The sequence below is a fragment of the Salinispora pacifica CNR114 genome (genome assembly GCF_000514775.1).
In the GTDB taxonomy this organism is placed as follows: domain Bacteria; phylum Actinomycetota; class Actinomycetes; order Mycobacteriales; family Micromonosporaceae; genus Micromonospora; species Micromonospora pacifica.
The window spans coordinates 170,541-221,610 of the sequence record NZ_AZWO01000007.1; the positions used below are offsets into that span (position 1 = coordinate 170,541).

46 protein-coding genes and 7 pseudogenes (1 of these 53 running past the window's edge) are annotated in these 51,070 nt (G+C 68.9%); 27 read left to right on the forward strand and 26 right to left on the reverse strand.

What is annotated here, in order from left to right; translation table 11 throughout:
• A pseudogene (locus B118_RS27985) lies at positions 1-636 on the forward strand (IS110 family transposase) (its annotated part extends 27 nt beyond the left edge of the window); the annotation flags it as partial.
• Here B118_RS27985 and B118_RS29930 read toward each other — a convergent pair.
• A pseudogene (locus B118_RS29930) lies at positions 622-972 on the reverse strand (cell wall anchor protein); the annotation flags it as partial. The pseudogenes B118_RS27985 and B118_RS29930 overlap by 15 nt on opposite strands.
• 472 nt (positions 973-1,444) lie before the next feature.
• Here B118_RS29930 and B118_RS0106415 point away from each other — a divergent pair.
• Together B118_RS0106415 and B118_RS0106420 are read left to right on the forward strand one after the other, a co-directional pair.
• A complete protein-coding gene (locus B118_RS0106415; RefSeq protein ID WP_018222310.1) occupies positions 1,445-1,801 on the forward strand; it encodes a YciI family protein in 357 nt (118 codons plus the stop codon).
• Between the two features lie 83 nt (positions 1,802-1,884).
• Positions 1,885-3,051 carry an RNA polymerase sigma factor gene (locus B118_RS0106420; RefSeq protein WP_028192532.1) on the forward strand — a complete coding sequence of 389 codons (1,167 nt, stop codon included), beginning with the start codon at positions 1,885-1,887 and terminating at the stop codon, positions 3,049-3,051.
• 53 nt (positions 3,052-3,104) lie between these two features.
• Here the strand turns inward: B118_RS0106420 and B118_RS0106425 are convergent, their stop codons facing one another.
• A complete protein-coding gene (locus tag B118_RS0106425) occupies positions 3,105-4,085 on the reverse strand; it encodes a calcium/sodium antiporter (protein WP_018222312.1) in 981 nt (326 codons plus the stop codon).
• A 233-nt stretch (positions 4,086-4,318) separates the two neighbouring features.
• Here B118_RS0106425 and B118_RS0106430 point away from each other — a divergent pair, with 233 nt between their 5' ends.
• Together B118_RS0106430 and B118_RS0106435 are read left to right on the forward strand one after the other, a co-directional pair.
• Positions 4,319-5,047, forward strand: a complete 729-nt coding sequence (locus B118_RS0106430; protein WP_027648110.1) for an HAD family hydrolase — start codon at positions 4,319-4,321, stop codon at positions 5,045-5,047.
• Between the two features lie 14 nt (positions 5,048-5,061).
• Positions 5,062-5,643: a GNAT family N-acetyltransferase gene (locus B118_RS0106435; RefSeq protein ID WP_026185642.1), complete on the forward strand. Its 582-nt coding sequence runs from the start codon at positions 5,062-5,064 to the stop codon at positions 5,641-5,643.
• Here B118_RS0106435 and B118_RS27990 read toward each other — a convergent pair.
• The 3 genes and pseudogenes from B118_RS27990 to B118_RS0106450 form a co-directional block, all read right to left on the reverse strand.
• Positions 5,547-6,656, reverse strand: a pseudogene (locus B118_RS27990) (MFS transporter); the annotation flags it as partial. The gene B118_RS0106435 and the pseudogene B118_RS27990 sit on opposite strands and share 97 nt — an antisense overlap.
• Positions 6,657-6,662: 6 nt before the next feature.
• A complete protein-coding gene (locus B118_RS0106445) occupies positions 6,663-7,316 on the reverse strand; it encodes an MOSC domain-containing protein (RefSeq protein WP_028185444.1) in 654 nt (217 codons plus the stop codon).
• Between the two features lie 53 nt (positions 7,317-7,369).
• Positions 7,370-7,777, reverse strand: coding sequence for a nitroreductase family deazaflavin-dependent oxidoreductase (locus B118_RS0106450; protein WP_018222316.1), 408 nt, complete (start codon positions 7,775-7,777; stop codon positions 7,370-7,372).
• Between the two features lie 85 nt (positions 7,778-7,862).
• On the opposite strand from B118_RS0106450, the gene B118_RS0106455 reads away from it, so the two are divergent.
• Positions 7,863-8,870 carry an ADP-ribosylglycohydrolase family protein gene (locus B118_RS0106455; RefSeq protein ID WP_018829039.1) on the forward strand — a complete coding sequence of 336 codons (1,008 nt, stop codon included), beginning with the start codon at positions 7,863-7,865 and terminating at the stop codon, positions 8,868-8,870.
• A 218-nt stretch (positions 8,871-9,088) separates the two neighbouring features.
• The gene (locus B118_RS0106460; protein WP_018222318.1) at positions 9,089-9,346 is read left to right on the forward strand and encodes a DUF5999 family protein; all 258 of its coding nucleotides are present in this window, start codon (positions 9,089-9,091) and stop codon (positions 9,344-9,346) included.
• 36 nt (positions 9,347-9,382) lie between these two features.
• Here B118_RS0106460 and B118_RS0106465 read toward each other — a convergent pair whose 3' ends face one another.
• Positions 9,383-9,922 (reverse strand): GNAT family N-acetyltransferase, encoded by a 540-nt coding sequence (locus B118_RS0106465; RefSeq protein ID WP_028192533.1) that lies wholly within the window; start codon positions 9,920-9,922, stop codon positions 9,383-9,385.
• Between the two features lie 372 nt (positions 9,923-10,294).
• Here B118_RS0106465 and B118_RS0106475 point away from each other — a divergent pair, with 372 nt between their 5' ends.
• The 4 genes from B118_RS0106475 (at position 10,295) to B118_RS0106490 (ending at position 13,952) form a co-directional block, all read left to right on the forward strand.
• A complete protein-coding gene (locus B118_RS0106475) occupies positions 10,295-10,894 on the forward strand; it encodes a biotin transporter BioY (protein WP_018222321.1) in 600 nt (199 codons plus the stop codon).
• Positions 10,895-11,116: 222 nt separating this feature from the next.
• Positions 11,117-11,449, forward strand: coding sequence for a FeoA family protein (locus B118_RS0106480; RefSeq protein ID WP_028192534.1), 333 nt, complete (start codon positions 11,117-11,119; stop codon positions 11,447-11,449).
• Positions 11,446-13,389, forward strand: a complete 1,944-nt coding sequence (feoB, locus tag B118_RS0106485; RefSeq protein WP_028192535.1) for a ferrous iron transporter B — start codon at positions 11,446-11,448, stop codon at positions 13,387-13,389. Before B118_RS0106480 ends, feoB begins: the two co-directional genes overlap by 4 nt.
• Before the next feature lie 5 nt (positions 13,390-13,394).
• Positions 13,395-13,952, forward strand: a complete 558-nt coding sequence (locus B118_RS0106490; protein WP_028192536.1) for a NifU family protein — start codon at positions 13,395-13,397, stop codon at positions 13,950-13,952.
• On the opposite strand, the gene B118_RS0106495 is transcribed toward B118_RS0106490, so the two are convergent.
• The 3 genes from B118_RS0106495 to B118_RS0106505 form a co-directional block, all read right to left on the reverse strand.
• On the reverse strand, positions 13,933-14,589 hold the full coding sequence (locus B118_RS0106495) for a class F sortase (RefSeq protein WP_026270471.1): 657 nt from the start codon (positions 14,587-14,589) through the stop codon (positions 13,933-13,935). The genes B118_RS0106490 and B118_RS0106495 overlap by 20 nt on opposite strands.
• Entirely contained in the window at positions 14,586-15,419 is an 834-nt protein-coding gene (locus B118_RS0106500; protein ID WP_018810301.1) for a DUF4397 domain-containing protein, read from the reverse strand. The genes B118_RS0106495 and B118_RS0106500 overlap by 4 nt, the downstream gene beginning before the upstream one ends.
• 317 nt (positions 15,420-15,736) lie before the next feature.
• Positions 15,737-16,585, reverse strand: coding sequence for a hypothetical protein (locus B118_RS0106505; RefSeq protein WP_027646617.1), 849 nt, complete (start codon positions 16,583-16,585; stop codon positions 15,737-15,739).
• A gap of 249 nt (positions 16,586-16,834) precedes the next feature.
• On the opposite strand from B118_RS0106505, the gene B118_RS0106510 reads away from it, so the two are divergent.
• Positions 16,835-18,268, forward strand: a complete 1,434-nt coding sequence (locus B118_RS0106510; RefSeq protein WP_018810299.1) for a DEAD/DEAH box helicase — start codon at positions 16,835-16,837, stop codon at positions 18,266-18,268.
• A gap of 57 nt (positions 18,269-18,325) precedes the next feature.
• Here the strand turns inward: B118_RS0106510 and B118_RS0106515 are convergent, their stop codons facing one another.
• From B118_RS0106515 to B118_RS0106535, 5 genes are all read right to left on the reverse strand, one after another.
• A complete protein-coding gene (locus B118_RS0106515; RefSeq protein ID WP_018810298.1) occupies positions 18,326-19,213 on the reverse strand; it encodes an oxygenase MpaB family protein in 888 nt (295 codons plus the stop codon).
• The gene (locus B118_RS0106520; RefSeq protein WP_018810297.1) at positions 19,210-20,448 is read right to left on the reverse strand and encodes an MAB_1171c family putative transporter; all 1,239 of its coding nucleotides are present in this window, start codon (positions 20,446-20,448) and stop codon (positions 19,210-19,212) included. The genes B118_RS0106515 and B118_RS0106520 overlap by 4 nt, the downstream gene beginning before the upstream one ends.
• 6 nt (positions 20,449-20,454) lie before the next feature.
• The gene (locus tag B118_RS0106525; protein ID WP_018810296.1) at positions 20,455-20,820 is read right to left on the reverse strand and encodes a M48 family metalloprotease; all 366 of its coding nucleotides are present in this window, start codon (positions 20,818-20,820) and stop codon (positions 20,455-20,457) included.
• Positions 20,821-21,035: 215 nt separating this feature from the next.
• Entirely contained in the window at positions 21,036-21,530 is a 495-nt protein-coding gene (locus B118_RS0106530) for a hypothetical protein (RefSeq protein WP_018810295.1), read from the reverse strand.
• Positions 21,531-21,716: 186 nt separating this feature from the next.
• Positions 21,717-22,556 (reverse strand): SAM-dependent methyltransferase, encoded by an 840-nt coding sequence (locus tag B118_RS0106535; protein WP_026270469.1) that lies wholly within the window; start codon positions 22,554-22,556, stop codon positions 21,717-21,719.
• 183 nt (positions 22,557-22,739) lie between these two features.
• On the opposite strand from B118_RS0106535, the pseudogene B118_RS33590 reads away from it, so the two are divergent.
• Positions 22,740-22,935 (forward strand): annotated as a pseudogene (locus B118_RS33590) (GNAT family N-acetyltransferase); the annotation flags it as partial.
• A gap of 111 nt (positions 22,936-23,046) precedes the next feature.
• On the opposite strand, the pseudogene B118_RS33595 reads toward B118_RS33590, so the two are convergent.
• Positions 23,047-23,130, reverse strand: a pseudogene (locus B118_RS33595) (50S ribosomal protein L28); the annotation flags it as partial.
• A 140-nt stretch (positions 23,131-23,270) separates the two neighbouring features.
• Here B118_RS33595 and B118_RS0106540 point away from each other — a divergent pair.
• Positions 23,271-24,536, forward strand: a complete 1,266-nt coding sequence (locus B118_RS0106540; RefSeq protein WP_026270468.1) for a CobW family GTP-binding protein — start codon at positions 23,271-23,273, stop codon at positions 24,534-24,536.
• 245 nt (positions 24,537-24,781) lie between these two features.
• Entirely contained in the window at positions 24,782-25,774 is a 993-nt protein-coding gene (gene rsgA / locus B118_RS0106545) for a ribosome small subunit-dependent GTPase A (protein ID WP_018810292.1), read from the forward strand.
• Positions 25,775-26,028: 254 nt separating this feature from the next.
• Here the strand turns inward: rsgA and B118_RS0106550 are convergent, their stop codons facing one another.
• From B118_RS0106550 to B118_RS0106570, 5 genes are all read right to left on the reverse strand, one after another.
• Complete coding sequence (locus B118_RS0106550) at positions 26,029-26,412, reverse strand: VOC family protein (protein WP_018222335.1); 384 nt, start codon at positions 26,410-26,412, stop codon at positions 26,029-26,031.
• A gap of 132 nt (positions 26,413-26,544) precedes the next feature.
• Positions 26,545-27,300, reverse strand: a complete 756-nt coding sequence (locus tag B118_RS0106555; RefSeq protein ID WP_018810291.1) for a VOC family protein — start codon at positions 27,298-27,300, stop codon at positions 26,545-26,547.
• 377 nt (positions 27,301-27,677) lie between these two features.
• Positions 27,678-28,217, reverse strand: coding sequence for a hypothetical protein (locus B118_RS0106560; RefSeq protein WP_028192537.1), 540 nt, complete (start codon positions 28,215-28,217; stop codon positions 27,678-27,680).
• 131 nt (positions 28,218-28,348) lie between these two features.
• Entirely contained in the window at positions 28,349-29,233 is an 885-nt protein-coding gene (locus B118_RS0106565) for a fructosamine kinase family protein (protein ID WP_026270467.1), read from the reverse strand.
• Positions 29,234-29,531: 298 nt separating this feature from the next.
• Positions 29,532-31,055 carry a peptidoglycan DD-metalloendopeptidase family protein gene (locus B118_RS0106570; RefSeq protein WP_026270466.1) on the reverse strand — a complete coding sequence of 508 codons (1,524 nt, stop codon included), beginning with the start codon at positions 31,053-31,055 and terminating at the stop codon, positions 29,532-29,534.
• A gap of 183 nt (positions 31,056-31,238) precedes the next feature.
• Between B118_RS0106570 and B118_RS0106575 the strand changes: the two genes are divergently transcribed.
• The 5 genes from B118_RS0106575 to B118_RS0106595 all read left to right on the forward strand — a co-directional run bounded on the left by B118_RS0106575 (position 31,239) and on the right by B118_RS0106595 (position 37,562).
• On the forward strand, positions 31,239-32,354 hold the full coding sequence (locus B118_RS0106575; protein WP_026185649.1) for a DUF4185 domain-containing protein: 1,116 nt from the start codon (positions 31,239-31,241) through the stop codon (positions 32,352-32,354).
• 230 nt (positions 32,355-32,584) lie between these two features.
• Positions 32,585-33,664, forward strand: coding sequence for an alpha/beta hydrolase (locus B118_RS0106580; RefSeq protein WP_028192538.1), 1,080 nt, complete (start codon positions 32,585-32,587; stop codon positions 33,662-33,664).
• 139 nt (positions 33,665-33,803) lie between these two features.
• Complete coding sequence (locus tag B118_RS0106585; protein ID WP_028192539.1) at positions 33,804-34,823, forward strand: LGFP repeat-containing protein; 1,020 nt, start codon at positions 33,804-33,806, stop codon at positions 34,821-34,823.
• 63 nt (positions 34,824-34,886) lie between these two features.
• Positions 34,887-35,885 (forward strand): alpha/beta hydrolase, encoded by a 999-nt coding sequence (locus B118_RS0106590; protein ID WP_018812569.1) that lies wholly within the window; start codon positions 34,887-34,889, stop codon positions 35,883-35,885.
• Between the two features lie 99 nt (positions 35,886-35,984).
• On the forward strand, positions 35,985-37,562 hold the full coding sequence (locus tag B118_RS0106595) for a S8 family serine peptidase (protein WP_018812568.1): 1,578 nt from the start codon (positions 35,985-35,987) through the stop codon (positions 37,560-37,562).
• Between the two features lie 86 nt (positions 37,563-37,648).
• Here B118_RS0106595 and B118_RS0106600 read toward each other — a convergent pair whose 3' ends face one another.
• Positions 37,649-38,308, reverse strand: a complete 660-nt coding sequence (locus B118_RS0106600) for a class I SAM-dependent methyltransferase (RefSeq protein ID WP_018222344.1) — start codon at positions 38,306-38,308, stop codon at positions 37,649-37,651.
• Positions 38,309-38,580: 272 nt separating this feature from the next.
• On the opposite strand from B118_RS0106600, the gene B118_RS0106605 reads away from it, so the two are divergent.
• The 4 genes and pseudogenes from B118_RS0106605 to B118_RS33610 all read left to right on the forward strand — a co-directional run.
• A complete protein-coding gene (locus B118_RS0106605) occupies positions 38,581-40,182 on the forward strand; it encodes an MFS transporter (RefSeq protein WP_018812567.1) in 1,602 nt (533 codons plus the stop codon).
• A 335-nt stretch (positions 40,183-40,517) separates the two neighbouring features.
• Positions 40,518-41,453: a phosphotransferase gene (locus B118_RS0106610; protein ID WP_018812566.1), complete on the forward strand. Its 936-nt coding sequence runs from the start codon at positions 40,518-40,520 to the stop codon at positions 41,451-41,453.
• Positions 41,454-41,530: 77 nt separating this feature from the next.
• Complete coding sequence (locus tag B118_RS33850; protein WP_420329449.1) at positions 41,531-41,863, forward strand: phosphotransferase; 333 nt, start codon at positions 41,531-41,533, stop codon at positions 41,861-41,863.
• A pseudogene (locus tag B118_RS33610) lies at positions 41,775-42,185 on the forward strand (phosphotransferase); the annotation flags it as partial. The gene B118_RS33850 and the pseudogene B118_RS33610, both read left to right, overlap by 89 nt.
• On the opposite strand, the gene B118_RS29950 reads toward B118_RS33610, so the two are convergent.
• The 3 genes from B118_RS29950 to B118_RS0106630 form a co-directional block, all read right to left on the reverse strand.
• A complete protein-coding gene (locus tag B118_RS29950) occupies positions 42,118-42,783 on the reverse strand; it encodes a GOLPH3/VPS74 family protein (RefSeq protein ID WP_162173346.1) in 666 nt (221 codons plus the stop codon). The pseudogene B118_RS33610 and the gene B118_RS29950 sit on opposite strands and share 68 nt — an antisense overlap.
• Before the next feature lie 86 nt (positions 42,784-42,869).
• Entirely contained in the window at positions 42,870-44,003 is a 1,134-nt protein-coding gene (locus B118_RS0106625; RefSeq protein ID WP_018812563.1) for a hypothetical protein, read from the reverse strand.
• A complete protein-coding gene (locus tag B118_RS0106630) occupies positions 44,000-44,527 on the reverse strand; it encodes a SigE family RNA polymerase sigma factor (RefSeq protein ID WP_018812562.1) in 528 nt (175 codons plus the stop codon). The genes B118_RS0106625 and B118_RS0106630 overlap by 4 nt, the downstream gene beginning before the upstream one ends.
• A 93-nt stretch (positions 44,528-44,620) precedes the next feature.
• On the opposite strand from B118_RS0106630, the pseudogene B118_RS0106635 reads away from it, so the two are divergent.
• Together B118_RS0106635 and B118_RS0106640 are read left to right on the forward strand one after the other, a co-directional pair.
• A pseudogene (locus B118_RS0106635) lies at positions 44,621-45,761 on the forward strand (MFS transporter); the annotation flags it as partial.
• 19 nt (positions 45,762-45,780) lie between these two features.
• Positions 45,781-47,028: an MFS transporter gene (locus B118_RS0106640; protein ID WP_026270929.1), complete on the forward strand. Its 1,248-nt coding sequence runs from the start codon at positions 45,781-45,783 to the stop codon at positions 47,026-47,028.
• A 107-nt stretch (positions 47,029-47,135) separates the two neighbouring features.
• Here B118_RS0106640 and B118_RS29955 read toward each other — a convergent pair whose 3' ends face one another.
• Complete coding sequence (locus tag B118_RS29955; RefSeq protein WP_080645085.1) at positions 47,136-47,462, reverse strand: MTH1187 family thiamine-binding protein; 327 nt, start codon at positions 47,460-47,462, stop codon at positions 47,136-47,138.
• A gap of 207 nt (positions 47,463-47,669) precedes the next feature.
• Complete coding sequence (locus tag B118_RS0106645) at positions 47,670-48,374, reverse strand: DUF4386 domain-containing protein (RefSeq protein ID WP_018812559.1); 705 nt, start codon at positions 48,372-48,374, stop codon at positions 47,670-47,672.
• Positions 48,375-48,560: 186 nt separating this feature from the next.
• Here B118_RS0106645 and B118_RS0106650 point away from each other — a divergent pair.
• Positions 48,561-51,070: ATP-binding protein (locus B118_RS0106650; RefSeq protein WP_028192541.1), on the forward strand; the 2,510-nt coding region annotated here is incomplete at its 3' end.

The window sequence follows — 51,070 nt, forward strand, 5'->3', positions numbered from 1 at the left end:
GGCTTGGACGTCGGTAAGGGTAATCATCACGCGGTCGGGCTGGCCCCGGACGGCAGACGGCTGCATGACGCGGCGTTGCCGAACACCGAGGCCCGGCTGCGGCAGCTGTTTGACAAGCTGGCCCGCCACGGTCGGGTGCTGGTCGTGGTTGACCAGCCCGCCTCGATCGGCGCCCTGCCAGTCGCGGTGGCCCGGGCGTGCGGTCAACAGGTGGCCTACCTGCCCGGCCTGGCCATGCGACGCATCGCTGACCTGCACCCCGGTAGCGCGAAGACCGACGCCCGCGACGCCTACGTCATCGCTGACGCGGCCCGCACTCTGCCCCACACCCTGCGGCGGGTCGACACCGGCGACGAGGCCCTCGCCGAGTTGGAAGTCCTGGTCGGCTTCGACGACGACCTCGCTGGCGAGGCCACCCGGGTGTCCAACCGGATCCGGGGTCTGCTGACACAGATTCACCCTGCGCTGGAACGGGTCCTCGGCCCGAAAGTGCACCACAAGGCCGTGTTGGAGCTGCTGTCGCGCTGCGGTGGACCGGCCGGTCTACGCAAGGCCGGCCGCCGCAAACTGCTGTCCATCGCCGTCGCCCACGCGCCCCGCATGGGTCAACGGCTCGTCNACGGGTGTGCTGCGGCTGGTGGTGGTGCCGTCGCCCAACTGACCGTCGGAGTTGTCTCCCCAGGCGAGGACGGTGCCGGTGGAGGTCAGCGCCAGACTGTGGTCGCCGCTGGCGGCGATGGCGGTGACCTCAGTGCCCGCGGGTAGGCTCACGGTGACGGGTGTGCTGCGGTTGGTGGTGGTTCCGTCGCCCACCTCGCCGTCATCATTTTCCCCCCAGGCCAGGAGGGTGTCCGACGCGGTGCCGGACGGTGCTGGCGTGTTCCGTGCGGCCGCCGGCCACGCGCCGGTGAAGGCCTGCGTGGCTGTCACCGCCAACACCAGAAAGAACAAGCCGACGATGGCCCGGCCCACCCGACCCGCGCCGGCGCTCCGGCCTGGCCGCTGGCAAAATCTCCGCATCACTCTTACCTCCCGGCAGGCATCGCCAATCGGACAGACGCTAGTGTCAACCAGCTATCCCACATAGATGCGGAGAAACGCCCTTAAAACGACATCCAACCCTGCCGCCGGTCCAAAACCGACAAGAAACGACAGGTGAGGGGCCTTTCAGCCGTCCCCAGGTGGGACGACCTCCACGCCTCACTCGGCCACCGTCGTTCCGGGACTCCACCTTCATCAACACCGATACAACCGGAGTGCAGCAGGTCGTGCCGGCGTACATCGGGGGGCGCTCGTGAGCGAGACCGGCCGAACGCCGGCGGCGACTCTCCCGACTGCCCGGGCTGAAATAAGTCGCGACGCACGGTAGAAATCAGGGCGGGCCGTTCGTCGTAGGGGTCAGCCACCCGACGCGGTTGGCTGACGAGGCGAAGAAGGTGGGCAGATGAAGTACCTGATGCTGGTGTGTGTCAACCGGCCGGCCGACGGGGGAGCGGGCGACCTCGGCCGTCCCGTCGGTGCCGCACCGGACGAGATGGACGTTGACACCTGGGTCGAGGAGATGGACGGCCGAGGCGTACGGCTGCTGGGCGAGGCGATCCGTCCGGGAAGCGACTCAACGACGGTTCGCGTCCGCGATGGCAAGGTTCTGCTCACCGATGGGCCGTACGCCGAGACGAAGGATGTGATCGCCGGTTTCGACGTACTCGACTGCACCGACCTCGACCAGGCGGTGGAGGTTGCGTCAAAGCACCCGATGGCGCGTAGCAATGTGGTCGAACTGCGGCCGTTCTGGGAGTAGGACTGAGCACCGACATCGAGGCGGGCCGGGTCAGCGCGGCGGTCGCCGCCGCCTACGCCGACGACTGGGGGCGGATCGTCGGCATGCTGATCCGGCTCGCCGGAGACTGGGAACTGGCGGAGGAGTGCGCCCAGGACGCGTTCGCCGCGGCGCTCACCCGCTGGCCGACGGAGGGGATACCGGATCGCCCCGGGGGATGGCTCGCCACCACGGCCCGTAATCGCGCGGTGGACCGGCTGCGTCGCTCTGCCGTGGAGGCCGGGAAGCTGCGCGACGTGTCCCGGCTGGGAGAGCCGGCCCCGGTCGGCTACTTCCCCGACGAACGCCTTGAGCTGATGTTCACCTGCGCGCACCCGGCGCTCACCGGTGCGGCGCAGGTCGCACTCATGTTGCGCTACCTCGCCGGGCTCCGGACAGCGGAGATCGCCCGAGCTTTCCTGGTGTCGGAGCACACCATGGGGCAACGGTTGTTCCGCGCGAAAAACAAGATTCGCCATGCGGGGATCCCGTTCCGCGTCCCGCCGGCTCGGCTGCTACCGGAGCGACTGTCGGCCGTACTCGCGGCGCTCTACCTGCTGTTCAACGAGGGCTACGCGGCGACCGCCGGCACGAACCTCGTGACCGCTGCGCTCTCCGGCGAGGCGATCCGGCTGGCCCGCCTCCTGACCACCCTGATGCCGGCTGAGCCCGAAGCCCGCGGGCTTCTCGCGCTCATGTTGCTGCACGACGCCCGCCGTTCGTCCCGGGTTGACCAGCACGGCGACCTGGTCACCCTGGCCGACCAGGACCGTTCGGCCTGGGATCAGGCCCAGATCACCGAAGCAGTCGTCCTGCTCGAGCAGGCACTGGCGCGGCGCCGCCCCGGTGCCTACCAGGTGCAGGCGGCGATCGCCGCGGTCCACGCCGAGGCGCCCGCGGCGGCGGCGACCGACTGGCCGCAGATCGCCGGCCTGTACGCGCAACTCGCCCGCCTGGCACCCAGCCCGGTCGTCGAGCTCAACCGGGCGGTGGCGGTGGCGATGGCCGACGGGCCCGGAGCTGGGCTGGCGTTGGTGGATCGCCTGGCCGCCACCGGAGAGCTCAACGACTACTACCTGCTGCCGGCGACCCGGGCTGACCTGCTGCGCCGGCTGGGGCGACACGCCGAGGCGGCCGCCGCCTACCATCGGGCGCTTGAGCTGTGCGGGACCGACGCCGAGCACCGGTACCTACGCCGACGCCTGCGCGAGGTGTCGGCACCCACCTCGTAGTCGGTCCAACGCCGGCTGGGTAGCCGGGCTTCTGCGCGTGGCGGTCTCGCCGGCTACGTGGACAACAACAGCGGTATCGTCAGCACATACGCCGCGAGCAGCACCGAGCCTTCCGGGCGGGTGAGTGTATAGCTCCGGCGGAGCAGTATCCAGGCCGCCACCGCGGCCAGGCCCATCACCAGGACGAGCGCGACACTGGTGCCGGGGACACTGCTCGGGGCGGCCAGGGCGATCACGGCGCCGCCGACGAGGCTGTTGAACAGGTTGGAGCCGAAGAGGTTGCCCACAAGCAGGTCTGACTCACCCTGTCGTTGGGCTTGAATCGTGGTGACCAGCTCCGGCAGCGAGGTGCCCACCGCGACCAGGGTCATCCCGATGATCAACTGGGGAACCCCCAGGTCGGTGGCGATGGCGGCGGCGTTGACGACCAGCAGCTGTGCCCCGGCCAGGACCCCGACGAGGCCGAGTACGGTGCGGACCGGCTCCCACCGGGCCAGCGGTTGCCGCTGCGCCGGCGTCGGGTCGACCGTGGTGACGTCCTCGCCCTCCACGTGCTCCACCACGTCCCGGGCCAGCGGGGTGGCTTCGTCCTCGCCCGCCCACCGGATCAGCAGCCACAGCGCACCGGCGGCGGCGACCAGCAGCACCACCCCGGTCACAGCTGTCAGTCCGGTCCAGGCCAGGAGGCCGAAGAGCAGCACAGCGCCGACCGCGAGCCGTGCCTCGCGGTAGATCACCGTTGACTTCACGGTGACCTTGGCGACCAGTGCGGCGACGCCGAGGACCATGGTCAGGTTGAGAATGTTGGAACCCGCGATGTTGCCCAGGGCGATGCTTGTGTCGCCGCGGGCCGCAGCTACTCCGGAGACCAACAGCTCCGGTGCCGAGGTGCCCAGACCGATCACCACGACGCCGACGACGACGGGTCTGATCCGTAGCCGGTGGGCGAGCCGGGACGCGCCGAGCACGAGATGGTCGGCGGCCACGGTGAGTAGCAGCAGACCGGCGACGGCGAGGAGAATTCGGAACATCATGACGGGCTCATGTGCGGCGTTGTCCTCGCTATCCCGTTGACCGGCGCCTGGTGTACCGGAGCCCAACCTACTGCCCTGGTCGACCCTTGTGGGCCCGGACGGTACCGGAACCGCGTGTGCCCCGGCGATCGATCGCGGGAGCGGGATGTTCGCGGCTGCGGGCTCCGCTACCGGGTACGACGGCGGCGACGTGACCCGCTCCGGTGGGTGGCGGAGGGGACTAGCCTCAAGCCGTGATCGAGGCGGTGCTGTGGGACGTTGACGACACCCTTTTCGACTTCACTGGCTCGGATCGGCGGGCGCTGTCGCGGCACTTCCAGGCGGAGGGCCTACCCGGGTCAGCGGCGTCGGTTGAGCGTTGGCAGCAGGTGACCGAGGTCGCCTACGGTCGGTTGGCTGCTGGGGAGCTCACGTACGAGGAGTGTCAGCGGCAGCGGGTTAACGGGTTCCTGGGGCGGACGCTGGACGACGTGGAGGCGGACGCGTGGCTCCGGCGCTACACCGCGCTGTTCGAGCGTGCGTGGACGGCGTTCCCGGACGTCACGGCCGCCCTCGCGGCGCTGCCGTACCGACACGGGATCCTCTCCAACTCCAGCACCGCGCATCAGGAGCGCAGACTGACCGCCCTGGGGCTGCGTCACCACTTCGAAGTGCTGCTCTGTGCCGACCGGCTTGCCCGGGCGAAGCCGGATCCCTCGGCGTTCCTGGCCGGCTGCGAGGCACTTGGGTTGCCTCCGGACGCTGTCGCCTACGTGGGCGACCAGTTGGACACGGATGCGGTGGCGGCTCGGGACGCGGGACTTGTCGGAATCTGGCTTGATCGTGCACGATCAACAGCCGCGGCGACGTCGAGGTCGACCGTACCGGTGCCGGTCGGTGTGCACCGGATTCCGAGCCTCGCCGACCTTCCCCGGCTACTCGCCGCACCGGGTGAATGGGGCCACGGGTTGTCCCGTCCATGATTGGAGCCCTTGCGATGTCGTTTGAACTCCAGCCCGTCCTGACCGGCGAACTGCTCACCGTAAGGCCCCTCCGGCCGGCGGATTTCGATGAGCTGTTCGCTGTCGCCGCTGACCCGCTGCTGTGGGAACAGCATCCGCAGCCGGAACGGTGCCGAGAGGAGGTGTTTCGCGTCTTCTTCTCGGATGCGCTCGCCTCCGGCGGCGCGTTTGCGGTGATCGACAAGAGGGCGTCTCGCCTGATCGGTTCATCGCGGTATCACGGCTACGATGTGGATCGTCGCGAGGTCGAAATAGGCTGGACCTTCCTTGCGCGTTCCCACTGGGGCGGGTTTTACAACAAGGAACTCAAGCAGCTCATGCTGGATCATGCTTTCCAGTTCGTCGATACTGTTGTCTTTCTTGTCGGTACGGAAAATCTTCGTTCTCGGCGGGCGGTGGAGAAGCTCGGCGGGGTCCTGGCCGGGCCGGGCCAGGACCGGGGCGGGTCGCCCCACGTTCGCTACCGGATCGGGGTTGAAGACTGGTCCGGCGAGCGTGCGGGTATCGCCGTCTCGGGCGGCGTCGGCGGCGGAGGTGAGCTGGGCCCTCCGGATTGAGCAGTGCCGACTCCGGCCGGAGAGTCGATGCGCCGTGGCGGCCTGGGCCGCGGGTACGGTGGCGGCCCTTCGGCCCGGCGGAGCAGCCACCAGGCGACAGCGGCCACCCCAAGCAGTCCGATGCCGGCGATGAGGAACACACCGGCCGGCGAGGTCGCCTCGAGTAGGGGGCCGCTGATCAGGTAGGCCGCGGTCTCCGCGAGGAAGACTGGGCCGTAGATCGCGCCGAAGACCCGGCCCAGCTTGTCGCTGTCCACGTTCTGGCCGATGGCGGTGTCGGTGGCGATGTTCTCCAGGCCGTTGCCGGCACCGGCGATCGTGTAGAGCAGCACGATCAGGATCAGCTGGCCGGCGACGCCCACGGCGATGAGGCCCAGGGCCGAGCAGCACAGGCCGATGAGCAGCAGCCGCGGGCCGGGCGGCTGCCAACGGGTCAGCGCGAGCAGCAACGGCACGAGCACCATTGCCAGTCCGTAACCGCCGGTCGCCACCCCGACCCAGGTATCGGTGCCGCCGTGGTCATCCTTGATCAGGAAGACCAGTCCCACGCTGTCCCAAGCCGCGAAGAAGACACCGAGAAAGAGGGAGAGCGCCACCGCCCGGGCAACGGCGTGCCCGGCCACGTAACGCAGGCCGGCCGTGAGGTCCGCGACGAACCGCGTGGTACGGCCGGCAGCACCGGGACCGCCGCCGACCGGCGGCAGGAAGAACAGCACCAGGGCGGAGAGTAGGTAGGAGGCCGCGTCCAGGGCGAAGGCGGCGCGCGCTCCGGCGGCCTGGATGAGCACCGCACCGACAACCGGCCCGACGGCCAGCGCCACATTGTGCGAGAGCCCGAGCAGTGAGTTGGCCTGCACCAGGCCGGACCGTTCCACCAGCCGGGGCACACAGCTCTTGCCGGCCGGCAGGAAGCAGGTGGTCAGCGTGCTGGTGAGCAGGATCAGGGCGAGGAGCACCGGAAAGGGCGGCAGGGCCACCGCGATCAGGCCGACTGTCCCGAACCGAATCAGGTCACCTCGTCACCGCGCACGTTCCCGTAGCGTTTGCCGGAGATCGTCGGGGAGGCCCTCGACCTCCGCCAGCGCGGGCAGCAACTCCGGCTCGGTCAGGTACGCGTGGAAGGCCACCGCGATTGTTACGCCATGGGCCGGTCGGTGGAGCACCGAAACCGGATCTCCGGCTTGCACCTCTCCCGGCGTGACGACCCGAAGGTAGGCGCCCGGCCGATTTTCCCGGGTGAACCGCTTCACCCACTGCGGCTCCGCCATCTTGGCCTGGAAAGTCGCGCACGGCATGCGGCCAAAGGTCGGCTGAAGTTCGAGCTGCTCGCCGATGCGCCAGGTCTCGCCGATCACCGCACCGTTGACGTCAACGCCGGCCGTGGTCAGGTTCTCGCCGAAGATCCCGCCCGGCAGCACCCGGCCAAGTTGGGCCTCCCACCAGTCGTAGTCCTCCCGGGCGTACGCGTACACGGCCTGGTCGTCGCCGCCGTGGTGCTCGATGTCGAAGATCTGGTCGCCGACCAGGCCGCTGTGCAGGCCGGTGGTTTTCGGCCCGGGAGCCCGGACCGCCACGGGTCCGTCGACGGGCTGCTTGTTGATGCCGGTGACCCCGACCCGCTTCGCGGTGCTGCGCTCCGGGACCGCCAGGTTGACCGAGAGGATGCTGCCCATGGGCAGCAACCTATCCGTCGGTCTGACGTGGAGCAAAGGAGCCCGGGCGCGGTTTACGAGGCGGCTTCCAGCACCACGACGGGAATTTTCCGGTCGGTCTTGGCTTCGTACTCCGCGAAGCCCGGGAAGGCCTCCTTCTGGGCGCTCCAGATGCGCTCCCGCTCGTCCCCCGCGGCGACCCTGGCCACCAGGTCGAACGTGTCCGTGCCGATCTCCGCCTTGACCTGCGGATGGGCCCGCAGGTTGTGGTACCAGTCGGGGTGGCTGGGGGCGCCGGCCTTGGAGGCGAACACGGCGTAGCCATGATCTAGCTTCTGGTACATCACCGGGTTCAGGCGCGGCTGGCCGCTCCTGGCGCCCACCGTGTGCAGGAGCAGGAGGGGCGAGCCCGCGAACTGGCCGCCGACCTGGCCGTTGTTTTCGCGGAACTCTTTGATGATCTTTTCGTTCCAGTCGTCCATGATCTCTCCTCGCTGGCGTACCGGTCCGATTATCGTCAGTCTGGCACCTCCGCAGTGCCATCCGTTGGGCTACCATCCCCCCGATATGCGAGAGCCGACCACGCCGAATGCGGCGTCCGGGTGTCTGTTCGGGTTGGCCTACGGCGACGCCTTGGGCGGACCGACCGAGTTCATGACGGTCCCGGACATCCATGCCCGCTATGGGCCCGACGGCCCGCGCGAGTTGGCGGGCGACCCCGCGCCGGTTACCGATGACACTCAACTGACCCTGGCGGTCGGGATGGCGCTGTTGAGTGCGTCCACGCCGACGGCCGAGGTGTTGGAACCGTTGTTTCGGGAGCGGTTCGTGCAGTGGGCGGCCAGCCCCGACAACAACCGCGCACCGGGAATGACCTGCCTGCGTGCCTGCGGGAACCTCGCCCTCGGCCAGCCGTGGACCCAAGCCACGATGATCGGCTCGAAGGGCTGCGGCGCGAACATGCGGGTCGCGCCGGTCGGGCTCGTCGCCGGCTACGACCTGGACACCCTCGCCGGGGTGGCGCAGTTGCAGGCCGCGATGACCCATGGGCACCCCACCGCGCTCGCCGCCAGTGAGCTGACCGCGTACGCCGTGCGGCTACTGCGCGACGGCGCGGAGCTGCTATCCCTGCCCACGCTGCTGCGAGCCCGCGCCCACGACCAGCGCACCGTCTACCGGGCCGAGTGGTTGGGTGCGCTGTGGCAGCAGCCCGCCGTCGCCAGTCCCGCCGACTACCTCGCCCGTGGCTGGGACGAGTGCCAGCACGTACTGGATCGGCTCGATCTCGCGCTCGCCTCGGCCGACGACGGCGCGGACGCCTGCCGGATCACCGGCGCCGGCTGGATCGCCGAGGAGGCCCTGGCCACGGCACTGTTCTGCGCGATCCGGCATGCCGACGATCCGGTGTCCGCCCTTGCCCGCGCCGCCGCCACCTCCGGCGACTCCGACTCCATCGCCTGTCTGACCGGCGCGTTCCTCGGTGCCGCCTTCGGTATGGCCGCGTGGCCGGAATCCTGGCGTGATCGAATCGAGTACGCGGGCGAACTCGCCGCGATGGGCGAAGCCTGGGACTGATCCTTCAGTTCGTGATCAGGCTTATTCTGCCTTACCCCACGTACCCTATTTTTTATGATCTATCAATATGTGCGTCAGAATTCTGCCGTGCGTGTATCAGTCCGGGGGTGGGCCGCCTCATCTGTTCAGCGATGACGTAGCGAATTGGTAGGAGGCGGCCACCCCGTCCGTTCCGAGTGCCAGCGCGGCTGAGTCGCCCAGTTGAGAGGAGAACCGGCATGCACACCGTCGACCTCGCCCTCCGAGCCCGGCCCAACGCCAACACCCCGTGCAATCACCAGCCGACGTGTCCCGCCGCGAGCGCGGTCGACCACGAGGCGGCCCGCATCATCGCGTCTCACCCGGAGCAGGGCTGGAGTCTGCGCTGTAACGGCGTGATCGTGTTCGATGACACCGGTGAGTTGATGCCCGACAACAGCCCGGTCGCCCCGCACCGTGGCCCGGCTCCGCACTGGGAGAGCTACCGCGGAGAGTGACCCGGATGCCGCTGATCCGCCGTCCGTACGGCCGGGTCAGCCGGTCGGAACCCAAAACCGAAGCTTCTCGCTGCGTTGATCGGCGAAGATCCCGCCGTTGCGCTCGATCACCCTACGGGAGGCGACGTTGTCCACGTCGCAGGTCACCAGGGCGGACGTGATGTCCAGGTGGTACGCCACGGATAGCGCGGCGGCCAGCATCGCGGTCGCGTGGCCCTGTCGCCGTGCGGTTGGTCGCACGTCATAGCCGATGTGCCCGCCGAAGTCCCGCAGGTACGGGGTCAGGCGATGCCGGATCGCGAGGCGGCCGAAATAGGCGTCGTCCTGGGTCCACCACAACGTGGTCGACGGTACGTGCCCGTCCGGGCGCGGGGAGTCCTGAAGACTCTGATTCCGTAACCAGTCGACGTAGCTCGCGAACCCGGCGGGAGTTGACCAGTGACGCGAGAATTCGCGCAGCTCGGACCCGATCATGCTGCGGTCTTCCGCGCTGCCGCGTCCCTCGGCGCGGAACTCGGCCATGGCGGCAACGAACGATTGATGTACCCCCACGGTGGGCCGGCTCAACTTGGGCATGGCGATATCAGTATCGACTCTGCCGGTTGGCCGCACCCGTATTTCGGGCGTGGTGGGGGGTGGGGGTCGAGCAGGCCGGATGGCCCGGGTCGACGGTGTTTTCGTCGCCTACCGTCCCGGGCGTGAGTGATCAGCCTGACCGTGCCGCATGACGGGTTGAGGAGCGCGTCGCTGACCTGACCGGCATCCCGGCGCACCGTCGCGGCCGGCTTACTGGTCGATCCGGTCACCTTCGGTCGGAGCCTGACCACCGGTGCGCTCCGATGTGGTCTCGCGCCCGTGGGCGGACGCCCGGGCCGGCGGCAGTGCTGGGAGGATCCACACGATCTGTAGGGACGCCACCGGTGTCGGTAGGGACAACAGGAGGATGGAATGGCAGACGGTTTGGTGCTGGCCGCCGGCCCACGCGTCGGCGTGTTGGCGGACGCGTGGGGTGGTTCCGTGGCGCGGGAGGTCGCCCTGGTTGTTGGTGGGGCCGCTGTCGTCGGTGCCGCTGCGCAGGTGTCGGTGGCGATTCCCGGGTCGCCGGTCCCCGTCACCGGGCAGACCTTCGCGGTGCTCCTGGCCGGGACCGCGCTTGGGTCGGCCCGTGGGGTGGCGAGCATGCTGCTCTACCTGGTGGCGGGGGTGTTGGGGGTGCCGTGGTTTGCCGACGGGGCGCACGGCTGGCCGTCCGCGACCGCGGGCTACCTGCTGGGCTTCGTGTTGGCCGCGGCGGTTGTCGGCCGGCTGGCCTCGGCCGGGGCGGACCGGCGGCCGTGGCGCATGTTCGGGCTGATGGTGTTCGGGAACGTGGTGATCTATGCGGTTGGTGTTCCCTGGTTGACGGTCGCCGCCGGGATGGACGTGCGGACCGCGCTCCTGTTGGGCCTCGTTGCGTTCCTGCCGGGGGACCTGCTCAAGGCACTGCTCGCTGCGGGCCTGCTACCGGGCTCGTGGCGCCTGGTGCGCCGGTTGTCCGGGAGCGCGTGAGCGAGTTCGTGGACCGGGGTGGCGCTCCTCGGCCTGGAACTTTGGCGGGGAGCCCGCCGGTCGGTCCCGGGCGGGGCCGTGATTGCACCAACCGTGATCATCGATTTGGGTGCGGGTTGCTGGCCTATGGTTGTCCCGCGAACAGGGGCCGAAGGGCACGTCCCAGCGAGTTTTCCTGAGGTTAGCCTTACCTAATTTAGGTGAGTCTGGCTGGGGGCGTGCATGACGAGCAGGACGTTCGAACAGGGGACCGACGGACGGCCCGGGGCCGAGGCCCGGCACGGCGATCGGCCCCGGGGCGAGGCCCGGTGCGGCGAAAGGACGCTGGCCGACCTGACGCCGAGCGCCACGGCACAGGTGGTGAGCGTCTCGGTGCCCGGTTCCCCAGCTGTCGCGCGGCGCCTGGCCGACCTCGGCTTCACACCGGGCGCGAAGGTCCGAATGCTGCGCCGGGCACCGTTGCGCGACCCCCTGATCTACCTGGTGAAGGACTACGAGATCTGCCTGCGTCGGGCGCAGGCGTCGTGCGTGAACGTGGTCGCGGTGGACCGGTGAGCAGCTCCTGCCACGAGAGCGGTCAGCCCGCGGCCCCGATGACCCAGCTGCCGCAGGTGGCCCTGGTCGGTGCCCCCAACGCCGGAAAGACGAGCGTGTTCAACGCCCTCACCGGCTTGAACGCCAAGACCGGAAACTATCCCGGGGTGACCGTGTCCCGCTTCGCCGGGACCTGCCGGGTCGGCGACCGTAGGTTCGCCGTCGAAGATCTCCCCGGCTCGTACGGGCTGGACCCGGTCAGTCTGGACGAGCAGGTTCTGGTCGATGCTCTGGACGGCAACGGCATGCGGGCGCCGGACGCGTTGCTGATCGTGGTTGACGCGACGACGCTGCGGCGCTCGTTGGGATTCGTCGCGCAGGTGCTGGCCCGGGGCCTTCCCAGCTGCGTGGTACTGACCTTCACCGACGAGTTGCTCCGTCGCCAGGGCGCGGTGAATGTTGACGCGCTGAGCCAAGCCCTGGGAGTGCCGGTGGTCGCGGTGGTCGGCCACCGGGGGCACGGTCTCGCTGAGCTGCGGGAACAGCTGCTCGACTGGAGAGACTGGCCGACACCGGTGATACCACCACCGGTGGACCCGGGTGAGCGGGACGCCTGGGTGGAGTCCGTCCTGTCGTACGCCGGGTACCGGGCGGCCCAGCCGCACGGCCACACCCGACGGCTCGACGCGGTGCTGCTGCACCCGATCTTGGGTACCGTGGTCTTCTTCGCCGTGATGGTGCTGTTCTTCCAGACGGTCTTCACCCTGGCCGCTCCGCTTCAGGGAGGGGTCGAGGCGTTCTTCGGCGTACTGTCGGGCTGGGTGTCGGTGCACGTCACCAATCCGTGGCTGTCGGGCCTGCTCGGAGATGCCCTGATCGGCGGAGTCGGCGGCGTCCTGGTCTTCCTTCCCCAGATCATGCTGCTGTTTCTGCTGATCTCCCTCCTCGAGGGCGTCGGCTACATGTCCCGCGCGGCGTTTCTGATGGACCGCGTGATGGGCCGCGCCGGGCTGGAGGGACGCGCCTTCGTGGCGCTGCTGTCCTCGTTCGCCTGCGCGATCCCCGGCATAATGGCCACCCGCACCCTGCCCTCGGCTCGGGACCGGATCGCCACGATGATGGCGGCGCCACTGATGACCTGCGCCGCGCGGCTTCCCGTCTACGTGGTCCTGATCGGGCTGCTGGTCGACCCCACCGCCACGTTCGGTCCGTTTGGTCTGCAGGGTCTGGTCATGTTCGGGCTGTACCTGCTCGGTGCCGTCTCGGCGATGCTGGCCGCGTGGGCGTTCAAGAAGTTCGGTGACCGTCGTGGCCAGCCGACACCGTTCTATCTGGAGATGCCGCCGTACCGGCTGCCCGCGCCCCGGGCGGTTCTGCTGGCGGTGTGGGGTGCGGCGAGTTCGTTCCTCCGCAAGTGCTCGACCATCATTGTGGCCACCACGATGGTGCTGTGGTTGCTGCTGAATCTACCGCTGCACTCGACCGAGCAGCTGCAGGCGGCGGGCGTCGACACCGCTGATTCGGCTGCGGTGTCGGCCCATGTCGTTGACCACAGCTACGCCGCCGAGGTCGGCCGGCTGGTGGCGCCGGTCTTCGACCCCCTGGGCTTCGACTGGCGGATCAATGTCGGTGTGCTGTCCGCCCAGTCGGCCCGGGAGACCTTCGTCGCCACCCTCGGCCAGGTCGCGGCGGCCGAAGACCCCGAAGAACCGGGCGACGCGCTGCGGGCCATGACCTACTCGGACGGCCCGCGCGCCGGTCAGCCGATCTTCACCGCACCGACGATCGCCGCGCTGCTGGTGTACTTCGCCTTCGCCCTCCAGTGTGTGGCGACCGTCGGGGTCATCCGGCGGGAGACCGGCACCTGGCGATGGCCGCTGGTGGCCTTTGGCTACCTCACCGTGACAGCCTGGCTGCTGGCCTACCTTGCCCGGACCGTCACCGCCGTCTTCGTGGGGTGACTCGGATGGTTCCCCTGCACCCGCAGCGCTGCGCCGACGAACCGGACCTGCTGCGCTGGGTCATCCCCGCCGACCTGCTCGACTCGGTCGGCGTTGTCGCCGCGGCCCCGCCACCGCTGGCGGGGCTGCTGGCCGACGGGACCCTCGCCGAGCTCCGGCTGGAACCCGCCGCCGTGGTCACCCGCCTCGGCCCGCGGCGCAGCTGGATAGACCAGGGGCCACGGGTACGCGGCGCGCTACACGCCGCGCTCGGGGAACCCGACGGCTGGCACGTCCTACCCGATTCCGGTGCGTGGGCCGGGGAGGCGGTGCTGCGTACGCTGGCCCAGCAGCTCCTCGATGGGCCGGTCGGACAGTTCGCCGCCGCGCACGGCGGTCGGATCGACCTCGTGGAGGCGCGGGACGACGTGGTCACCGTCCGGCTCGCCGGTGCGTGCAACGGCTGCCCGGCCGCCCGCAGCACCCTGCACGGCCAACTGGAACGTCGCCTCCGTCAGCGCTATCCGGCGCTGCGCGCGGTCGTCGACGAACCGACCCGGTCGATCAGGCCGGCACCGCGGTGACCACGAGGTTGTCGCGGTATCGGCGGGCGTCGGCGTCAAAAGGCCCGCCGCAGGTGATGAGGGTCAAGCGCTGGTCGCCGTCGCGGGCGAAGTACTGGTCCAGCGGAATTCTGGTCTTCTGGTACTCCTCCCGGGCGATCACCCGGTAGGCGCGGTCTTGGCCGTCGCTGCCGGTCACGGTCAGGGTGTCCCCCTGGTCCAACTCCCGGAGCCGGAAGAACGCGCCCTTGCCCTGGGTGGAGCTGTCCACGTGGCCGGCGATTACCACTGACCCCGCTGGGGCCGCCAGCCCCGGGCCGTAGCGGTACCAGCCGACCTCGTCCACGCTGGGCGGTACCTCGAACTCACTGGTCTGTGGGTTGATGCCGACGGCGTTCACCGTGGCGGTCACCCCGATTGTCGGGATCCGCAGGCCGACCGGCGGAACAACCTCGGCGCCGGTCGGCAGTGCACCCCTGCGTACCGGTACCGGCACCGACGTTCGGGCATCTGCGGGGGCGGTGCTGGCGAGGGCGGCCACCTCGTCCGCGCCGACATCCGCCGCCGGCCGAGCGGCAACGGCGGCCAACGCCGCGACGGTGAGGGCGGCGGCACCGGCGGCCATTGCCGCCAGCCCTCCGCGATTGCGCACCGTCACCGGTTGTTCCTCCGGGCGGTGACGATCCGAGCTCTTCCACCGACAAGTAGGAGGGCGCCGGCACCGGCCAGGAGGTACAACCAGGTGTTTGCCTTGGTGTCGGCCAGGCCGCCGTCGCCGCTGGGGACCCCGGCCGGGGTGGAGTGCAAGCCGGTGATGGTCTGCGCCACGACCTCGAGGGTGCCGGCATCCGCCGAGCCGAACGCGTAGAGGATCGTCGCGGTACCCTCGGTCAATTCCAGGTCGGCGGGGCCGATCGTGACGGTATCCGTGCCGGCGAGTACCGCATCCGCCTGGATCGTTCCGGCTTCCATATCGGCCTTGGCCTCGTTCGAGTTGGTCAGGTTGGTGAAGACCGAAGTGCCGCCGGCCCGTACGTCCATCGCCGGAGCGGCAGCGATGTGCCGGGCGATCAGCCGGGACTTGCCAGCGTCCACCTTCGAGGTGTCGTTGACGAAGGAGGTGAGCTTCGGCTGGCCGCTCGCGTCCAGGTGGGCGGCCATGCTGATGTTGGTTCCGCCCAGCACCTCCGCGTCGGCAACCGTGAGAAACGCGTCGGCCACCGGGTCGCCCGGCTTGGTCAGCGCGATGTCGTACACGCCCGCCGCCAGGCTCAGTGGGCCCGCCACCTCGCCGGGCGCGAAGTTGTCCAGCGTCTTTTCCCCATTGAGGTACACGTCGACCGGGATGCCCGGCATGCCATGGATCGCAGAGACCTCGGCTGTGGCCACCGCGTACGCCGGGGTCGCGTTGAGCGCACCGACTCCGGCGAATGTCAGCGCGGCGAGCACGCCACCGGCGGCCACCCGGCGGGAGTACGAGAGCTGCATGTCTGCCTCCTGATGATAAGTCGTGATTAGTCAGGTTAGCTGGTATGGGGCGTTACGCTCGCTCCACACAACCTGGACGCGGCCAGAAAATAATTTGCTTTTCGACGTCGCCGCATTCACGCGGGTATCAGTCGATGAGTAACCCGGCGGAGGGCAGCCATTCGGCACGATAAGGAGTCACATCCGGCGCGGCGTGCAGTGCCTGAACGCGGATAGGAGGTGGATGGTGCAACACCTGGACTGAAGAACTTTGGCGCGTCTCAACCTGGGTGCCGCGGCCCCGCTGCATCGGTTGTCGACGGTGAACTGGGCTGCGACTAACTGTGTCGTTGCCAGACGGACCGCAGCGAGTCCCAGTTGCCACCGAGGCTGTCGCAGAGTACGTCCACAAAGACAGCGGTATCGGTGCCGTCGGGGTTCCACCAGATGCCGCAGAGAGCCGGGATCTCGCCGGTCGGGGTGGTGTACTCGACGTACAAGCCCGGCGTGCCGGTGACGCCCCCCAGTTTGTCGCCGGGCTCCTCCGCATCCGGGCGGTCGCTCGCCGAACTGCGGGCGATTCGCTGCCGGAAGCTCAGGTCGGCAGCTCGCCCCTCGGCCGAGTCATACGCGACAAAGTGGAGATACATGCCGCCGTCCCGGCACAGCACGTGGGCGCGCTCGCCGGGGCCGAGGGGTGGACCGCCATCGTCGGTGTTCGCGACGCAGCTACTCATGTCGGCGAGCCACGGCTCCGCCAACGGGATCAGGTCATCCGGGAACGTCGCGCGGTTGGTGGCGGCGAAGACGTTGGTGGGTTCCTCGGCCGGCTCTTCGGGCGGCGCCGCGGCCGGTTCCTCGGCGGGTGCGTCCGACTGCGGGGCGGCGGCCGGGGCGCTGTCGGGGGCAGTCGCTCGGCCGAGGACGAACGCGCCAGCCCCGGCCACCAACGCGCCAGCGAGTACCCCGACGATCACGCCGAGCAGCAGCTTCCCCCGCTGCGGGGGTGGAGACGGCACGATTCGGCGCTGCGGTGCTGGCGCGGCGAGGTCACCGGAAAGAGGTGGTGCGGCGAAACCGCCCGAGACCGGCTGTGTGCTCAGACCGTACTGGTCGTGGCCGCCGGAGTCAGGCGTATGCTCACCGTCGGACCAGTATTCCCGTCCGGGGGCCGCTCCATCATTCACGTGCGGCACGATATCAGCGCCTATCGAACCCCCACAGACCCGTTGGGAGATCTATTCACTCTGCTGGGAGTGTGCGGATGGCGATGTACGGCAGACCCATGGTGGGTAACGCGCTCCGGAAACAGCGTCGGCTAGACTTGGCGCGAGGCCCTTCCAGCAGGACGATCGGGTTCGATGCCCACGTCAGACGCCGCGACCGAAACGGTCAGCGCCGGGCGGGACGGCCCCCCTTCAACCTTCGGAGCCTCCATGGCGGCAAGCCGCCCACGCCAGAACACCTCGCCTGAGTCCCAGCGCACCCTGCCTGACTCGCTGACCTTCACCGACCTCGGCGTCCCCGACCCGCTCAACCGCCAACTGGCCGCGGCCGGGGTGGAACGGCCGTTCCCCATCCAGGCCGCGACCCTGCCGGACGCGCTCGCCGGACGGGACGTGCTCGGCCGGGGCCGTACTGGTTCGGGCAAGACCTACGCCTTCGTGCTGGCGGTGCTGACCCGCCTGGCCGCGAACACCACGCGCCGTCGCCCTGGCCGCCCCCGGGCGTTGATCCTCGCGCCGACCCGCGAGTTGGCCACCCAGATCGACCGCGTGATGGCGCCGCTCGCCCAGGCACTGTCGCTTCGTACGATGGCCATCTTCGGTGGCGTCGCCGCCCGGCCCCAGATCGCCGGGCTCCAGGCCGGGGTCGATGTCCTGGTGGCCTGCCCGGGACGGCTGACCGACCACGTCGAGGCCGGGCACGCGCACCTGGACGCCGTTGAGATCACCGTCTTGGACGAGGCCGACCACATGGCCGATCTTGGCTTCCTGCCCAGCGTACGGCGGCTGTTGGAACGAACCCCGCGCGGCGGGCAGCGGCTGCTGTTCTCCGCAACCCTGGACTCCGGCGTCGATGTCCTGGTGCGGCGGTTCCTCACCAAACCAGTCGTGCACAGCGTCGACTCAACGCTGTCGCCGGTCACCGCGATGACCCACCACGTGCTGCACGTTCAGGCCGAGGACCGGTTCGCCGTGTTGGTCGAGTTGACCGCCACGTCGAACCGTACCGTCGTGTTCACTCGTACCAAACGGGGTGCGAAAACCCTGGCTCGACGGCTGGCCGCTGCTGGGGTCAGCGCGGTCGAACTACATGGCAACCTGGCCCAGGGCGCCCGTACCCGGAATTTGCGGGCATTCGCCACCGGGGAGGCGCACACGCTGGTCGCCACCGACATCGCCGCCCGGGGCATCCACATCGACGACGTGGCGCTGGTCGTACACGCCGACCCGCCGGTGGAGCACAAGGCGTACCTGCACCGCTCGGGCCGTACCGCTCGGGCTGGTGCGGACGGGACCGTCGTGACTCTGATGACCGACGCGCAGGTGACGGAGGTGCGGGCGTTGACCCGCAAGGCTGGCATCACCGCGACCACGAGGCGACTGCGCCCGGGCGACGCGCTGCTCCGCGAGATCGCCCCGGGCGAACGCCGGTTGACCCCCCAGCCCGTACCGCCCCCTGGTGGCCCACAGCCGGAGGCGCGGCCCGCTCACGGTGGCCGGAGACAGCGCGGCGGCAAACCGGCGTCGACTCCGACCCGCTCCGCACCGACCCGCTCCACACCGACCAGGTCCGGGGCGACCCGGTCCGGGGCGGCGGCCTTCTCCAGCCGGTCCCGTCCGGGTACTCGCCGCAGCGGACGCTAACCGGCGGGTCCACGGAGCCACCCTGGGGCATACGCCTCGTCGGGGAGCCCGGAAACCTCAGTCGTGCGAGTTCGGAGCCGGCGTGTCGCCGGCCGTGGTGGGCGGTCTGGGTCCGAGCTGGCTGATGTCGTACCCGTGGGGGTAGGACTTGGTCTTGATGCCGTCGGCGAACCGGGGGACCGCCGGCGGTCCCCCGAGCCAACGTTGCGTGTGCGCGCGGGCGCGGAGGGCCAGGTGTAGTCCGACCCGCGCCGGCCAGGGTGGGTTCGCCACCCGGGTTGCGGCGCGCAGGGCTGGGTCGTAGATGGCGCTGACCAGTGCGTTGCCCACCGGGGAGAGAACAGCGGGTAGCCGGTTCAGCATCAGCATCCGGGTGGCCCGCTCGATCGCGGCCGCGTCGTCGTTGGGGCGCAGTTGGGCCCGGTCGTACTCGTCGAACCAGGCCTCGACCGCCTGGTAGGAGTCGGGGATTTCGGTGATTCCCATCCGGCGACCCAACTCGAGGTAGAACCGCCAGGTCGCGCGTCGCTCGTGGCAGCAGGGTCGGCGCCAACCGTAGCGTTCCAGCCAGCGGGTGGGGATCACGACCAGGCAGGCGAGGACGTAGCGGTAGTGGTCGTTGCTGATGCGGTGGGAGCGGTGGATCTGGTTGATCCGGCGGAGAGCGTCCCGCCCGCGGGGCTGTTCGAAACCGTTGAGCATGATCTCGTACATGAGCAGGCCGGTGTCGTCGATCCGCTGCTGGGTGCGTTCGGTGAGTTCACCGGTGGCGGTGTGAACCGCGGCGATCTCCGGGATCGAGAACGAGCGGTTGAAGGCGAGGTTGAGTCCGAGCTTCATGTCCCACGGGAACTCGTACCGCAGCATGGTCTGGTAGATCGTCAGGTGGTCGTCGTCGGGGTCGAGCGAGCGGATCCGGTGCAGGTGAACGAGGCGGTCTCTCACGGGCGTGGGCCTCCAACGGGCTGCGGCCGGGGGTCGGTGGCGGTGAGGTGCTCGGTGGCGTCGAGGGTGGCGGCCACCACCGGGGACTGGTGGTACGCGGTCGCGACGCGGCTGAGCCAGGTGATCTCGCCGGCGTAGCCGTCGGCCGGTCGGGTCGGGGCCGCGGCTGGCTGCGGCTGGGTGGCGGTGACGCCGGCTCGGTGCGCGCGTAGGCCGAAGGCCAACTGGGCGGCCTCGATGGCGGCGAGCCGGTCGTCGCCATCGAGGCCCGCCTGCTCGGCGAGGGCACCGGCGGCCTGGGTTACTCGGGCGTCCAGGAAGGGGCGCAGCGCCAGTCGTGCGTCGCGGATCTCGGCCACGCGACGGGTCAGCGCGTAGTCGAGGTCACGTAGGGCGACGAGCGGCCGGCGGAGTTGTGGGTCCAGCTCAAGCTCGGGCAGCGCCGTGGTGAGGTCGTGCCACAGTGGCCCGAGACGTCGGTAGGCGCGCAGGTCGTCCGAGCACCGGGGGAGGGGGATCAGTGGGCCCCAGGCGGGCATGGTCAGGCCGGTCATCATGAGTAGCGCGCTGATCGTGACCAGGACCGCGGCGATTTCGCGTTCGCCGGTTGGCTGTAGCCCGCTCCAGTGGGCGACCAGGTAGATGATCTTGTTTGTACCGTAGAGCACGGCAACCGCGGCGCCGGCAGCGGTGATGCGCAGGCCACGTCGGAGCCAGGGCCGGCCGCAGATGCGGGCGAACTTCCAACCCAGCCGGGCGATGGCGATGCAGTAGGCGAAGAAGCCCGTCGCCAGGAGTATCAGCAGATATGCCGAGACCGCCGGGTCGGTGGCGTGCTCAACGGTCAACCGAACCGGCTGTTCGTAGCCGAGGGTGTGGGCATACAGGGCGACCATGACGAGGTACGCGCCGGCCGTGATCCAGACCCAGCATCGGGCCCGGGCGGCCGCCTGCGCCGCGGGCAGCGCGAGGTGCAGCAGCATGCGCTCGGCGGAGGCGGCGATGGTCATGGCGCAGCCGTGGGCGAGTACCTTGGCCAGATTTGGTAGCCCCAAGCCGGCCTCAATACCAGCGGCGAGCGATGGGATGGTCAGGGTGGTGCCGACGGCGAAGGCGCCGATCGAGATACAGAGCGCGCGGCGCGCCGGCGCGGGGTATCTACGCAGCAGCGACAGCGTGTAGGCGAAGGTCGCCCAGCCAGCGCCGGCGCAGAGGCCGTAGAGCAGGGTAGCCACCGACTGCTACCGGCCGGGGTGTTCTAGCGATTGCCGTAGCCGGTCGCACAGGTCAGCCTCGGGATCGTCTCGGGGGGGCTCCGGCCCGGCCGGGTCCGAACCGTCGCGGGTCCGGCGTAGCAGGAGCGAGCCGATCATCTCCGCCTCCCGCTCCTCCTCGGCGGCGTAGGTGCTCCGGCCGAGGAAGCGCTGCACGGTCCGGGGGTCGAGGTCCGGCAGGAGCAACTTGGCGGCATCAGGGTCCAGGACGGCGGCGGTCCGGTGTCCGGCGAGCAGGTGACCCAGCTCGTGCCCGATGATCAACATTTGGTGTATCGGCGAGGTGTCCTGCTCATAGAAGACCGCGTCGAAGGTGGCCGTCGGTACCCACATGCCGCACACGGTGTGCACTGGCAGGCTGATCGGGGCCAGGTGGATAGGTCGTCCCCGGCGCTCTCCCAAGAACCGGCACAGACTCGGCATATCGAACGCCGCTGGCAGCGCTGACTCGGAGAGCATCCGTTTGCAGCGCTTCCGTAGTTGGCGCAGTGTCACGTGAGACTTCCCAAGGTGGTCCGCACGCCTCCACAGCAGGGCCAGCACGGCGGTCAGTGGCCATTCTGGTGGCTACCACCGAGGGCCTGCAGGCGGGCGACCATCTGTTCCACCAGCTGAGAGTCAGCCGAGGACAAGCCGGTGTCAGCGAGAACCTGCCGCAGCGCCACCTGCTTGACGCCCATCCGTCGCAGCTCGCTGAGGAGTCGGATCTGTTCCTGAACCCGTTGCGCCGCGTCGTCATCCACAAAATATCCGGAGTGGATGCCGAAGGCGCGAGCCAGGGCGCGAACATGCGAGGTGCGCGGATCTTGCGCCACCCCCCGGCGTAGCTCTCCGATGTAGGCGGCGCTGATCGACACCCCCGTCTCCGCCTGGTGTCCGTTGATCTTGTCGGCTATCTCCTTGTTTGTGTACTTCCGCCCGGACTCCTCGGGCTTTCCAAGCTCCTCCGGTGTGGGACGGATGGTCTCGAATAGATACTCCAGACGGTCGGCGAGGGTGTCGAGGGGCGGCAGTTCCTGCCGGCCCTGGTGCTCCGCAGCCAATGCTTCTCACCCTCCCCGTGACCAATCCAGAGCAGTGTGACACCGCCAAAGCCCGGCACGACAGGTGTCGACACATGACCGTTACCTATGACGCCCACGACCCTCTCGCCACGAGCCAAACCGCCGGTGCGGCCGGCCATGCCGCCGGGAGCCGGAGGCAGCCGTCGGTGGTGTCCTACCTGCCGGTCACGGCTTGCGGCCCACCCCGCAGAACTCGTCAACCTCGGGCCCGGTGGCGGTGTCGGCGTCGGGTCGCCACCGGGTCAGTGAGACGATGCCCGGCTCGATCAGCTCAAGGCCACGGAAGAATCGGTCGATGCCGTCGAGACTACGTACCACCATCGGATCTGAGCCGCCCTCGTTCCAGATCCGGACCGCCTCGTCGGTCGCGGCCCCGTGGATGGCGTTGGTGGTATGTGTCATCGCCAGGTAACTCCCCGACGGAAGCGCCTCAACCAGGCGGTCGACTACTCCGTAGGCCTCGTCGTCATCGGCCAGGAAGATCACAATGCCGAGCATGGTGATGGCGATCGGCTTGGTGAAGTCGAGTGTCTCGGCCGCGGCAGCGAGGATCTTATCTGGGTCCCGCAGGTCGGCGTCGATGTAGTCGGTGGCGCCTTTGGGGTGGCTGGTCAGTAGCGCCCGCGCGTGCACCAGGACCAGCGGGTCGTTGTCGGCGTAGACGATGCGCGACTCGGGTGCGATCGACTGGGCGACCTCGTGGGTGTTGTTCGCTGTCGGCAGGCCGGTGCCGATGTCCAGGAACTGCCGGATGCCGGTCTCCCTGGCCAGATGAGTGACCGCGCGTACCAGGAAGGATCGCTGATTGCGGGCCAGTTCGATGATCTGTGGGTAGGCCGCGATCGTGTGGTCGCCGACCTCGCGATCCACCTCGAAGTTGTCCTTGCCGCCAAGCCAGTAGTTCCAGATCCGGGCCGGGTGCGCGATCGTAGTGTCGATCTTCGAGGAGAGTGACCCGTTCGGTCTGGTGGCCGATGGCATGGTTCCCGAAGGGGTGTTGGTCACTGGCAAACTCTTCTCGACTCGCGACGGGTGACTTCTCCCACACCGTAGCAGGGGCAACGGAACGGACTGTTTTGTCCTTTGTGGTCGGCGAATTCAGGGTGCGCCTCTCGCGCCCGGGTGAGGCCGCACTGCTGCCGGGAAACCGATCGCCGGTTCTGCCTCCGGGCCGCCAGGTTCCGCCGCATGCGGTTGGAGCGGATCACTCCAGAGAACCTCGAGGCGGCTCGTGCGCTCTCGGTGCGGCCCGATCAGGAGCACTTCGTCGAGTCCGTGGCGGAGGCTCGCGGAGGCGTACGTCTGGCCCGATTATGCCCGGCCAAGGTTGATCTATGACGGCGATAAGCTGGTCGGCTTCGCTATGGCCTTCTTGAATATTCCGTGACGGTAGGTGTCCGCAGCCTTTCCTGAGGAGCGGGCGCGCTTCCTGAGGAGGGTGCACCCGTCAGGTCGCTCTCGTGCGGCACCAGGCGGTCGGGTCGTCGGGGACTCATCGGTGTCGGGTGCGTCGGTGTGAGTGCGACCCGGTGTCGCCGAAGCTGGGCTTCGCGCCGGCGGCAGCGCCGCGTCGGGACAAGCGCGATCCCCTGGGGGTGCTAACGAGAACAAGTTTCATGCTATCGGTCTCCGTGGGCTGGATGTTGGCACCCCTGCCACCCGGCGCATCCGGTGGGCCTATACTGACAATCGTTTTCATTAAGAGTTGAGAGGACTGTGATGGCAACGTCTCCACTCGCGCCCACCGACCCCGGCGCTGCGGTGGCCGGCACCCGGCCGTCCCTGACCGTGCTCAGCGGCTTCTGGCCGTCCGCGACGTACGCCGTCGCCCGCGCGCTGCTGGTGGCGGATCCGACCCTGCTGTTGGTCCAGCACGACCTCGCCGACCTGAGCGTCGGTACCGTGCGACGGGTCGTGCGCGACAGCACGGGCGTACTCGAGGACGAGCGGATCACGCTCGCACACGGATGTGTCCCCTGCACGCTGCGGGAAGATGTGCTGCCCGCCCTCGCCCGGTTGGCCCGGGCGCAGCCCAACCAGGATCTGCTGCTGATGCTGCCCGAGGTGGTCGAGCCCGAGGCGGTCGCCGCCGCCTGCGCGCACTGCCCCGTTGACGGCGCTCCGATCACCGACCTGATCCGGATCGATTCCTATGTCACCGTCGTCGATGCCGAACATCTGCTCGACGGGCTCGTCAGCACCGACGACCTGAAGCACCTCGGCATCGCGGCGGCGGACTACGACGACCGGGCGTTGGCCGACGTCATCGTCCGACAGATCGAGTACGCCGACACGCTCGTCCTCTGGGGTCGGTCCCGAGCCGGCGCCTACGGCACCAGCCGCCTGTCGGTGCTGCTCGAGCGGATGGCGCCGTGGGCGACGCAGGTCCCCGTCAACGGTGATCAGCTCGACGCCGCCGCGCTGACCCGCCAGCTGCGCGGCACCCTCCGGCACCGGCCCGAGACCCCCGGCATCCTCACCCGGGGCCTAGAGGGGTACGTCCTCGGGGTGCACGAGCCGCACCCGGACTGCGGCATCGTCTCGGTCGTCTTTCGGGCCCGTCGACCGTTCCACCCGCGGCGTATCCACGACGCTTTTGAGGACCTCAACGACCAGGTCGTACGCTCTCGCGGGCACCTCTGGCTCGCCAGTCAACCCGACACGGTGATCGCCTGGGACTTCGCCGGGGGTGGACTCCGCCTCGGCTCCCTCGGCCACTGGCTGGTCGCTCTTCCCGACTCCTGCTGGGACGACGTGTCCGACCACCGCCGGCTCGCCGCCGCACTCGACTGGGACCCCTACTACGGCGACCGCCACCAACACCTGGTCTTCGTCGGCCTGGGTCTCGACCCCGTCTCGCTGTGCCACACCCTCACCAGTTGCCTGCTCACCGATGACGAACTCGCCGACGGCAGCGACACCTGGCGGCACTACGACGACCCGTTGGCCGGGTGCTTCCCCGTCGCCGACGTCCTTCGGCCGTGACGAGGGGGACCAGATGGCGTAGAATGTCCGGGGCCTCACCGCGAGGCTGCGGGAGCTGAAGGAGGAGGTGGCGTTTTCATGCATGTGACTGCTGAAGACCGCCACGCTTCGTGCGCCTGAGCGACATCAGGTGACGGTCGGTTCACCCGATCGGATCTCACTCCTTCACGCAGAGGGTTCCTCAGTTGTCTTCTCCCCACCGGGGTCCATCGGCGACCCCAGAATCATCCTCGTCTCTCACCGCCTTGGGCTGGTCGCACCGATGGCAGGCGGCGCTTGCCGCACACGGTGCTGGTCGTCCGGGGCGCGTCGTCCGCCATGACGGTGCGGCCGTCCTGATCAGCACCGAGGGCGGCACCCGCCACTTCCCCGTACGGTCCTCGGCACCCGCGCTCGCGGTCGGTGACTGGGTCGTCGTCGATGACGATCGCGTCCTCGACCTGCTGCCACGGGCTTCGCTACTCCGCCGTCGCGACCCCTCCACCGGAGGGAGCCAGCTCATCGCCGCAAACGTGGACGTGGTGGGCATCGTCTGCGGCTTGGACCGGCCGGTAGTCCACGGCCGACTGCAACGTTTCACCTCGCTCGCCTGGGACGCCGGAGCGGTACCCCTGGTGATCCTCGCCAAGGCCGACCTCGTGAGCTCCACCGCAGCCATCGAAGACGGCCTGCTCCAGCAGCATCCCGGTGTCGACATCATCTCTGTCGCGGCGGCGACAGCCACCGGGATATCCGACCTTCTCGGCCGGTGTGCGGAGCGCACGCTGGTGCTCGTCGGCGAGTCCGGGGCCGGAAAATCGACCCTCCTCAACGCCCTTGCCGGCCGGGAACTGGGCGCCACCGGAAAGGTCCGCAGCTCGGACGCGAAGGGCCGGCACACCACCACTGCCCGGCAGCTCTTCCCGCTGGAGGGCGGTTGCTGCCTGATTGACACCCCGGGCATGCGTGAGGTCGGCGTTCATGCCGACGTCGCCACCGTTGACGCGGGATTCGACGACCTTGCGGAGTTGGCGCTCGGCTGTCGATTCGGCGACTGCGGTCATGCCAACGAGCCCGGCTGCGAGGTGCTCGCGGCCGTCGCCGACGGGAGGCTGAGCGAGCAACGACTGCGGGCCTGGAATCAGCTGTGCCGGGAGGCCGCGTGGGCAGAACTCCGCGCGGATCCGGCGGCCCAGCGCCGCGCAGGTCGGAGACTAGCCCGGGTCATCAAAGACGCCCAGCGGGCGAAGCGGCGTTAACCGCGCCCTGGTCGAGCAGTTCTCGGGTTGATCGTGGGGATCCTTGATCATCCCGACACCGAGGCTGTAGGCCCAGGTGCTGGGTCGCGCCGGACGGTCCACCGACGAACCGGTGGACCGTCCGGCTAACCCGTTGCGTCCTGCTCGGCCCGCCCACCGGCGAACATGCGGCAGCCGGTGCGCCCCTGAATCCAACCGGCGGTGGGCTGATGCGCGCCCTCTGGCGGGGTGGCCGGTAGCTGAGGCCGGGTGGCTCAGCTTGGGTGGGGGTTCTGCATCAGTGCGACGACCGCGCCGGCGGGGTCCTTGATCAGCGCGAATCCGCCCGGACCGGTGCCGTTGGGCTGCCGCACCACCTCGCCACCCTTCTCGGTCACCCGCGCCAAGCTCGCGGAAAGGTCGCTGACCGCGATATAGGTGATCCACTGCGGCGGCAGGTCGGCGTTGCCGTTCCTGGCATGGCAGATGCCAGCGACCGGGTTACCGTCCTGTGCGAGCATCATGTAGTCGTCGTAGTCGCCCATACTGAGCGGCTCCGGCTTCCAGCCGGCCACGTCCGCGTAGAAGTCGCGTATGCCGTCCGCGTTCTGGACGGTCAGGTCGAAGCCCGCGATCGTGCCTACCTTGGGTTGACTCACCAGGTGTCCGTTCCTTTCGCGTTCAAGTCCCTACCGTGCTGATTGAAGGACGACGAAGTCTGTAGTCGCATCCTAACGGGGATCCGTCAGGACCTATCGGCCGAGCGGACCAGTTCTTTGCGGGCCCGGTCGCTACCCGCGGCGTTCGATGGCCACGAAGGTGGCGCCGAACGGATCGGCCAGGACGACGTTACGGCCGTACGGCGAATCCTGCGGAGCCGTCACCACCCGACCACCGTGCGACACCGCCTGCTCCGCGGCTCGCTCCGCGTCGGGGACCTGAAAATACGCCAGCCATGCCGCGTGCCCTTCGTGTGGGCGCTGCTCCGCGCCGGCGAAGACTCCCGCAACCGGGCGACCACCGGAGTTGAGCGTTACGTATGGCACGTCCTCGATGGGCTCGGTGTCGTAGCCGAAGACCCGCCGGTAGAACTCGACGGTGGCGGGCAGGTCGGCGCTGGTCACCTCGCTCCAACAGGGCGCTCCGTCCTCGTCAACCACCTGCGACCCGCTCAGCTCACGGCCCTGCCACAGGGCGAATACGCCACCGGTGGTGTCCTGGGCGATCGCCAGCCAGCCGACCATGGCGTCCTGCCGCGGCTTCACCACCTTGCCGCCGGCATCGGTGACCCGTCGCAGCGCCGCCGCGCAGTCCGCCGTCGCGAGGTAGATCGTCCAGTTCGACTGGACGGGCGCCGGCTCGCCCGGATGCGGTTCGGCGATCGCCGCCACCGGCTTTCCGCGAACCTCGCACATCGTGTAGAAGTCGCCCTTGAAGGTCCAGCCCAGCACCGGTCCGTAGAAGTCCATTGCGGTGTCCCGGCTGGGCACCGTCATGTCGAACCAGCACGGCGTGCCGGAGGCGTACGCGCCATCCACGTCACTCATGGGATCTCCCCGTTCCCTGGATTCGGTTCTCCATCGGGCACTCTACGAGAATCGCGCCTGCGCGGGGGACCGCAACACTCGTGGTGCAGTCAGCGGACAACCCCGTTGCCGTCCGGCAAAGGAAAACATCGCTCATGGGCTGTCAGAACCTGCGAGATGTTCCAGGGCAGGCGTGGCTTTCACGCCAGTCGAACTCGATGGTTTCGCCGGCGGGTACACCCTGCTGCGCGCTCGAGTCCGGGCCGTGGGCGTACCGGACGTTCGACTGGTTGAGGGGGGAGCGGGCGGTAGGGGACCTCGACAGTCACCTGGGCAACGTAGCGGACAATCGCATGACCGCGGCAAGCGAGATTGGGCCCGTCCAGCGGTGCTGGGATTCAGAAACCGAGGATGGCCGCGGAGACCGCGGAGAAGAGAGCGGCGGCGAGCAGGACCAGCCCGGTCGGTGCACCGACGACTGCGCTCACCGACAGCTCCCGGGCCCGGGCGACCGGGATCGCGGCGACCGAGACGACCGTGATGAGAGCGGCGACCAGGTGGATCATCGGATAGCCGATCAGTGTGGCGACCGGGAAGAGGTGGACACCGACGACGAAGGCGACCCACATCGAGATCAGGTCCCGTCGGCCGCGGAGCGCGAGCAGGACCGCCCCGAGAGTGGCGGCCCCGAACTCGATGGCGACCACGACCCCGAACGCGCGGCTGGTGGCCTCGTCGAAGGCGGTGTCGTTGTGCCAGAGCCGCCAGGTCAGCAGAGCACCGGCGATCGCGGTGAGGAGGCCGGTCACCGAGCCGGCGGTGAGGAGCCCGCGCCACCTACCCGGAGGCGCCTCCTGCGCCCAGCCGAACCAGCTCGAAGCGAAGAAGCCGAAGATCACGGCAGTTGCTGCAAAGTCCCGCACGTGCTCGGCAAACATGGCGCCTCCTGCCCGATGAGGACAAGCTACGGCAGTTCGCGGCACTCCTCCAGCCTCCGGTGTCGGACCGGGGGCCGGCTAGCTTCTTCTGGCTTCCGCCGCGGCGCCCGGTGCCGGCCGCAGCCCACCGCTCAGCTGTATTTGCGCAGCACGGTTTTGGTGTCGCGGATCCAGTCCGGGAGGTCGGAGCCGAAGTGGGCGAGGACGCTCAGCTGTTCGCGGAGGTTGAGCAGGTCCATGCGGTCGCGCCAGCCCGGTTGGGGAGCGGCGGCTTCCTCGTAGGCGGCGAAGAAGGGCTCGGGCGGGCGGTCGACGCTGTAGATCATGCTGAGGTCGGCCTCGGCCCAGTTCCAGTGCACCGCGGGGTCGATGAGCACGGGAGTGCCCTGGTCGGTGGCGATGAGGTTGTTGCGCCAGAGGTCGCCGTGGGTGAGCACGGCGGGAGCGGGTGGGAGCAGTTCGGGTAGCCGTTCGCAGATGCGTTCCAGCCGGGTCAGGTCGGTCTGGTCCAGGACCTGTTGGACCTTCGGCTCGGTCGCGTAGCGCAGTAGCCGGTGGGTGGCGAAGAACTCATGGCCGTCGCTGGTCTGCTGGTTGTGCTGGGGGAGTAGGCCGAGCCAGCCGTCCTCGGGCCAGCCGAAGGCGCTGCCCTGGACGGAGTGCAGCCGGGCGATCGCACGGCCGGCTTCTTCCCAGTATCGGTCGGTGTCGGTGCGGGGAGCCAGTGCGGCGAGGACGAGGTGGTGCTCGGTCACCTCGTAGACCTCGGGGGTCTGGACGCCACCGAGATCGCGGAGGGCGCGCAGCCCCGCGGCTTCCAGGGCGAACATGCCGGGCGGGATCTGCGAGGACGCCGGGGTCTGCTTGACCACGGCTGGCCGGCCATCGGCGAGCCGGACTCGCTGCACGTGGTGGGCGAGCCCGCCGGCGAGGGGTTCCCAGCCGGTGGCACCGTCCAGTATCGATGCGACCGTCCCGGTACGCGGGTCGGCCGCACTCACCTCGTCTGAACTCACGGTCAACTCCTCCCGCACACCTACCCGCAGAATGCAGCATCCAGCCTGCTCGCTGTCGGTCGGTGGTAGGGCAAGCGGACGGCGTCACAGCGCGTGGGTCGGTACTATCCCAGACGGCCGTGCGGTACGCCGACCAGGCCCCTGACGTCGATACGATCCTCGTCCTCGCCGACTCCGCCAAGTGGGGTGGCTCCGGATACCCGGCCGTGAGCGTCGGTGGGCGTCGGTGCGTCCGCGGATCTCCTTGTTCAGGCGTTCCAGGAGCGGCGTCGGGCTTGTCTTGGCGCCTTCTGGCGGGCTACGGGGCGAGTGATCCGCCCCAGTTGTCGGTGACGAGCTGGCCGGTGGCGTCGTTCACGAAGCGATGTTCGAGGGTGCCGTTGCCGAGCCGGTAGAACACGTGGTGCTGTCCGGGAGCGGACAGGCCGGCCGGGTCACCGGTCACGACTCCACGCGCACCCCAGTTGTCCACGCCGGGGTCGATTCCGGGCCACCAGTACCAGTGCACCAGGTCTCCCGACGCGGTGCGGCCGAAGATGTGCTGCTGGTCGCGGTGCACGAAGGCGTGCGGGCTGCCGACGAAGGCTCCGCCCGGCCAGACATCGCCCCCGAAGGTGCCCGACGGATCGTCGAAGAACCGGTGGGCGAGGTCGCCGTCACTGTTGCGGAAAAACACGTGGTGCTGGTTTCCGCCGTAGGAGAACCCCGTCGGGTCTGAGGCCACACCCGAGGTGACACCCCAGTCGTCGGTACTGGGGCTGATCCCCGGCCACCAGTACCAGTGGATCAGTCCGCCGGAGGCGGTGCGGCCGAAGATGTGCTGCTGGTCGCGGTGCACGAACGCGTACGGGTTCCCGACGAAGGATCCACCGGGCCACACCCCACCCGTGACCTGACCCGTGTCGAGGTCGTAGAACCGATGCTCCAACTGCCCGTCCGGGTTCCGGTAGAAGACATGCTGCTGATTGCCGTACGCGAACCCGGTGGGATTCGAACGGACCCGTCCCTCCGTGTCCCAGCTATCCATTCCCGGGGCGTCCATTCCCGGCGCGAACCACCAGTGTCGCAACGTGTTGTCGCTTCCCCGGGCGAACACGTGCTGCTGGTTGGCGTGCGCGTACCCCACCGCCTTTCCGGTCAACGATCCGCCGCCCCAGTCCGCCTGCACCACCCCCGACTCCGGCGACCAGGACAGGTGCTGCAGAGTCCCGGTCGATCCGACGGCCACATGGTGCTGACCGCCCCCGAACCCGAACGCCCGCCCCGCGACCGGTTCGGTGGGACGACCGCAGTTGTCGCTGGTGAGGTAGCGCTGGTGGTATGAGCCGGGATACGGGGCCAGTGAACCGCCGTTGATGGCGATGGTCTGCCCCACCCCGTTGTGGAGCTGCTCGTAGTGGATGTGCGCGCCGAAGGAGTTGCCGGTGTTGCCGGTCAGCCCGATCTGCTGCCCCTGGGTGACGCCCGTCCCATCTGCCACCGAGAACGCGGAGAGATGAAAGTAGTAGGTCTGCCACCCGCCACCGTGATCGATGACGATGTAGTTGCCGGCGCCACCCGACTGCGAGTGCCGGTAGGCGGTGCCGGCGGCGGAGGCGAGCACGGGGGCGCCGTCGGTGGCGCCACCGTCGGCGCGGATGAAATCCAGTGCCTGGCGGACCTCACTGCTGTGGTGGCTGTAGGTCCACTGCTGACCACATGGAAACGGGGCCTTGAAGACGGGGGCGGCCTGTGCGGGCGACGCGTTCACGGCAAGGCCCGCGGCCACCAGGCATACCGCGAGAATCGCGGCGAGTCCTGCCCGAGGTGCAGTTCTGGTCATGATGCGACGCTCCTGCCGGACTACCGGTGATGCTGGTGTTGCGCTTCGGCGTCGTGATTTTGACGACCTGTCATGACGCCTGTCAATAGTGATGTGAGTATTTCGCTGTTGTGTAACCGGGAGGATTCTGGGTCACCCGATGCCCGCTTGACCACTGTCGTGGCTGCCGTTTTCCATACCATGATGACTATCAATCGTCGCACCCTGCTTGGTCGGGTCGCCCTGGTCGGCACCGCTGTCGCGGCCGGTGGGCTGCTCGCCCCCGACTCGGCCCGGGCCGCCTCCTGGAAGAAACGCCTCACTGGCGCCGACCTGGACACCAACCACCGGTGGCAGGTCGCCGGGACTGACCTCGGCATCCCCTACGTGTTGGAGAACGGTTCCATCGGATACCTCTTCGGAGACACCTTCAACACCCCGTGGCCGGAGGGCCCGCCGCTGTCGAACGACTGGCGCTCGCCGGTGATGCTGCGCTCCAACGCCCACCCGGGTGCTCCCGATGGTGTGATCTTCGACAGCGCGGCTGGAGTCGCCGGCGACGGACGGGCCCCAGAGCTGATGCACAACGGCCACCGGGGAATTGGCATCGACGGCCTCTGGGAGGTGACCGTCATCCCCAACGACGGCATCAGCTTCCCGGAGACCGGCCGGCAGGTGATCTCGTACATGAGCATCGAGTACTGGAAGGAACCCGGGCAACCCGGACCCCACTGGCGATCGCGCTACGCCGGACTGGCCTTCAGCGACAACGGCAACGAGTTCGTCCGTACCCCGCTGAAGTGGTGGAACGACGGCACGAACACCGACCCGTACCAGATGTGGACGATGCAGCGCGACGGCGACTGGGTGTACGTCTTCTCCGTGCGCCCGGGGCGCCAGGACGGCCCGATGATGCTTCGTCGGGTCTTCTGGGACCAGCTCTTCTACCCCGAGTCATACGAGGGGTGGGGTTGGAACGGCAGCGACTGGGGCTGGGGCAGGCCCTGCACGCCGATCCTGACCGGCTCGTTCGGGGAGCCATCGGTCCGGCGGCTCGCCGACGGCACCTGGGTGATGTCGTACCTCAACTGCGTCACCGGTTGCATCGTCACCCGTACGGCTGCCGGTCCGGACCAGGCCTGGACGGCGGAGAAGGTGCAGATCTTCCCGTGGCAGGAGCCCGGGCTCTACGGCGGGTTCATCCACCCGTGGTCCAGCCGGCACGTCAACGGCCTGCACCTACTGGTCTCGACCTGGACCAGGACACCCGACCGCAGGACCACCGCCTACCACGTCAGCCAGTTCGTCGGCACGGTCTGAACCGCACCGGGTTCGTCGGCGAGGGCGGGTGTTGTCGCGGGTGCCGGCCCGGTCACGGATAGCCGGTCACGGATGGCCGGTGTTGTGGCCTGTCCTCCGCACCTGCCCGAATACCACCATCAGGGGTGCCCGAACGAGGAATCGACGCGTCCACCGACCGCTCGGCGTTGCTGGTGGCCGACTGCCAGCAACCGAGGCCGGTGACCGTCTCGAGGAAGGGACCACACCCGATGAGAACCCGGTTCTCCGACCGGACCCGGTCGTTCCTGCGGCTTCCCGCCGCCGCCACCGTGGCCGCGGTGGTGGCGGCGGTCGCTGTCGTCGGATCGGCGGCGCAGGCCCAACCTGTCCAGATTCCGAGCTTTACCGACGGCCACGGTCTGACCGTCGTCGACGCCGAGGCCCACTCCAGCACCGACCTCACTCTCACCGTGACCACCGCGCAGTTGTCCGGCCAACACCAGATCCGCGTGTTCCTTCCCGCCGACTACGCCACCGAACCCGACAAGCGCTGGCCGGTCGCGTACTTCCTGCACGGTGGGGCCGGCGGCCCGCACGACGTGGCGGCCGTCCCGGCCCTGCGTTCAAACTCGATGATCACGGTGGCTCCGAACGGCGGGCTCAAGGGTTGGTACGCCGACTGGGTCATGCAGGACACCGCCCTCGGCGCGGCCAACTGGGAGACCTTCCACACCGAACAGGTCGTGCCCTTCATCGACGCCAACCTGCGTACCCGCACCGACCGGAACCACCGGGCCGTCATCGGTCTGTCGATGGGCGGCTTCGGATCGCTGCACTACGCGCAGGCCCGCCCCGACCTGTTCGGTCACGTCGCCTCGTTGTCCGGCGGGATCGACTTCGGCATGGCGGAGATCCGCGCGGTCGTCCTGGCCACGGAACTAAACCTTCCCGGCCTGCCATGCAGCTCTATTCCGACCGGCCCATGCCCCGACTACGGCCCGTACGTCGACAGCGACGCTATTTTCGGCTCGCCATACCCCATCTTCAACGCCGACCGGATCTGGAACGAGGTCGACCCGGCCGCACCGGCCAACCTCGCCAAGTTGGCTGACACCACCATCGCGCTCTACACCGGCGACCAGGACGCCGTGGACTATTTCACCGCCATCGCCACCGCGACGGTCGGGGACCGCCTCAACGACCTCGGTATCCCCCACCACACCGTCAACTACGAAGACGGCTCCACCTTGGCCCCCACGTGCAACGGCGGTCACAACTATGGCTGCTGGGCCCCGGCGATCGCCGACTACCTTCCGCGGCTCGAGGCGTCGTTCGACTCGGCCAGCTGACACTGGCCAGCCGAAACGTCGGCCATTGCGGCCAGAACGTCGGCCGGTGCGACCAAAACGTCGGCCGTTGCCGTCGTGGCACCCAGCCCCACCCGCAGTGATGCGGTCCGTTCGACTTGCCCGAGCAGAGGAGGTTCCCATGCGCGGCACCGGCTCATCTCCGACGAGACCGGCAACGATGGTGTTGCTGGCGGTGACGACCCTGACCGCCGTCATCGCCCTGAGCAGCCCGGCCCAGGCCCAGAGGCCTGAGAGCTCGGAGCCGGACCCGGTCTCGGCATTCTGTTTCATCCCCCCAGAGCGGGACATCGTGGTCACCCGCAAGGTCTATGAGGTGGGCCAACGCCGAGGTGTGTCGGACAAGGTCATGCTGGCGGGCTTCGAGGCGGGCTGGGTCGAGTCCCGGATGAACAACCTGAACTGCGGGGACCGGGACTCGCTCGGGGTGTTCCAGCAGCGCCCCTCCCAGGGCTGGTGCCAGCCCGCCCAGTGTCTCGACGTCGACTACGCGGCGAACAAGTTCTTCGAGGTGGCCCAGCAGATGGAGCCTGGGATGGAGGGCAGCACCGCCGGTCAACTCGCTCAGGCCGTGCAGCGTTCCGCGTTCCCGTCGCGGTACGACGAGGCGGAGGAGATCGCCCGAGCGCTGCGGGAGGAGGCGTTCCAGCCGTACGGCACGATCGGGGTGAAGTATCACAGCATGGGCGGGCCGGGCGGCCCGCTCGGTTGGCCGATCCGTGCCGAAGAGGACGCCTCGCTGGGTGGGCGGTTCCAGCAGTTCCAAAACGGAATCATCCTGTGGCGACCGGACATCGCCCATGCGATCTACGGCGACATCCTCACCGCCTTCTGGGCCACCGATGCCGAGCGACGCTGGGGCTTCCCCACCATGGACGAGGCGGACGCCGCCCAAGCGCCCGACGGCACTCGCGGACGTTTCCAGTTCTTCGAGCACGGCCTGTTTCTCTGGTCACCAGAGACCGGAACCCACACCGTTCACGGCGCCATCTACGACGCCTTCCACGACGCCGGTAGCGAAGCCGTTTTGGGCTACCCCCGCACCGATGAGCTCGACGAAGGTGACGGTAAGTACCAGCGCTTCCAAGAAGCCACCATCCACTGGCACCCCGACCAGGGCACCTGGATCACCCCTACCTGAGCAGGCATCACCAGCTCACAGTCCTCCAATCCAGAGGTAAGTCACCTACCGCAGGGAGCAACCATGACCCCGCAATCGCAGCCGACCCCGCTGAGCCGCCGCCGCCTCCTCACCGGCACGGCAGCCGCAGCCGCCGTCGGGGCGTTCGGCGGCCCCGCCCTCATACCGAATCCGGCGCACGCCGTCGGTGACGGGTTCGGCCTCCGCATCGTCAGCCCGCCCAACAACCACACCGGACGGCTGCAGTACTTCCGCTTCGCCACCAACGAGATCGAATGGGACCCTGCCGTCAATGTCCTGCTGCCCGACGGCTACCACACCAGTGGCAAACGCTACCCCGTGCTGTACCTGCTGCACGGTGGCCAGCAGGACTTCCGTCACTTCCACATGCACGAGAACATCATGAATCTGACCGCCGGCCGGGAGATCATTGTGGTCATGCCCGACGGTGGCGCCGCTGGCTGGTACTGCAACCCGGTCAGCACCTTCGTGGGCCCGCGAAACTGGGAAAACTTTCATATTCACCAGCTGGTGCCGTGGATCGATGCGAACTTCCGCACCTTCGCCGAGTACGACGGACGCGCGGTGGCCGGCTTCTCGATGGGCGGCTTCGGCGCGCTGAAGTACGCCGCCAAGTATTTCGGACACTTCTGCTCGGTGAGTTCCCACTCCGGGCCCGCCAGCCTGCGTCGCGACGGTCACCTCGTCGCGCACTGGGCCAACCTCAGTTCCGCCGCGGTGGAACTGGGTGGCGGCACCATCTATGGCGCGCCGTTCTTCGACCAGGCTCGGGTCACCGCGGACAACCCCATGGAACGCGTTCCGAGCTTCCACCACAAACGTGTCTTTCTGGTTGCCGGCACCTCACCAGAGCCGGTCGACTGGTGGGATGTCATCAACGAGACCCAGGTGCTCGCTGGACAACGCGAGTTCCGCGCCGCTCTCAGTCAGGCCGGTATTCCCCACGAGGGACTCGAAGAGCGAGGCGGACACATCTTCCGGCACGAGTTTTTCAGGCGTGATCTTGACGGCATGTTGGGCCGTCTCCGCCGAGCCGGCTGACCCGGACGAGAACCCCCGCGTCCACCACGTCGAACCAGCGAACGAGCTAACCGCTACGAACGGGTGGACGGCCGCCGGCCGTCCACCGGGAGGTAGGAGATGGGTAAGCACCGCAGATCCGTCCTGGTCGGTGTCGTCGCCCTGGCCATGGTCGCGACCGCGACCCCGACCGCGGCCCAAGCCCAAGCCCAAGCTCAGGCCGCCGAGCCGGCCGGTACGGTCCGCAACGCCGGTGGGGCCACGGCCATACCGGGAAGCTACCTCGTGGTCTTCAAGGACAGCGAGGTCAGCCGGTCAGCCGTCGGGTCGTCGCTGACCCGACTACGCAGCCGGCACGGTGGCACGGTGGCGCGTACGTACACCACGGCCGTGCGGGGTGGTGAGCTGCGGCTCAGCTCCGCGGCGGCGGCCCGGGTCGCCGCCGACCCGGCGGTGGCGTACGTCGAACAGAACCACACCGTGTCGATCGCGGGCATCCAACCGGACCCACCGTCCTGGGGTCTGGACCGCATCGACCAGCGGTACCGGCCGCAGGACGGCTCGTACACGTACCCGAACACGGCTGGTGATGTGACGGCGTACATCCTCGACACTGGTGTCCGTACGACGCACACCGACTTCGGTGGGCGGGCAACCTGGGGCACCAACACGGTGGACGACAACGACACCGACTGCAACGGTCACGGCACGCATGTCGCCGGCACGGTCGGCGGCACCGTGCACGGCGTGGCAAAGGCGACCAAACTGGTCGCGGTCAAGGCGCTCGACTGTGCCGGCTATGGCACGGTCGCGAGCGTGGTCGCCGGCGTCGACTGGATCACCGCGAACGCGGTCCAGCCGGCCGTGGCGAACATGAGTCTCACCTTCCCGCTGTCGAGCAGCGCCATCGAGGGCGCGGTCACCAACTCGATCGACTCCGGCGTGACGTACACGGTGTCGGCGGGCAACTACGGCATCGACGCCTGCCTCGTCTCCCCGGCCCGGACCCCGGCAGCGATCACCGTCGGCTGGACCAACAGCACCGACACCCGTTACATCCTCTCGAACCACGGCAGCTGTCTGGACATCTTCGCGCCGGGCTCGTCGATCACCTCGGCCTGGGCCAGCAGCGACACCTCGACCGCCACGACCAGCGGTACGTCGATGGCCGCGCCACACGTGGCCGGCGCCGCCGCGCTGCTGCTCGCCGAGAATCCCGCGTACACCCCGCAGCAGGTCCGGGACACCCTGGTGGCGAACGCGACCAGCGGCGTCGTCGGCAACCCGGGCAGCGGATCGCCGAACCGGCTGCTCTTTGTCGACGACGGCACCCCGTCCCCGCCTCCACCGTCGGGCTGTACCGGCACCAACGACACCGACGTCGCGATTCCAGACCTGGGGATGGTCAGCAGCTCGATCGCCCTCTCGGACTGTGGCCGGGCCGCCTCGGCCACCTCGACCGTCGCGGTGAACATCCGGCACACCTTCCGCGGCGACGTGGAGATCGACCTGGTCGCTCCGGATGGCTCCGCCTACCGGCTGAAGAACTGGGACTTCTTCGACCGGGTTGACCACATCAACGAGACCTACGCGGTCGACCTGTCCGACGAGGCCGGGGACGGCACCTGGCTACTGCGGGTACGTGACGCCTGGATCAACGACATCGGCTACATCAACACCTGGACGTTGAACCTCTGAGCCCGATCCCACAGCCGAGGCCCCTTCCGCGCCACCCGGAAGGGGCCTCGCGGGGAGGCGGTGTTCGGAGGCCTGGGCTCCGCGCCCTACGTGTTCGTGGAACTGCTCCTGCGAACCAGCAGGTACCCGTATGCGGGCTCTGCCTCTTCGGGCGGGGCGATGCCCTGGAACACCAGGGTGAATCCGGCGGTGGTGAAGCGCTCCTCCATCTCCCGGGCCGAGAGCCAGTACCGATCGAAGTCGACCCCGAGGCGCTCGACGGGGCTACCGGGAGCGTTACGATGCCCGGTCCCGTCGCCGCACTTGAACGCCGCCACCAGGTAGCCGCCCGACCGTACGACCCGGGCGAGCTCGGCGAAGGCCTTCGCCCGGGAGTCCGGTGCCAGGAAGATCAACGAATACCAGCACACCGCCCCGGCCAGCGACGCGTCGGCGAACGGTAGTTCCCGTAGATCGGCGACCTCGTACCTGAAACCCGGATGCTCCCGCCGCGCCACCGCCACCATTCCCGGCGACAGGTCCACCCCAGACGGCGACAGGCCCCGACCCGCGAGGTACGGAAGAAGTCGTCCGGTACCGCAACCGACGTCCGCGACCTCCGTACCCAGGGACAAGGTCAGCTCGGCGAACAGGTCGAGCATCGCCCGCTCGACCGGCATGCTCTCCAGGACCCCGACCAGGTTCTTCGCATACCACTCCGACAACACGTCATGTGCGTCCCGTAGCTCCTCGGTACCGGTGTCCATCCCGCTGGCCCTCCCCGCCATCGACCGTCAAGGCACCGAACCTACTCCAGGACCCCACCCCGCGAAGGCCACCAGCGCGCCGGTTCGCGGCTGTCGCTCGGCACCGCGCACGGTGCTGAGCATGCCCGCGGCCGTACCGGCGCACCAGCGGCCGCCCTTGCCCGGTCAGCCACCTTGACTTGAAGGCTTCTTTAACTTCTAGGTTCGGTGGTGGTGATCGACGGAGTCCTACATCGATGACAAATCCCTGTTACATCAATGGAAGGTGGGTCATGACGGCTCAGGAGTCGCAGCGGGCGGGGCGGCGAGAGTGGTGGGGTCTGGCTGCCCTGGCTCTGCCGACGCTGTTGGTGGCGATGGACCTCACGGTGCTGCACCTGGCGGTGCCGGCGCTCAGTGAAGCGCTCAAGCCGAGCAGTTCGGAGCTGCTCTGGATCACTGACGTCTACGGTTTCCTCATCGCCGGATTCCTGATCACGATGGGGTCGCTTGGCGACCGAATCGGCCGACGTCGACTTTTGTTGATCGGCGCGTTCGGGTTCGGCATCGCGTCGTTGCTGGCGTCGTTCTCCACCACCCCGGAGATGCTGATCCTCACCCGGGCGCTACTCGGTGTCGCCGGGGCCACGCTGATGCCCTCAACCCTGTCGTTGATCCGCAGCATGTTTCAGAACCCGGCGCAGCGCGGAGTGGCGGTCGGTGTCTGGATGACCAGCTTTGTCACCGGGACCGCGATCGGGCCGCTGGTCGGTGGGATTCTCCTTGAGTCCTACTGGTGGGGGTCGGTGTTCCTGCTCGGCGTGCCGGTGATGGTGCTACTGCTGGTCATCGGTCCGATGCTGCTTCCGGAGGTGGCGGATCCCGGAGCCGGCCGCCCGGATCTGCTCAGCGCCCTTGTCTCGCTGGTCACCATGCTGGCCGTGGTGTTCGGGTTCAAGCAGTTCGCCGAGGGGTCCAGCGGTCTACTGCCGTGGGCGTGCATGGCCCTGGGGGCCGGTCTCGGCTGGATCTTCGTTCGCCGGCAGCGGACTCTGCGGGATCCTTTGCTCGACCTGGCTCTGTTCACCCGCCGTACGTTCGGGGTGGCCGTCGCCGTGCAGACCCTGGCAGTATTCGCGATGGCGGGCGTGCAGTTCTTCGCGGGCCAGTACCTCCAACTCGTCCTCGGTATGTCCCCGCTACGAGCCGGACTCTGGTCCCTGCCGTGGACGCTGGTGGGCGTCACCGGGGCGATGCTGGCGCCGCTCGCCGTCCGCCGCCTGCCGCGTGCGGCAGTGCTGGCGGCTGGCCTGGCGCTCGGTGCGGTGGGGTTCGGCACTCTGGCCGGAATCGGCTCGACCGTAGGGTTCACCTTGCTGGTGGTCGGCATGGTAACCGCATCCCTCGGCATCTCCGGTGCGATGACCCTGAGCACGGACCTGGTCGTCGGGGCGGCTCCCGAGGAACGCGCCGGGTCGGCGTCGGCCATCTCCGAGACCGGAAGCGAACTCGGCCTCGCCCTGGGCATCGCGGTGCTGGGGAGCATCGGCGGTGTCATCTACCGCCAGGACCTGACCGGGTCGGCGCCCGTGACGACCCCGCCCGAGTCGATGGAGGTCGCGACGGAGACGCTGGGTGGGGCGGTCAGTGTGGCGGCCGAGTTGCCCGGCGGGCTCGGCGATGCCCTGCTCGCCGCTGCTCGGGAGGCGTTCACCACCGGGATGGCGGTGACATCGGTGATCAGTAGCGCGGTGTTGATCTCCCTGGCGATCGCCGTCGGCATCCTGCTACGTCGGCCGCATCGAGACGGGGGCGAAAAGCAGGAGGCGGCCCAACGCTCCGGTAGCGGACAAAAGCCTACGTCAGAGGCGGCAACCACACCTCCGACCACATGACTCCAAACAGGACCTGCTCGGCGCCATCCGGGCGGCGGCGCGTGGCGAGACAGTGCTGTCACCGACGGTCGCGACCCGGCTGCTCACTCGGATGCGGTACGCCAAAGTCAAGACCAACTGCTGCGGGCGTTCGCGAAGCTCGGCGTTTCCGACCGTACGGCGGCCGTGGTGAAGGCGATGTCGCTGGGGCTCATCCCACCCGACGCCGGAACCTGGCACTGCTGGCGTGCGCAGCTTCCGTCACGATGGCACCCATGCGGGACAGGCCAGAAAACCTTGCTGAGGAAGAACTACGCGCGGCGTTGCGTGCAGGATGGTGCATCCGCGTCGAATCGTTGACTCACCTTCCGGTCGGCTTCGGCAGTCACCATTGGTCAGCGACCGATCAGCGCGGCTCGAAGTGGTTCGTCAAGGTCGACGATCTCGGCTTTGTGGCGGACGGGCAGGATGAGGAGTTCGGCCGGCTCAGCCGCTCCCAGGAGACCGCCCTGACCCTGCACCGCGACGCGGGACTCGGATTCGTGCTTGCGCCCGTTCCGGCCGGGAACGGGGCACCGTTGTGGAGACTGTCGTCCCGGTACGCCCTGTCGGTGTTTCCGACCATTGCCGGCGTCGCCGGGCAGTTCGGCCCCCATCGGCGCGAGGAGGTCGCCGAGGTGACCGGGCTTATCGCCGAGGTGCACCGGGCCACTCCCGCGGTCGCTCATCTGGCGCCCCGCGCCGACTTGCTGCTGCCCGGCAGGGACGGGCTGAACGCGGCCCTCGCTGACCTGGGTCGGCCCTGGACCGGTGGCCCGCACGCCGCGGCTGCCCGGGATTTGTTGCTCCTGCACGAGGAGCGGGTACGGCAGTGGCTGGAGAGGTTCGACCAGCTCGTTGCCGAGGTACGCGGTGCCGGGTCCGACTGGGTGGTCACCCACGGTGAGCCGCATCCCGGCAACATCCTGCGTTCACCCACCGGAGCCTGGCTGATCGACTGGGCCACAGTGCAGCTGGCGCCCCCGGAGCGGGACGTGTGGATGCTTACCGATGCGTTCGCCGGATTGCTCCGGGAGGAGCCCGCGGGCGTGGACGCGCAGGTGCGCTCCCGGTACCGCCGAATCAGCGGTCGCACCGTGTCGCCGTCCGGGATCGCTCTCTACCGGCTCTGGTGGCCTCTCGCCGACGTTGCCGCCTTCCTCGACGACCTCCGCCGTCCGCACGGTGATGGTGCCGACGCCGCCGCGGCGCTGAGATACCTCGCCGGCAACCTGGAGGCCGCGTCGGCCTGAGCCCGCCGCTGCGGCACTGAGCGAACCAGGCCATCGCTGGCTGGTCCTCCCGGCTGGTTCGCCTGCGCAGCGCCGAGATGTACTCGGCGCAGGTGAAGAAGGAGCACTGCTGGCTGCCCAGGCTGAGCGGGTACCCACCGGTCGACATTCCTCGGCCGCTCGGCCGCGGAGAGCCCGGTTCGTGCTTCCCGCGCCCTTGGTCGGTGTACGAGTGGCTGCCTGGTCATCACGCGACCGTTGATCGGGTAGCGGACCTGTGGGCTGGCGGTGGACCTTGGCCGCTTCCTGGCTGCCCGCTACGCGGTCGATGGAACGGGCGGGCCGGTGGCGGGTCGGCACAGCTTCTACCGCGGCGCCAGCCCCTCCCATTGGGACGAGTCGGCGCGGACAGCGATCGACGCTCTCGTTGACGTCATCGATGCGCCCGGCGCGACGGAGGTGTGGAAGACCGCTCAGGAGAGCAGTTGGACCGGTTCACCGGTCTGGCATCACGGCGACATGAGTGCCGTCAACCTGCTGGTGTAGGGCGGCCGGTTGAGTGCGGTGATCGACTTCGGCGGCTGTGGAGTCGGGGACCCGGCGTGCGACCTGGTGATCGCCTGGTCGTTCTTCCACGGCGACAGCCGTGCGGCCTTCCGGCGGGAAGTGAGCTGCTTTGGGTTGGCTAATCATTTAGGTTCGTGGCGATCTTGGCAACCGTCGGGCCCCATGGCCCGGCACGCTTCTCGCTGATCAGTTCCGACAGTGCGCTGGCTGACCAGAATGAACGACGCATAGTGGTGAACTGGCGGTCCACGTCTTGAGCGGGTAAGTCAGGAACCAGGCCAGCGCCCCAGCCCAGCGCGCCGACCAGTGCACAGAGGCTCCCAGTTCTTTGATCGACATTTCCGGTGCCAAGTGCTGCGAGTCTGAGGCTTTGCCGAGCCTCGGTCAAGGAGGATTCACCCAGGGTGGTCACTTGATATCGGCCACCCGGAAGTAGGGAAAACCTCTTTCGGCTCGCTTGAATCAGTTGTTCATCTCGTGTCAGCTTAGCGATCACGCGGGTTTGGATATCCTTGGTCAAGCGAACAACCCAATGCCGCGGGGCGCGAGGTTTCCGGTCTTGCTCGACCTCGCGAAGTGCCGCATCGTTCAGAGGGTTACTGGTTGGCTCCGCACTCCTGACCACGACGTTGCCCTGGACGTGGTCGAGTTTTTCGGCGACGGACAGGTCTGCCAGCAGCCCGGCTGCCAAGCCAAGATCAAGATACTCTGGTGGGCCACGAAATGCGCCGTCTTCGCACAAGGCAAGTAATGCCAGTTCCTCAGTTAGCGAAAGTGCGGTCACCCAGCAATAATACCCCAAGATTGGCAGTGGGCAATCACCAGTAGAAGTGCATCCCGTATTGCCGTCGGTCAGGTGTGGGAACGGATTCATTTTTGAGTGCTGGGTGCCCTGATGACCGCCTCTTGGGGCAGCGTGGTGACCTCCCGCAACTGTCCGTCCGGCTGGACGGCTATGAGCGTGGTTGCCTGCTGACCTGTCAGGGTCTCCACCTTGCCGAATAGGACATCGGATCCATCCGATCCGACCACGTACCAGTATTGGAACCGGTTGTCCCGGGACGGGATGTCCTGGCGGTCGGTAATCTCTCCGGCGGCGTTGACCCGCAGCACTGCCGTGGGGTCGGGCCCCTCGCCGGGATAGGTGGCGACGACCAGCGAGTATCCGCCGTCAACGGCGGGGTGCACGGCATCGTGCCACCCCAACGTCTCGGCGGTGTCGAGCCATCGGGTCGCGTCGACGTCAATCGTGCGTGCTGCCGTCCCGGTGCCGGCGGTGAGGGTGATTCGAGTGCTACGTAGCCGGCTCGGGCCGAGTAGGTCCGGCGTCGTGAGCACCTCACCGGTCGGCAGTAGCCCGACGATGAGGTCCTCCTCGGCGACGTCCACGGCTGTGCGGGTGCCGGTGCCGAGTTGCAGCACCGTGTACGTGTTGTCCTGTCCATCGTGGTAGTCGCCGAGCAGTATCCGGGACGAGTCCACCGACCAGGCCCAGACGCCAACCCGGCGCTGCGGTCCGGACGAAGCGACCGTCCAGACGTGGTCGCCGGTTAGGTCGCGGATCTTCATGTCTTGGCCTGCCGGGTAGCTGAGCCACCGGCCGTCCGGGGAGAGCGATGCGCCGATCGCGGTCATGCCGACATCGTCTGAGGGCACGAGGTGGTGGGCGCCGGTGGCCAGCACGATCTGGGTCGAGCAGTCCCGACACGGCGCGTACACCAATGTGGCGGCACCGACCGCGGTCGCGGGTAGGGGCGTTGCGGCCGCCGGTGCTTGGGCTGACGCGGTGACACCGGGTCCGAGGGGCTGCGTGGGTGCTGGGCCCGAATCTGGGCGTACCGCGAGGACGGCGCCGATGGTGATCGCGACCGTCAGCACCGCCGGCAGCACCAGGGCGCTGTTTCGCCGGCGGCGACGCGCGACAGCGATCGCCCGTTCCGGGTCGGCGTAGCTACCGGCCTCTTCGGCGAGCGTACGGTAGGCGCTACGGAAGTCCTCGGTCATTTCCTCGCCTCCGATGAGGGGTGCGAATCCAACAGGTGCGCAGGCTGCTTCCGGAGGCGTACGAGTGCGTCGTGCGCGTGTCGTTTGACCGTGCCCACCGAACACCGCAGTAGTCGAGCGGTGTCGACCTCCGACAGATCTTCGTAGTACCGCAGGTACAGCACTGCCCGTTGACGGGGCGGGAGCCACGCCAAGAGGCGAGCGAGCGCGGCCTGTTGGGTCACGTGGTCGGCGACATCGGCCCCGCCCGACCGGTCCGGCACGCTGGCGCTTGGTAGCTCGATTGGGCGTCGCCGTCGATACCACGAACGGAGCTGGTTCACCATCGCCGTCCGGACGTAGGCCTCGGGGTGGCCGTCCCGCTCGATTCGGCGCCAGTGCCGCGCAGTCCTGGCCAGGGCCTCCTGCAGGAGGTCCTCGGCTGCCTGGTGGTCACCGGTCAGTAGGTAGGCGGCCCGGGAGAGAGCCTGTCCCCGCGACAGAACGAACTCCCGAAATCCCGCGTACTGCTCCTGACCCGACATCTCCGCCCCCTGACCCGCATCCGCTACCTGTCTAACGCCGGTCGGCGGGAGGCAGGTTGAGTCGTTCGACTTCACGAATCGAATTCGGCGTGGGTGAGTGTCCTGGCCGCGACCGAGGCGCTGCTGTCCGTGTTGTGCCGGCCGGCCGCCGGGGTCCTGGCCGATCGCTTCGACCGGGCGCGGGTGGCCGCGGTCGGTGCGATCCTCTTCGGGCTTTCACTCTTCGGGTACGCGCTTGCAAACAACCTTGGCGTGGCGTTCGGCGCTGCTGTCTGCAACGGAATCGGTGGCGGGCTGTTCTGGGTGGCGCCGCGAGCGCGCGTCGGTGAGCACTTGCGCGACGATGCGGCGGTCTTCAGTCGGCTGTTGGCGGCCGAGGGGACCGGCATCGGGACCGGCTTCCTCATCGCGCTGACACTCCTCGACAACGACCGGTGCCAGCTGGTCTTTGCCACCGCCGGGGCCGCCTGCCTACTGGCCGCGGTGCTGCTCCTGTCCAGCCCGACGCAGACCGGCGGGCGGTCGCGCACCCAGGCCGACCTGCGACAGGTCACCCGCCGGCTGCGCCCACTGCTCGTGGTGGTGGCGGTCACCGCTACCGTCGAGTTCGGAGTGTCCCTGCTGCTCTTGCTGCACCTACAGCGGGGCTTTGGCCTCACCGTCGGTCAGTTGGCACTGGTATTTCTGCCCGGTTTCGTCATCCTCACCGCGCTGCCGCTGCGCCTGTACGCAGTCGTACGGCGGATCGGACGCGCGGCAACCCTGACCTCCTCGCTGGTTGCCAGCGCCGTCGTCGCCGTCGGGTTGGCCTTCGCGGCCACGCCGGTCGTCATCGGAGCACTGTGGGCAATCTTCCCTGCCTGCCTGGCGGCAGCGATCCCGGTGGAGCAGGTCGTCGCCGCCGAGGCCTCCGACGGCAGCCTCAGGCGCGGAATGGGCATCTGCGGACCTGGTGGCGACGCCGGCGGCGGAGACCGTGCCATCGGCGCCGCCACCGCAGCGCCGCCGCTCGCCGGCCGAGTTGCGGCGTCGCTGGACCGTCCGGGCGGCCGTGTTCATCGCCGGGCAGGTGGCCTTCGCGGCACCCAGCCACTCCTGGCTCGCTACGGTCGCGAGCGGCCGGTTCACCCTGCTGGAGGCCGTCAACGGCGACCTTGGCGACGCGCCGTGGCAGCTGGGCGCCAGTAGGATTTGGCTGATCATCTTTCTGGTCGACTCGATCTGGACCTGGACCGGGGAAAGGGTAGGTGGCTTTGCGCGCGTACCGCGAGCTGCTCGGCACGCCGGGTGCTGTCCGCTTCGTGTCCGCCGGCTTCGTCGGTCGGCTGCCCATGTCGATGCGCAGCCTCGGCTGCCTGCTCATGATCTCCATTCAATCCGACTCGTACGGCCTCGCCGGCGTGGTCACCGCGGCGCTCACGTTGGCGCAGGCGGTTGCCGCCCCGGCGTTGGGGCGGGCCGCCGACCAGGTCGGGCAGCGGATCGTCATCGCCGTCTCGGTGTTCGTACACGCCTTCGGGATGGTGGCGCTCGTCCTCCTGGCCAGCCGATCGGCCCCGGCGTGGACGTTGATCGGCTCCGCCGTGCTCGTGGGGGCGTCGGCCCTGCCGCTCGGCCCGTTGGTCCGGGCCCGGTGGACGGTACTCGTCGATTCGGCCCGGCTGCCGACGGCGTATGCTTTCGAATCCATCCTCGACGAGGTCGTCTACGTGGCCGGTCCGATGCTGGTCACCGCCTTGGCGGTGGGCTGGTTCCCGGCGGCCGGGCTGCTGTGCTCCCTGGCGCTCACCGTGCTCGGCTCGCTTGCGCTCGCCGTCCAGCGGCGTACCGAACCACCGCGGGCGCCTCAGCAACGGCGGGCGAGTGCGGTCCGGGCCCGGGGCATGGGGGTCCTGCTCACCATCTACGCCGGCCTCGGGGTGTTTCTCGGTGCGGTCGACGTCGCTGTGGTGTCGTTCAGTTCCGAGCGCGGCGCCACCGGTGCCGCGGGCGTGCTGCTCGCGCTGTTTGCGGTCGGCAGCCTCGTCGCCGGGCTGGTGTACGGGTCGGTGCCGATCGGCCGGATCACGTCCCTGCAACGCCTCGTGGGGTCGGCCGCCGCGCTGTGCGTCGTCGCCGTGCCGATGGTGTTCGCGGACACCGTGCCGGTGTTGGCCGTCGGCGTCGTGCTCGCGGGTGTCGCCGTGTCGCCGATCCTGATCTCCGGAAGTTCGCTGGCCGCATCACTGGTGCCCCGCGCCGCGCTGACTGAGGGGTTCGCCTGGCTGTCCAGCGCGGTGGCGGTCGGCCTGGCCGCCGGAGCTGCCGTCGGCGGCCAGGCGGTGGACGCGACCGACAGCACCACCGCGTTCCTGCTCGCGGTGGTTGGTGGCGTCATCGGGGCGCTCGCGGCTGTGCTCGGGCGCCATCGCCTCCGGCCCCGGTCAGCTCCGGTCCCCGGCGCCAGCCCGGTCGTGGCCGCTACCGTATCCACTTCGTTCCACAGTACTGATCGCCCGTGACCTGCCCGGCGCGGATTCCGCACCGGGCGGGTCACGACGAAATAATCTGCCGGTGTTGCGTCGGCTGCGAGAAGGTACGGGTGCGGCGTCGAGTCGGAAGCTCCACATCAAGCTGAGGACTTTTCTTCGTGACCAGATGCAAGATATCGTTCGACGGCTTCCATCCTGGCCGTTATGGCGCTTGATTTATATTGGTGATAGTCCATCTTGATTACTGTGCTGACCCTCGGCGATCGCACTGATACCGCATCGACCGCGTTTTTGATCACCTCGAACACCTGATCCCAGGTTTCGCCCTCGATCAGGGTGAACATCGCATCAGTGTGGTTCGGTAGACCCGACTCGCGGACCACGCGTACGGCTTCAGCCACAAGTTCACCGATGTCTTCGCCGACGCCGAGTGGAGTGACCGAGAACGCGACCAGAACGGGCATAGCTGCATCCTCCAAGATCTGGCGAGGCTGGCCTGCTCAGCCTATCTGCAGAGAGCCGGTGGTGAAGCTAAAGCGCAGACTGAATCCAGTGTTACTGGGGTGGATCCCGCGCTGGAGTATCCACCAGTCACCCCTCCCGGGGGGCGCTGGCTGGACCGAATCAAATTCGGCCAACCCCTGCGATCATGATTGAGTTGAGCTGCATGGTCATGCTGTTCTCACTTCGTCGCTCTCCTGCGCGCCAACGAAAGGTGAGCGGACGGGGTTCGTGGACCGTAGGCCCTTGATGAGGAGCCAGCCACCGGCAATGACTTCGAAGGCGAGCATCGGCAGCCACAGCAGTATCCCGGCGCCTTCGGCGGTGACGGCGCCGGCGGCACTTTGCACGGGGACGCTGACGGCGAGCAGCAGCGATGCGAGCAGGCCGAGGCTGGCCAGCGGTCGGGGGATCGCGCGGGACCGCAGCAGTAGGTAGGCGAACACGGCACTGCCGACGGCGAAGAAGCAGGCGCCGACGTTCGTGCTCCACGCAGCGATGTCGACCGTCGCCGCGCCCAGGTCCCGGGCGCTGTCCGTACGTTGCCGGCTGAGCGACAGGAGCAGCATGGCACCGAGGATCTGTACCGCGTAGAGTCCCGACTCCACCGCCCGGCAGACCAGGGCGAAGGCGGCCAGAGACGGGTCCTGTCGCCGGGTGATGGCGTGCAGCATGGCGGCCAGGCCCAGCGTGGCGGTGCCGGCGACGGCCAGCAGCACGATGCTCAGCCGTAGCCCGGACGGGTCTGTGGCAATGTCGTCGAGCCGCTCCGCGATGCCGGCGCCGCTGCCGGCAGCAGCCGAACTTGCCAGGACGACCGCGATGACCAGTAGGAAGAGGGCACCGGCGAGGCGGGCAGCGGACCGTTCGGACATCGTTCCTCCAGCAGTATCGTGGCAACCCCGGGTCGGGCTGCGGCGGGTTCGAGCGGCGGGCGGCGACCTGCGTCCCGCGATCGAGGTGGACCGATCGTGCCGGGTAGACGTTGGGCCGGCGTTGTGCAGGCGTTGCGCAAATGTTGAGCTGCGGGTCGGGGCGGGGTATCGGACGCGGGAGTGGCTATGGCAGGGCCGGCGGTACGCATACGGTTGCTCGGTGGGGTCGAGGTGGTGGACGGGAACGGCGCCGCCGTCGACATCGGGGCGGGTAAGTGCCGTGCGCTGCTGGCGGCCCTGGCGTTGCAGCCCGGCGTGGCGGTTCCGGACTGGCGGCTGATCGATCTGCTGTGGGGCGAGCAACCACCCCGGACAGCCGTCCGAACCCTGCAGTCGTACATCGCTCGGCTACGGGGCGGTCTGGGCGCCACGAGGATTGTGCGCTCGGGTGCCGCGTACCGTCTCGATGTGCCCGCCGATGCGGTCGACGTGATCCGGTTCGGCCGGCGGGTCGAGGCCGGCGACCTCGCCGGTGCGCTCGCCGAGTGGACCGGCGATCCGCTGGCCGGGGTGCCGGTGCCCGGCCTGGCTGCGGCCGTGGACGGCCTGGTCGAGCGGTGGCTCGGCGCCGTCGAGGCCGATCTCGCCGCCCGGGTGGACGCGGACGCCGCAGCGACCGTGGGGCCGTTGACCGAGCTGAGCGCGCGGTATCCGTTCCGGGAGGGCATCTGGGCACTGCTGATGACGGCGCTGTACCGGGTGGGCCGGCAGGCCGACGCGCTGGCCGCGTACCGCACTGCCCGGCAACGGCTGATCGAGCATCTGGGTGTGGAGCCCGGGCCGCGACTGCGCCGCCTGGAGGTGGCGATTCTCGGCCAGGACCACCGCATCGGCGGCGAGCAGCGGTCCGAGCCGGTCGACCGGCTGCCCCGGCGCGCCGTACGACTGCTCGGCCGCGACGATGACCTTGACCGTATCGGCCAGGCGTTGGCCGAGAGCCCGGTGGTCACCCTGGTCGGGCCGGGTGGCATCGGCAAGACCGCGCTCGCCGTCGCGGCCGCCCAACGGGCCCGGTTCGAGCACGGTGCCTGGCTGGTCGACCTGACCGAGATCACGACCGACCAGGACGTTCCCCAAGCCGTCGCCGCGGCGGTGCGCGTGGAGGAGGGCCCAGGCCGATCGCTGAGTGAGTCCATTGTGCTGGCTCTGGGCTCACTCCGGGCGCTGCTCGTGCTCGACAACTGCGAACACGTCGTGGACGGCGCGGCCCGCCTGGCCCAGGCCGTCGCCGACGGCTGTCCGCAGGTGCGGGTGCTGGCCACCGCACGGGAACCGCTCGGTCTCAGCCACGGACTCGAACGGCTGTTCGCCGTGCCACCCTTGCCTGCGGCGGGGGCCGGCGCCGACCTGTTCGCCGAACGTGCGCACGCGTTGACCGCCGCGGTCACGACGGATGCCGTACGGGAGGTGATCGAGGAGATCTGCCGCTGCCTCGACGGGCTTCCCCTCGCCATCGAGCTGGCCGCCGCCCACACCGTCAGTCACACCCCGCAGGAGATCCGCGAGCGTCTCGACGATCAGCTCGGTCTACTGGTCGGCGGGCGGCGAACCGGGGCGGACCGGCACCGCACCATGCGCGCCACGATCCAGTGGTCCTACCGGCTGCTCACCGTGGCCGAACAGGACCTGCTACAACGGCTGTCGGTGTGCTCCGGCCCCGTCGACCGGGCCGGAGCTGCGGCCGTTGCCGCCGGCAGCGGCTTGGACGTCAACGATGTGCTGCACCGCCTCGTGCAGCGCTCGATGGTTACCGCCGAACCCGGCCCGTTCGGCCAGCAGTTCAGGTTGCTGGAACCAATCCGCCAGTTCGCCGCCGAACACCTCGCCGCGGGACCGGCGGCCGCACCCGCCCAGACCGCGCACACCCGGTACGTGCGGGAACGGGTGACCTCGCTGCACGACCAGCTCACCGGACCGGCGGAAGTCCAGGGGGTCGCCCGGCTGGACGAGCTGTGGCCCAACCTTCGCGTAGCGGTGGACCGGGCCTTTGCCCGCGGCGACTACCGCCTCGCCCATGACCTGTTCCGGCCGATCGCCACCGAGGCCGCCCGACGGCACCGGCACGAAGTCGGGCAGTGGGCGCAACGCCTCCTCGAACAGGCACCGCCCGAGGACCGGCCGCGGGACGTGACCGGCCTGATCGCTGCCGCGTCCCGCTATCACGTCCGTCAGGATCCAGCCGGGTTCGACGCCCTGGTCCGGCAGCACTGCGAACCGGCCGACCCGGTAGCCCGGCACCTGCGGGCCAACGTCCACGACGACTACGCCGCGCAGATACACACGGCGCCGCCAGCGCTGGCCGAGCTGCGCCGGCTCGGCGCCGATGATCTCGCCGCGCAGGTCGAGGTCGACCTCGGCGTAGCGTTGGTCTTTCAGGGACAGTACGCACGCGGAGAGGCCCAGCTCACCCCGCTCGTCGACCGGTTCCGCAGCCACGGCCCACCCACCCTGCTGCACTGGACGCTGATGCTGCTCGGCTTCTCCGCCGCCTTCCAAGGTCGACGGGCCGCCGCGGACACGTTGTTCGACCAGGCGATCGATGTGCCGCTGCCGGCACGCACCCACTCACCGAACCAGTCCGTGCGTGCCCAGGCGCTGTTCCGGCGCGGCGACCGCAGAGCCGCCTACCAGCTACT

Excerpts from the sequence above, each read along its gene's own strand:
- B118_RS0106630 (WP_018812562.1), bottom strand. The coding sequence starts at position 44,527 with ATGTCGGGTCAGGAGCAGTACGCGGGATTTCGGGAGTTCGTTCTGTCG.
- B118_RS0106500 (WP_018810301.1), bottom strand. The coding sequence starts at position 15,419 with ATGCAGCTCTCGTACTCCCGCCGGGTGGCCGCCGGTGGCGTGCTCGCC.
- B118_RS33850 (WP_420329449.1), top strand. The coding sequence starts at position 41,531 with ATGTACTCGGCGCAGGTGAAGAAGGAGCACTGCTGGCTGCCCAGGCTG.
- B118_RS0106435 (WP_026185642.1), top strand. The coding sequence starts at position 5,062 with ATGTCGTTTGAACTCCAGCCCGTCCTGACCGGCGAACTGCTCACCGTA.
- B118_RS0106450 (WP_018222316.1), bottom strand. The coding sequence starts at position 7,777 with ATGGACGACTGGAACGAAAAGATCATCAAAGAGTTCCGCGAAAACAAC.
- B118_RS0106625 (WP_018812563.1), bottom strand. The coding sequence starts at position 44,003 with ATGACCGAGGACTTCCGTAGCGCCTACCGTACGCTCGCCGAAGAGGCC.
- B118_RS0106415 (WP_018222310.1), top strand. The coding sequence starts at position 1,445 with ATGAAGTACCTGATGCTGGTGTGTGTCAACCGGCCGGCCGACGGGGGA.
- B118_RS0106605 (WP_018812567.1), top strand. The coding sequence starts at position 38,581 with ATGACGGCTCAGGAGTCGCAGCGGGCGGGGCGGCGAGAGTGGTGGGGT.
- B118_RS0106420 (WP_028192532.1), top strand. The coding sequence starts at position 1,885 with ATGCTGATCCGGCTCGCCGGAGACTGGGAACTGGCGGAGGAGTGCGCC.
- B118_RS0106445 (WP_028185444.1), bottom strand. The coding sequence starts at position 7,316 with ATGGGCAGCATCCTCTCGGTCAACCTGGCGGTCCCGGAGCGCAGCACC.
- B118_RS0106560 (WP_028192537.1), bottom strand. The coding sequence starts at position 28,217 with ATGTTTGCCGAGCACGTGCGGGACTTTGCAGCAACTGCCGTGATCTTC.
- B118_RS0106645 (WP_018812559.1), bottom strand. The coding sequence starts at position 48,374 with ATGTCCGAACGGTCCGCTGCCCGCCTCGCCGGTGCCCTCTTCCTACTG.
- B118_RS0106585 (WP_028192539.1), top strand. The coding sequence starts at position 33,804 with ATGCGCGGCACCGGCTCATCTCCGACGAGACCGGCAACGATGGTGTTG.
- B118_RS0106570 (WP_026270466.1), bottom strand. The coding sequence starts at position 31,055 with ATGACCAGAACTGCACCTCGGGCAGGACTCGCCGCGATTCTCGCGGTA.
- B118_RS0106525 (WP_018810296.1), bottom strand. The coding sequence starts at position 20,820 with ATGTGGGTACCGACGGCCACCTTCGACGCGGTCTTCTATGAGCAGGAC.
- B118_RS29955 (WP_080645085.1), bottom strand. The coding sequence starts at position 47,462 with ATGCCCGTTCTGGTCGCGTTCTCGGTCACTCCACTCGGCGTCGGCGAA.
- B118_RS0106540 (WP_026270468.1), top strand. The coding sequence starts at position 23,271 with ATGGCAACGTCTCCACTCGCGCCCACCGACCCCGGCGCTGCGGTGGCC.
- B118_RS0106555 (WP_018810291.1), bottom strand. The coding sequence starts at position 27,300 with ATGAGTGACGTGGATGGCGCGTACGCCTCCGGCACGCCGTGCTGGTTC.
- B118_RS0106490 (WP_028192536.1), top strand. The coding sequence starts at position 13,395 with ATGGTTCCCCTGCACCCGCAGCGCTGCGCCGACGAACCGGACCTGCTG.
- B118_RS0106580 (WP_028192538.1), top strand. The coding sequence starts at position 32,585 with ATGAGAACCCGGTTCTCCGACCGGACCCGGTCGTTCCTGCGGCTTCCC.
- B118_RS0106575 (WP_026185649.1), top strand. The coding sequence starts at position 31,239 with ATGACTATCAATCGTCGCACCCTGCTTGGTCGGGTCGCCCTGGTCGGC.
- B118_RS0106455 (WP_018829039.1), top strand. The coding sequence starts at position 7,863 with ATGCGAGAGCCGACCACGCCGAATGCGGCGTCCGGGTGTCTGTTCGGG.
- B118_RS0106465 (WP_028192533.1), bottom strand. The coding sequence starts at position 9,922 with ATGCCCAAGTTGAGCCGGCCCACCGTGGGGGTACATCAATCGTTCGTT.
- B118_RS0106595 (WP_018812568.1), top strand. The coding sequence starts at position 35,985 with ATGGGTAAGCACCGCAGATCCGTCCTGGTCGGTGTCGTCGCCCTGGCC.
- B118_RS0106600 (WP_018222344.1), bottom strand. The coding sequence starts at position 38,308 with ATGGACACCGGTACCGAGGAGCTACGGGACGCACATGACGTGTTGTCG.
- B118_RS0106460 (WP_018222318.1), top strand. The coding sequence starts at position 9,089 with ATGCACACCGTCGACCTCGCCCTCCGAGCCCGGCCCAACGCCAACACC.
- B118_RS0106425 (WP_018222312.1), bottom strand. The coding sequence starts at position 4,085 with ATGATGTTCCGAATTCTCCTCGCCGTCGCCGGTCTGCTGCTACTCACC.
- B118_RS0106480 (WP_028192534.1), top strand. The coding sequence starts at position 11,117 with ATGACGAGCAGGACGTTCGAACAGGGGACCGACGGACGGCCCGGGGCC.
- B118_RS0106590 (WP_018812569.1), top strand. The coding sequence starts at position 34,887 with ATGACCCCGCAATCGCAGCCGACCCCGCTGAGCCGCCGCCGCCTCCTC.
- B118_RS0106475 (WP_018222321.1), top strand. The coding sequence starts at position 10,295 with ATGGCAGACGGTTTGGTGCTGGCCGCCGGCCCACGCGTCGGCGTGTTG.
- B118_RS0106510 (WP_018810299.1), top strand. The coding sequence starts at position 16,835 with ATGGCGGCAAGCCGCCCACGCCAGAACACCTCGCCTGAGTCCCAGCGC.